The sequence below is a fragment of the Pseudoalteromonas sp. A25 genome, assembly GCF_009176705.1.
In the GTDB taxonomy this organism is placed as follows: Bacteria; Pseudomonadota; Gammaproteobacteria; order Enterobacterales; family Alteromonadaceae; genus Pseudoalteromonas.
The window spans coordinates 57,672-115,342 of record NZ_AP021847.1 but is presented as its reverse complement, the minus strand read 5'-3'; the positions used below and the strand labels follow the sequence as shown (position 1 = coordinate 115,342).

48 protein-coding genes (2 of these 48 cut by a window edge) are annotated in these 57,671 nt (G+C 40.7%); 29 read left to right on the top strand and 19 right to left on the bottom strand.

Annotated elements, in window-relative coordinates; translation table 11 throughout:
• The 3 genes from GDK41_RS17180 to rnd form a co-directional block, all read left to right on the top strand.
• Window positions 1-96, top strand: the end of a protein-coding gene (locus tag GDK41_RS17180) for an alpha/beta fold hydrolase (protein WP_172971666.1). Its footprint begins 765 nt before the window's first position; only the last 96 of its 861 coding nucleotides appear in the window; the start codon falls outside the window, past its left edge; its stop codon occupies window positions 94-96.
• Between the two features lie 120 nt (window positions 97-216).
• Window positions 217-1,869, top strand: a complete 1,653-nt coding sequence (fadD, locus tag GDK41_RS17175) for a long-chain-fatty-acid--CoA ligase FadD (RefSeq protein ID WP_152087708.1) — start codon at window positions 217-219, stop codon at window positions 1,867-1,869.
• 55 nt (window positions 1,870-1,924) lie between these two features.
• Window positions 1,925-3,055: a ribonuclease D gene (gene rnd, locus GDK41_RS17170; RefSeq protein WP_152087707.1), complete on the top strand. Its 1,131-nt coding sequence runs from the start codon at window positions 1,925-1,927 to the stop codon at window positions 3,053-3,055.
• Window positions 3,056-3,160: 105 nt separating this feature from the next.
• On the opposite strand, the gene minE is transcribed toward rnd, so the two are convergent.
• Genes minE through minC form a run of 3 tightly spaced genes read right to left on the bottom strand, consistent with a single transcriptional unit; the run spans window position 3,161 to window position 4,957 of the window.
• Window positions 3,161-3,430 carry a cell division topological specificity factor MinE gene (gene minE / locus GDK41_RS17165; RefSeq protein ID WP_070982931.1) on the bottom strand — a complete coding sequence of 90 codons (270 nt, stop codon included), beginning with the start codon at window positions 3,428-3,430 and terminating at the stop codon, window positions 3,161-3,163.
• Between the two features lies 1 nt (window position 3,431).
• Complete coding sequence (minD, locus tag GDK41_RS17160) at window positions 3,432-4,241, bottom strand: septum site-determining protein MinD (RefSeq protein WP_152087706.1); 810 nt, start codon at window positions 4,239-4,241, stop codon at window positions 3,432-3,434.
• A gap of 5 nt (window positions 4,242-4,246) precedes the next feature.
• Window positions 4,247-4,957: a septum site-determining protein MinC gene (gene minC / locus GDK41_RS17155; protein WP_152087705.1), complete on the bottom strand. Its 711-nt coding sequence runs from the start codon at window positions 4,955-4,957 to the stop codon at window positions 4,247-4,249.
• Between the two features lie 202 nt (window positions 4,958-5,159).
• Between minC and GDK41_RS17150 the strand changes: the two genes are divergently transcribed.
• Complete coding sequence (locus GDK41_RS17150; RefSeq protein ID WP_152087704.1) at window positions 5,160-5,441, top strand: YcgL domain-containing protein; 282 nt, start codon at window positions 5,160-5,162, stop codon at window positions 5,439-5,441.
• Window positions 5,434-6,450, top strand: coding sequence for a lytic murein transglycosylase (locus GDK41_RS17145; RefSeq protein WP_152087703.1), 1,017 nt, complete (start codon window positions 5,434-5,436; stop codon window positions 6,448-6,450). The genes GDK41_RS17150 and GDK41_RS17145 overlap by 8 nt, the downstream gene beginning before the upstream one ends.
• Before the next feature lie 339 nt (window positions 6,451-6,789).
• Here GDK41_RS17145 and GDK41_RS17140 read toward each other — a convergent pair whose 3' ends face one another.
• The 7 genes from GDK41_RS17140 to GDK41_RS17110 all read right to left on the bottom strand — a co-directional run bounded on the left by GDK41_RS17140 (window position 6,790) and on the right by GDK41_RS17110 (window position 14,802).
• Window positions 6,790-7,584 carry a BPL-N domain-containing protein gene (locus tag GDK41_RS17140; RefSeq protein ID WP_152087702.1) on the bottom strand — a complete coding sequence of 265 codons (795 nt, stop codon included), beginning with the start codon at window positions 7,582-7,584 and terminating at the stop codon, window positions 6,790-6,792.
• A 466-nt stretch (window positions 7,585-8,050) separates the two neighbouring features.
• Window positions 8,051-9,049 (bottom strand): cytochrome d ubiquinol oxidase subunit II, encoded by a 999-nt coding sequence (locus GDK41_RS17135; protein ID WP_152087701.1) that lies wholly within the window; start codon window positions 9,047-9,049, stop codon window positions 8,051-8,053.
• A complete protein-coding gene (locus tag GDK41_RS17130) occupies window positions 9,042-10,385 on the bottom strand; it encodes a cytochrome ubiquinol oxidase subunit I (protein WP_152087700.1) in 1,344 nt (447 codons plus the stop codon). The genes GDK41_RS17135 and GDK41_RS17130 overlap by 8 nt, the downstream gene beginning before the upstream one ends.
• A 15-nt stretch (window positions 10,386-10,400) precedes the next feature.
• The gene (locus GDK41_RS17125) at window positions 10,401-10,946 is read right to left on the bottom strand and encodes a GbsR/MarR family transcriptional regulator (protein WP_152087699.1); all 546 of its coding nucleotides are present in this window, start codon (window positions 10,944-10,946) and stop codon (window positions 10,401-10,403) included.
• A gap of 219 nt (window positions 10,947-11,165) precedes the next feature.
• Entirely contained in the window at window positions 11,166-11,774 is a 609-nt protein-coding gene (locus tag GDK41_RS17120; RefSeq protein ID WP_152087698.1) for a LysE family translocator, read from the bottom strand.
• 346 nt (window positions 11,775-12,120) lie between these two features.
• Window positions 12,121-13,431 (bottom strand): response regulator, encoded by a 1,311-nt coding sequence (locus tag GDK41_RS17115; RefSeq protein WP_172971665.1) that lies wholly within the window; start codon window positions 13,429-13,431, stop codon window positions 12,121-12,123.
• Window positions 13,432-13,665: 234 nt separating this feature from the next.
• Entirely contained in the window at window positions 13,666-14,802 is a 1,137-nt protein-coding gene (locus tag GDK41_RS17110) for a Na/Pi symporter (protein WP_152087696.1), read from the bottom strand.
• A 438-nt stretch (window positions 14,803-15,240) separates the two neighbouring features.
• Between GDK41_RS17110 and GDK41_RS17105 the strand changes: the two genes are divergently transcribed.
• Both GDK41_RS17105 and GDK41_RS17100 read left to right on the top strand, forming a co-directional pair.
• Entirely contained in the window at window positions 15,241-17,199 is a 1,959-nt protein-coding gene (locus GDK41_RS17105) for a sensor histidine kinase (protein ID WP_152087695.1), read from the top strand.
• Between the two features lie 68 nt (window positions 17,200-17,267).
• On the top strand, window positions 17,268-17,774 hold the full coding sequence (locus GDK41_RS17100) for a YcgN family cysteine cluster protein (protein WP_152087694.1): 507 nt from the start codon (window positions 17,268-17,270) through the stop codon (window positions 17,772-17,774).
• A 76-nt stretch (window positions 17,775-17,850) separates the two neighbouring features.
• Here the strand turns inward: GDK41_RS17100 and GDK41_RS17095 are convergent, their stop codons facing one another.
• The gene (locus GDK41_RS17095; RefSeq protein WP_152087693.1) at window positions 17,851-19,851 is read right to left on the bottom strand and encodes a urocanate hydratase; all 2,001 of its coding nucleotides are present in this window, start codon (window positions 19,849-19,851) and stop codon (window positions 17,851-17,853) included.
• Between the two features lie 12 nt (window positions 19,852-19,863).
• Window positions 19,864-21,357, bottom strand: coding sequence for a histidine ammonia-lyase (gene hutH / locus GDK41_RS17090; protein ID WP_152087692.1), 1,494 nt, complete (start codon window positions 21,355-21,357; stop codon window positions 19,864-19,866).
• 151 nt (window positions 21,358-21,508) lie between these two features.
• On the opposite strand from hutH, the gene GDK41_RS17085 reads away from it, so the two are divergent.
• From GDK41_RS17085 to asd, 12 genes are all read left to right on the top strand, one after another.
• Window positions 21,509-22,405: a LysR family transcriptional regulator gene (locus GDK41_RS17085; RefSeq protein ID WP_152087691.1), complete on the top strand. Its 897-nt coding sequence runs from the start codon at window positions 21,509-21,511 to the stop codon at window positions 22,403-22,405.
• A 113-nt stretch (window positions 22,406-22,518) separates the two neighbouring features.
• Entirely contained in the window at window positions 22,519-23,787 is a 1,269-nt protein-coding gene (locus GDK41_RS17080; protein WP_152087690.1) for a sugar MFS transporter, read from the top strand.
• Between the two features lie 434 nt (window positions 23,788-24,221).
• Window positions 24,222-26,111 carry a methyl-accepting chemotaxis protein gene (locus tag GDK41_RS17075; RefSeq protein ID WP_152087689.1) on the top strand — a complete coding sequence of 630 codons (1,890 nt, stop codon included), beginning with the start codon at window positions 24,222-24,224 and terminating at the stop codon, window positions 26,109-26,111.
• A gap of 227 nt (window positions 26,112-26,338) precedes the next feature.
• A complete protein-coding gene (locus tag GDK41_RS17070; RefSeq protein WP_152087688.1) occupies window positions 26,339-27,091 on the top strand; it encodes a DUF3450 domain-containing protein in 753 nt (250 codons plus the stop codon).
• Window positions 27,092-27,101: 10 nt separating this feature from the next.
• A complete protein-coding gene (locus tag GDK41_RS17065; RefSeq protein WP_152087687.1) occupies window positions 27,102-28,469 on the top strand; it encodes a MotA/TolQ/ExbB proton channel family protein in 1,368 nt (455 codons plus the stop codon).
• A gap of 2 nt (window positions 28,470-28,471) precedes the next feature.
• On the top strand, window positions 28,472-28,999 hold the full coding sequence (locus GDK41_RS17060) for a MotA/TolQ/ExbB proton channel family protein (RefSeq protein ID WP_152087686.1): 528 nt from the start codon (window positions 28,472-28,474) through the stop codon (window positions 28,997-28,999).
• Between the two features lie 25 nt (window positions 29,000-29,024).
• Window positions 29,025-29,435 carry an ExbD/TolR family protein gene (locus GDK41_RS17055; RefSeq protein WP_152087685.1) on the top strand — a complete coding sequence of 137 codons (411 nt, stop codon included), beginning with the start codon at window positions 29,025-29,027 and terminating at the stop codon, window positions 29,433-29,435.
• 10 nt (window positions 29,436-29,445) lie between these two features.
• A complete protein-coding gene (locus tag GDK41_RS17050) occupies window positions 29,446-30,051 on the top strand; it encodes an energy transducer TonB (protein ID WP_152087684.1) in 606 nt (201 codons plus the stop codon).
• 21 nt (window positions 30,052-30,072) lie between these two features.
• On the top strand, window positions 30,073-31,377 hold the full coding sequence (locus GDK41_RS17045; RefSeq protein ID WP_152087683.1) for a tetratricopeptide repeat protein: 1,305 nt from the start codon (window positions 30,073-30,075) through the stop codon (window positions 31,375-31,377).
• Window positions 31,378-31,544: 167 nt separating this feature from the next.
• On the top strand, window positions 31,545-33,227 hold the full coding sequence (locus tag GDK41_RS17040; protein ID WP_152087682.1) for a hypothetical protein: 1,683 nt from the start codon (window positions 31,545-31,547) through the stop codon (window positions 33,225-33,227).
• A gap of 81 nt (window positions 33,228-33,308) precedes the next feature.
• Window positions 33,309-35,993: a TonB-dependent receptor domain-containing protein gene (locus GDK41_RS17035; protein ID WP_152087681.1), complete on the top strand. Its 2,685-nt coding sequence runs from the start codon at window positions 33,309-33,311 to the stop codon at window positions 35,991-35,993.
• Window positions 35,994-36,669: 676 nt separating this feature from the next.
• Window positions 36,670-37,779, top strand: a complete 1,110-nt coding sequence (gene asd, locus GDK41_RS17030; RefSeq protein WP_152087680.1) for an aspartate-semialdehyde dehydrogenase — start codon at window positions 36,670-36,672, stop codon at window positions 37,777-37,779.
• Between the two features lie 34 nt (window positions 37,780-37,813).
• On the opposite strand, the gene GDK41_RS17025 is transcribed toward asd, so the two are convergent.
• Window positions 37,814-38,320 carry a DUF4240 domain-containing protein gene (locus GDK41_RS17025; RefSeq protein ID WP_152087679.1) on the bottom strand — a complete coding sequence of 169 codons (507 nt, stop codon included), beginning with the start codon at window positions 38,318-38,320 and terminating at the stop codon, window positions 37,814-37,816.
• Between the two features lie 124 nt (window positions 38,321-38,444).
• Between GDK41_RS17025 and GDK41_RS17020 the strand changes: the two genes are divergently transcribed.
• Window positions 38,445-38,969, top strand: a complete 525-nt coding sequence (locus GDK41_RS17020) for an RNA methyltransferase (RefSeq protein ID WP_152087678.1) — start codon at window positions 38,445-38,447, stop codon at window positions 38,967-38,969.
• A gap of 14 nt (window positions 38,970-38,983) precedes the next feature.
• Here the strand turns inward: GDK41_RS17020 and GDK41_RS17015 are convergent, their stop codons facing one another.
• A complete protein-coding gene (locus GDK41_RS17015) occupies window positions 38,984-39,892 on the bottom strand; it encodes a tetratricopeptide repeat protein (protein ID WP_152087677.1) in 909 nt (302 codons plus the stop codon).
• A gap of 471 nt (window positions 39,893-40,363) precedes the next feature.
• Window positions 40,364-42,280 (bottom strand): M12 family metallopeptidase, encoded by a 1,917-nt coding sequence (locus GDK41_RS17010; RefSeq protein ID WP_152087676.1) that lies wholly within the window; start codon window positions 42,278-42,280, stop codon window positions 40,364-40,366.
• A 631-nt stretch (window positions 42,281-42,911) separates the two neighbouring features.
• Between GDK41_RS17010 and GDK41_RS17005 the strand changes: the two genes are divergently transcribed.
• The 3 genes from GDK41_RS17005 (at window position 42,912) to GDK41_RS16995 (ending at window position 47,264) form a co-directional block, all read left to right on the top strand.
• Complete coding sequence (locus GDK41_RS17005; protein WP_152087675.1) at window positions 42,912-44,879, top strand: FAD-dependent L-amino acid oxidase; 1,968 nt, start codon at window positions 42,912-42,914, stop codon at window positions 44,877-44,879.
• Window positions 44,880-44,935: 56 nt separating this feature from the next.
• On the top strand, window positions 44,936-46,738 hold the full coding sequence (locus tag GDK41_RS17000; RefSeq protein WP_172971664.1) for an alpha-keto acid decarboxylase family protein: 1,803 nt from the start codon (window positions 44,936-44,938) through the stop codon (window positions 46,736-46,738).
• Between the two features lie 220 nt (window positions 46,739-46,958).
• Window positions 46,959-47,264: a YciI family protein gene (locus GDK41_RS16995; RefSeq protein WP_152087673.1), complete on the top strand. Its 306-nt coding sequence runs from the start codon at window positions 46,959-46,961 to the stop codon at window positions 47,262-47,264.
• A gap of 137 nt (window positions 47,265-47,401) precedes the next feature.
• Here GDK41_RS16995 and GDK41_RS20270 read toward each other — a convergent pair whose 3' ends face one another.
• A complete protein-coding gene (locus tag GDK41_RS20270; RefSeq protein WP_172971663.1) occupies window positions 47,402-47,557 on the bottom strand; it encodes a hypothetical protein in 156 nt (51 codons plus the stop codon).
• A gap of 525 nt (window positions 47,558-48,082) precedes the next feature.
• The gene (locus tag GDK41_RS16990) at window positions 48,083-49,030 is read right to left on the bottom strand and encodes a heme-binding protein (RefSeq protein WP_152087672.1); all 948 of its coding nucleotides are present in this window, start codon (window positions 49,028-49,030) and stop codon (window positions 48,083-48,085) included.
• 396 nt (window positions 49,031-49,426) lie between these two features.
• On the opposite strand from GDK41_RS16990, the gene GDK41_RS16985 reads away from it, so the two are divergent.
• Window positions 49,427-49,756 (top strand): hypothetical protein, encoded by a 330-nt coding sequence (locus GDK41_RS16985; RefSeq protein ID WP_152087671.1) that lies wholly within the window; start codon window positions 49,427-49,429, stop codon window positions 49,754-49,756.
• Between the two features lie 99 nt (window positions 49,757-49,855).
• Here GDK41_RS16985 and GDK41_RS16980 read toward each other — a convergent pair whose 3' ends face one another.
• The gene (locus GDK41_RS16980) at window positions 49,856-50,239 is read right to left on the bottom strand and encodes an STAS/SEC14 domain-containing protein (RefSeq protein WP_152087670.1); all 384 of its coding nucleotides are present in this window, start codon (window positions 50,237-50,239) and stop codon (window positions 49,856-49,858) included.
• A gap of 173 nt (window positions 50,240-50,412) precedes the next feature.
• The gene (locus tag GDK41_RS16975) at window positions 50,413-52,200 is read right to left on the bottom strand and encodes a M61 family metallopeptidase (protein ID WP_152087669.1); all 1,788 of its coding nucleotides are present in this window, start codon (window positions 52,198-52,200) and stop codon (window positions 50,413-50,415) included.
• A 179-nt stretch (window positions 52,201-52,379) separates the two neighbouring features.
• On the opposite strand from GDK41_RS16975, the gene GDK41_RS16970 reads away from it, so the two are divergent.
• From GDK41_RS16970 to GDK41_RS16950, 5 genes are all read left to right on the top strand, one after another.
• Window positions 52,380-53,930 carry a GGDEF domain-containing protein gene (locus GDK41_RS16970; RefSeq protein ID WP_152087668.1) on the top strand — a complete coding sequence of 517 codons (1,551 nt, stop codon included), beginning with the start codon at window positions 52,380-52,382 and terminating at the stop codon, window positions 53,928-53,930.
• Between the two features lie 14 nt (window positions 53,931-53,944).
• Complete coding sequence (gene ppnN / locus GDK41_RS16965) at window positions 53,945-55,288, top strand: nucleotide 5'-monophosphate nucleosidase PpnN (RefSeq protein WP_152087667.1); 1,344 nt, start codon at window positions 53,945-53,947, stop codon at window positions 55,286-55,288.
• Window positions 55,285-56,073 carry a flap endonuclease Xni gene (gene xni / locus GDK41_RS16960; protein WP_152087666.1) on the top strand — a complete coding sequence of 263 codons (789 nt, stop codon included), beginning with the start codon at window positions 55,285-55,287 and terminating at the stop codon, window positions 56,071-56,073. Before ppnN ends, xni begins: the two co-directional genes overlap by 4 nt.
• 66 nt (window positions 56,074-56,139) lie before the next feature.
• The gene (locus tag GDK41_RS16955; RefSeq protein WP_152087665.1) at window positions 56,140-56,523 is read left to right on the top strand and encodes a DUF3192 domain-containing protein; all 384 of its coding nucleotides are present in this window, start codon (window positions 56,140-56,142) and stop codon (window positions 56,521-56,523) included.
• Between the two features lie 2 nt (window positions 56,524-56,525).
• On the top strand, window positions 56,526-57,671 hold the 5' portion of the coding sequence (locus tag GDK41_RS16950; RefSeq protein ID WP_152087664.1) for a hypothetical protein. Its footprint extends 546 nt past the window's final position; only the first 1,146 of its 1,692 coding nucleotides appear in the window; it begins with the start codon at window positions 56,526-56,528; the stop codon falls past the right edge of the window.

The following is a 57,671-nucleotide window of genomic DNA, read 5'->3' as shown; positions in this document are numbered from 1 at the left end:
AAAGAAATACCAGGGGGACATCATTGCCATATGGATAGCCCACAGCAGTGTATTATGTTAGTTGAACAGCATATGAATAGAAATACCTTAACCTAATTGTATATTTTCATTAAATATGGGAATATCCTCGGATTAGAGTATTTGCTCAATTGTTAAAGCGCCTTATATCGATTAAGGTTAAGTATCAAAAAAATAACTAAAACACAGGAGCTAAGAGTGGAAAAAATCTGGCTAAAGCGCTACCCAGAGGGGATGCCTGAAACGATTGATCCAGAACATTACAACTCGTTGCTTGAATTGTTTGACAAAAGTTTTACTGAATATGCGTCGCTTCCTGCTTATACCAATATGGGAAAGACGTTAACTTATAAACAAGTTGATGAAAAAACAAAAGCCATCGCAAGCTATCTGCAAAATACGTTGAAGCTTGGTAAGGGTGACAAAGTAGCGGTGATGATGCCTAATTTATTGCAAACGCCATTAGCAATATTAGGGGTTTTAAGAGCGGGTTGTACAGTGGTTAATGTAAACCCGCTTTATACGGTAAGAGAACTTGAGCATCAGCTTAATGACTCTGAAACCAAAGCAATTTTCATCCTTGCTAATTTTGCACAAACACTACAAAAAGCGTTACCGAAAACTCAGGTTAAACACATCGTACTAACCGAGCTTGGTGATATGATGGGTGGTGTTAAAAAGCACCTCGTTAATTTTGTTGTTAAACACATCAAAAAAATGGTGCCGTCATTTTCACTACCCAATCCAATATCTTTTAAAGAGGTGGTAGGTGCCAATCCAAATGGTTATAAAGTACCCGATATAAATCTAAGTGATTTAGCGTTCTTGCAATACACCGGTGGCACAACGGGTGTATCAAAAGGTGCTATGCTGACTCATGGCAATATGGTTGGTAATTTAGAGCAAGTGTCTGGCTGTTTGGATAAAGTGTTAGACAGTGGCAAAGAGGTGGTTGTAACGGCGTTACCGCTCTATCACATCTTCGCACTAACCGCTAACTGCTTAACTTTTATGAAGTATGGCGGGCAAAATATTTTGATCACCAACCCAAGGGATATGCCCGCATTTGTTAAAGAGCTGGCTAAATACCCATTTACAGCTATTACAGGTGTCAATACGTTGTTTAACGGCTTACTAAATACCCCTGGCTTCGATGAACTAGATTTCTCAAATCTAAAAATGTCGTTAGGCGGTGGTATGGCTGTGCAACGTCCGGTTGCTGAGCGTTGGCAAAAAGTGACTAAAAGTAAGCTCATGGAAGGTTATGGACTAACAGAATGCGCGCCGCTTGTTACTATTTGCCCCTACGATCTAGATGGCTACAATGGGTCAATTGGTTTACCTGCACCAAGCACAGAACTAAAAATTATTTTAGAAAACGGCGAAGAGGCAGGCAAAGGGGAAGCAGGCGAGTTATGTGTTAAAGGTCCGCAAGTAATGGCTGGCTACTACAATCGTCCAGATGCGACGGCTGAATGCTTAAAAGACGGTTGGTTTGCTACAGGCGATATTGCAACCTACGATGATGAAGGGTTCTTTTATATCGTTGATCGTAAAAAAGACATGATTATTGTATCTGGCTTTAATGTTTTTCCTAACGAAGTAGAGGAGGTGGTTGCAATGCACGAGGGCGTGCTTGAAGTTGCTGCCGTTGGTGTACCTCACGACGTAAGTGGCGAACAAGTAAAAGTATTTGTTGTTAAAAAAGACCCTTCTTTAACAGAAAAGGATATAATCAAGCATTGTCGCGATAATTTGACTAATTATAAGGTACCTAAGTTGGTGGAGTTCAAAGATGAACTGCCCAAAACGAACGTAGGAAAAATCTTACGTAGGGCCTTAAAAGAATAGAAAAACGCCGGCATTAGCCGGCTTTTTTTTTGCAAAAATATGTCTAGGAGACGCAGTGCAGTACCAAGTTATTCAATCCCAAAAAGAGCTAAACGAGTTTGTTGTAAAAATATCAGATGTCCAGGTGGTAGCACTAGACACCGAGTTCATGCGTCGTCGTACTCTATACCCTGAAGTTGCCTTGATCCAAGTATTTGCAGCAGAGCAACTTGCTTTGATAGATCCGCTTTTGGAATTGGACTTTGAGCCACTATGGGATGTTTTTAAAAACCCCCAGATTCTTAAGGTATTGCACTCTCCATCAGAAGATATTGAAGTCTTCCAAAAGTTTGCGGGCTTTGTGCCCAGCCCAATGTTCGATACTCAGTTTGCATTACAAGTGCTAGGCGAAGGTAACTGTGTTGGTTTCGCAAATATGGTTAAAACCATATTAGGTGTTGAAATAGACAAAAGTGAATCTAGAACTAATTGGTTACAACGACCACTTACGCAAAGTCAGTTAGATTACGCGGCTTCTGATGTTTTTTATTTAATGCCGTGTTTTGAGCACATTTTTAAATTAATTAACGAACGCGAGTTAGTAGATATCGTTATCAGTGAAAGTGAGCTCATCGCGTCTAAACGCGCTTTTATTGTGCCAGACGAACAAGTTTATTTAGATGTGAAAAACGCGTGGCAGCTAAAACCAAGAGACCTAGCAGTATTAAAAGAGCTGGCTGCATGGCGACGCGCTAAAGCACATCGAAAGAACTTAGCGCTCAGCTTTATTTTAAAAGAACATAACATGGTCGAGGTTGCCAAACGTAGACCTACCTCATTAAACGGTTTGCGAAATGTACCAGGCATCGAAGCGATGGAAGTTAACCGTTCAGGTAAAGAGATTTTGGCCTGTATAGAAAAGGGTAAAGCCATTGTTGAAGGACAATGCCCTAAGAAACTGCTGAGATTAATTGATTACCCCGACTATAAAAAAGCGGCAAAACAACTGACTTTACAAATTAAGCAAATTGCACAAGACAATGATATTCCAGCTGATGTGCTCGCATCTAAAAAACAAATTAACCAGCTGATCAGTTGGAGCTGGAAAAAAACCGCAGATGAACGTGCAAGTTTACTGAAACCAGATTTACTGCAGCCTTGGCGTTACGAATTGGTCAAAGAAGTGCTTGCAGAGTGGGATGTGTAGCTGATTATTTGTAGTGAGTGTGATTTTTTGCTTTAAGTATAAAGTATCTACCTGCTGGCACTAAGTTAGCGTTGTTAGCAGGTAGATTTACTGTATGTCATCTAGTTATTTAGACTCTTTGTCGTCGTCAGGTAAGGTGACATTTAACTCCAATACCGCTAAATCATCTTCATTTTGCTCAAACTGTACGTTTACGGCATCCGAGTCAACTTTCACATATTTACGGATCACATCCAAAATATCCTGTTTTAGTTGCGGCAAATAATCGGGCGTACCACGTTTTGAACGTTCATGCGCAACAATGATCTGCAAGCGCTCTTTGGCAAGCGAGGCGCTACTTTTTTTCTCTGAGCGGAAATAGTCTAGTAATGACACGTTAACCTCCAAAAATCCGTTTTAGAATGCCCTTTTTCTCTACATTAAGAAAACGGAAATCAACAACTTCACCTAACAGGCGGTTAATAGCATCGTTGTATGCTTGGCCTGCATCTGACTCACTATCAAGCACAACAGGTTGACCTGAATTTGATGCATTCAGTACAGCAGTAGACTCTGGGATAACACCAAGTAAGTCGATGGCCAAAATATCCTGAACATCTTCAACTGATAGCATTTCGCCCGCTTCAACACGACTTGGGTTATATCGGGTTAGTAATAGGTGTTCTTTGACTGGTTCTAGACCTTTTTCGGCGCGTTGTGATTTACTTTGTAATATGCCTAAGATCCTATCAGAATCTCGAACAGAAGATACTTCAGGGTTAGTTGTGACGATTGCTTCATCTGCAAAGTACAGAGCCATCATCGCACCGGCTTCAATACCTGCAGGTGAGTCGCAAATAATAAAGTCAAAGCTATCTCTCATTTCGTTAAGAACGCGCTCTACACCTTCTCGCGTGAGTGCGTCTTTATCACGTGTTTGTGAGGCCGGTAAAATAAATAGCTTGTCCACACGCTTGTCTTTGATAAGCGCTTGGTTAAGATTTGCCTCACCATTTATTACGTTGACAAAATCATAGACCACACGACGCTCACAGCCCATGATTAAATCTAAATTACGAAGGCCAATATCAAAATCGATGATGGCTGTTTTATAGCCTTTAAGTGCAAGGCCTGTACCAATAGCTGCGCTAGACGTAGTTTTGCCTACACCGCCTTTACCTGAAGTTACGACAATAATTTTTGCCATGTGATTTATCCTTTGACCAAAGCTGTTATTTCTAAAGAATCATTTTTTTGTTTTACTTGTGCAGCTTTACCCCACAGTTCCCCTTGTAAAGAGTCACTGATCCAGTAGCTACCGTTAACAGAAACCAATTCGGCTTCAAGACGTTGACAATAAATTGCCGCGTCTTCGTATCCTTGGGCCCCGGCGATCGCGCGGCCTCTTAACGTACCATATATATGAACATTACCATCGGCTATGACTTCTGCACCGTGGCTAACCGCGCCTAATACCACTAGGTCTCGATTTTTAGCATAGATTTGTTGACCCGATCTGACTGTGCCCTGAACAATCTGTGGCGGCAAATATACTTCTTTCTCCACCTCAACAACTTCTGCATCATTCTTTTTAGGTTGAACAGGTTTTGTAGTGTCTTTGCTGTAGTTCAAGACCGATAATTTAACTGCTTTTGCGGCTTCGTTTTGTAGTTCAGAGCCATTACAGATACCCACTGGGTTTAATTGCAAATCAAGAAGAGTTTGTTTTAGGTTTGCAAAATCCACTTCGGTGTCTTGAAGTTTTGCTAAGTTGATAACGATAGGGGCACCGATAAAAAACTTGGGTGCTTGAGAAATCTTCTCGTCTAGCTCTTTTCTAAGTTGGTTGATGTCAACTGAGAACAAGTGCAACACAGACAAGGTAAAAAGGTTTCCTTTTAACTCAAATGTTTGTTCTGACATAAGCGCTCTAATAAAATGCAGACTTAATACTTAAGCAAACCCAAAGCTGTATTTTTATTAAAATGAAGACTCAGGCAAGCATGGGCGTAATTGTTGTTTTGGCCCCGTATTTTAAACGTTTGTAAGTCGCAAAACTTTCCAAATACAATGAGTGTCATGGTATAGTGCCGATTAGACATAAGCAAGAATTTATAGGGTTATAATGCTCACTGCTGTATATAAAAGCTTAAAAAAAGCGGATACCTACCTTTATATTGAAAAAAGAGATGATTTCTCAAAAATACCCGAGCCTTTAATGGCAATGTTCGGCCGTCCACAGTACGTTATGATGTTTGACTTATCAAAACGAAAAAGGCTAGGAACGGCTGATATTGCACAAGTTAAGGAAAAATTAAGCAGCGATGGGTTTTATTTACAGCTTCCTCCTCCAGAAGAAAATCTTCTAGATCAATTTAAAAAACAAAATGGAGTGTCCAGTGATTAAAAAGTTGACCTTGCTCGTAAGTGCATTGTGTTTTTCCACCTCTATTTGGGCGAACACACAAGAAAAGTTTGACAAGTATGTGGCTGATTTGAAAGTTGAAGCACAGGCAAAAGGGTATGATCAAGCTTTAATTGAAAAAGCATTTTCGACTACCAAGTTTAAGAAAAAAGTTATTACGAATGACAAAAATCAGCCAGAAGTAGTTGAGACATTAGAGACCTACTTACCCAAACGCGTACCTCAATGGAAAATTAACCAAGCGCGTAAGCTCTACAAAGAACATAAAACAATTTTAGAGAAAATAGCGGAAGAATATGGCGTGCAAGCTCGCTTTATTGTGGCGTTGTGGGGATTAGAAAGTAACTTTGGCCGTATACAAGGTGGCTACCCAGTAATTAGCGCTCTTGTAACTTTGGCGTTTGATGGCCGTCGTGAAGCAATGTATAAGCGACAATTGTGGGCTGCTTTAGATATCTTAAAAGACGGGCATATTTCTCTTGAAGATTTTAAAGGATCTTGGGCCGGTGCTATGGGGCAAACGCAATTTATGCCGACATCGTTTAACTCCTATGCCGTAGATTATGACAAAGATGGTCGTAAAGATATTTGGACTACGCAAGTGGATGCTTTTGCATCAATTGCAAATTATCTTAAACAGGCAGGTTGGGATGATAATTTAACTTGGGGACGGCAAGTTAAATTACCCGATGGTTTTGACCACAAATATGTGCTCAAACGCGGTACTAAAACCCGTAAGCAGTGGTTAGAATATTGGAAAGATTCTGAGCGTTCGCTAGATGCGTGGCAAGCACTGGGGCTGCGCAGAGCAGATGGCAGCGATCTACCTAGAGTCAATATTACCGCAGCGCTTGTTATGCCAGATGATATTAACGGTCGTATGTATTTGGCATATGATAACTATAAAGCGTTGATGCATTGGAACCGCTCTTATTATTTTGCCACCAGTGTTGGCTACCTATCGGATAGAATTGGTTATCCTAAAATCTAGGTCAGTATAGTTAACTTGAACTCGGGATAATGGATATGAAAAAGTTTGTTATATCAGTCCATTACCAGACCAAATCATACAGTGCTGTAGCATGTTGCTTATCTCGAGTTCAGATTAATTGGTGTTAAGTTGATAGCAGGTCATGGTAAACAGTGTTTTAGGTCAGTTTACTATGACCTGTTGAAGTTTAATTGTGTAACTATCTTCAGCTTAACGATGTAAGCCTGATACTTGACCTGCATCAGAATGAATGCCCTTAAAGCAAGAAGGTGAAAGAATATCTTGTTCTGCTTTTTAATCAACCTTCCAGTGATAACGGCAACATGACTTGCCCTTAAATTAACTACACTCAAGTGACGTGCCTTTTTGCGCAGTCCAGTGGATGATCTCAGGGATCATGTTTTGGTTATCCTCGGGGTGTTCTAAGTGTGGACTGGATATAAACACGCGGCCTTTGCCAAAGGTTGTGCTAATACAGGCAGTGTAGCCTGTCATGTGTTCATCGCTGAAATATTCTGGAAAGCGAATTTTTTCGTCTTTTGCATCCTCTGGCTCTATCACACAACCAAAAGAAGCGATCTCGTTGATGATGCCAAAACCTTGTTTGCGCTTAGCCTGAGTGAGTTCACTTGCTGTTGACAAGCGCATCAGCGGGCCTTGCCAATAAAGCATGGGACGCAAGGGATTGTTTATCCATTTAGGTGAAAGGATTGCGTTTGCCGTATCAGGGTTTAACTTTACGTTGATCAGTCCGCCACCGCGATTTTGGTGCTTCATATCATGGAGTTTTACATCTACTAACGCCAGCCAACCAAAGCGGGCATTTGTAGCAAGAAATGCTCCAGAGCAAATACCAAAGTATCCACCTCCTTTACGAACAAAATCTCGGATAATTTTACGACCACGAATGCCAAGCATCCATTGTTGAACCAGCACGTTTCCGCCACCAGGGACAACAAAAACATCCACACCTTCAAGCTTGTTCTGCCTGATTATTTTGCTGGTTACTATGAGCGTTTTGATATCCGGTTGAGCTTTAAAAATAGCATAGAGAACCCGCGCGGATTTATTCTGAGGACCGGCAAGTATAGCTTTTTCATTTACATCGAAAATCGCGACAGTAATGGGGTTCACAAATTCTCTTCCTTGCTTTGATGGTTACTGGGCATCAGCATCCATATTGAGTTAATTTAACTTTAACTAGAGACTATTCATCCCCTGAAGTTATTGCACAGTAGTGAGTGATTTCGGCAAAAAATTAGCAATGAAAATATTCATTGTCAACAACTTATGAAACCCAAAAAATTAAATAAAAAACAGGGAGATGAATAAATAGCAACAATGTTTGTCGATGATTTTATCTGAGTAATTGAAAGGTTAGCATGGACGCTAATTTTTCTAAAATCGGCGTTGGTTTTTAAGTAATGAAGTGTATTAGAAATTACAAAAGCGTCGATAAGGCAGTTGGTCACGTTGAATGGATAAAGCACTGCACAAAGGCAAATAAAAAAGGCAGCATCCAACATGCTACCTTTTTGATGTGGCTTAAATGCCTACAAGTGTGTAATGAACTTTTACGCTGTTTTACATATGTTTAATGTCAATAGTATGAAAGTGGTTGCACTTTTCCCCAAAAAACGCGATACGAAAATGCGGTATACGCAAGAATGGTTGGCACTACTACTATCACACCGTATAGCAAAAAGTTAAGTGACTCTGGCGCAGCTAGGGCCTCAAAAATGGTGAGCTTGCCAGGTACAACGTACGGGTAAAAACTGTAAAGAATACCAAAAAAGCATAAGATGAAAATGACACATGAAATCAAAAAAGGTAACCATGCCCCCAAGTCGGGTTGTGACTTTAACTGCACTAAAATGCGGTCTAATAAAATAAATAGAGCCAGACAAATAATCGGAATAGGTAAAATCAACAAAAAGATGTCTGAGGTAAACCACCTCTCATAAACACTATGGTTAATAACTGGGTTCACCGCTGATACAGCAACCACGCCCAAAAAAGCCATGCGCGTTGACATATGGCACCAACTGATTGCATCCAGTTGTAATTGCCCTTGGGTTTTTAAAATCAACCAAGCTGCACCGATAAGTGCATAAGCAGCCACTACACCTACACCGCTTAATATTGCAAATGTTACCGCCAACGCACTGGATTCAAAAGACATAACGTACAACCCTAGCATATAGCCTTGCATAAAGGCGCTGATGATTGAGCCAATTTTAAATAGCTTATTCCACATTGATTTGCGTTTTATTTTAGCTTTGGCTCTAAAATCAAAAGCAACGCCACGAATGATCAAGCCAATTAACATGACGGTTACTGGTATATAAAGTGCTTGTAAAATCATGCTATGGGCAAGCGGAAAAGCAATGAGTGCCAAACCAACGGCTAACACTAGCCATGTTTCGTTAGCATCCCAAAACGGACCGATTGAAGCAATCATGGTATCGGCATGTGGCTCATTGTTGGTTGGCAGTAAAATGCCAACGCCTAAGTCGTACCCATCTAAAATTGCGTAGAGCAGTATTGCCAACGCCATAAGCGAAGCATAGATAAAAGATAGTGTATGTGCTTCAAACATAAGCATTTTCCTCTATAGAAGGGCGTTGAAACTCTTCTACTTCTACAGATTTATCGGCGGTATAAAAAAGCGTTCTAATATATGCGATAAGTAGCAACACATAGATCGATAAGTAAGCGATTAGCGACATCAATACGTTGTTGCTGGCAACGTGGGTAACGGCTTCTTCAACACGAAGCACACCCGTGACTAAAAAAGGTTGGCGGCCAATTTCGGTCACATACCAGCCTGCCAATGTGGCTATCCATCCTGAAAAACTCATCGCGACGAGTGTTTTAAGTTGCCAAGGCGCGAGGGTATTATTTCGCCAAAGAGTAAAACGAAAATATAAAGCGACAACAATCATTAATAGGCCCATTCCAACCATAACTCGAAAGCCAAAAAATACGGGCTTAACGGGTGGAGTGGCATTGGGGAATTCATTTAGTCCCTTGATCTCTCCATTTTTTTCGTGGGTTAAAATGATGCTTGCCAAATTGGGTATGGCAATTTCAAAATCGTTAGATCTCGTTTGTTCATTGGGAATAGCAAAAAGGAGCAATGGGGCGCCACGTTGTGTTTCCCATACCCCTTCCATTGCAGCCACTTTTTGTGGCTGATGTTCAAAGGTGTTTAAACCATGTAGGTCGCCTACAAACATTTGCAGTGGTGCGAGCAATGCAGCAACAGTTAACGAGACTTTTAAAGTTAACTGAGGCGCTTTTTTGTCATCACCTTTTAATAAGCGATAGCTGCTAACTCCTGCAATTAGAAAGGCAGCGGTTAAACCGCTGGCAAGTATCATGTGGGCAAGCCGATAAGGAAATGACGGATTGAAAATAACAGCAAACCAGTCGGTGGGGAAGACTACACCGTCTCGTACTTCAAACCCTGTTGGTGTTTGCATCCAAGAGTTTAGTGATAAGATCCAAAACGCTGATAAGCTTGTGCCAATAGCGACGATGATGGTAGAAAGCGTGTGAACCCTTGGCGAAACTCGTTTCATACCAAATAGCATTACACCTAAAAACGTGGCTTCCATGAAAAAGGCTGTGAGTACTTCGTAGCCTAGTAAGGGGCCTGCAATATTGCCCACTTTTTCCATAAAGCCTGGCCAATTTGTACCAAATTGAAACGACATGGTGATACCGCTGACCACGCCCAGAGCAAAAGTCAGTGCAAATATTTTTACCCAAAAACGATAGGCTCTGAGCCACACAGGATGTTGGGTTTTATCGTATTTGATTTTGAAGAAAACTAAAAACCAAGCTAACGCTATGGTGATTGTGGGAAACAGAATATGAAAGCTAATATTGGCGGCAAATTGTATTCGCGACAACAACAAGGTATCAAGCATGACGCACCTCGGCGATTAAGATTTATTAAGCAACTTATCCTTTAAATCAATCACTTTACTTACAGAAGAGCCTAACTTCATCAGTGTTTGTAACTGCTCGGGGGATAAACGTTGTAACTCTGCTGACCATTTGGTGATGGTCTCTAGTAAATCATGGATAGTTTGAATCTGCTCTTGAGCGTATTCCTCCTCTGGGGTTTCACTTCCTTCAAGTAGTTGATCTCGAAGTAAAGAAAGGGTGGGGTCAATTTCACGCTTTCTGCGTTCTTCAAAAACACGGTTGGCTAAATCCCAAATGCTGCCATTTGGTGCATAATATTCTTTTCTATCACCTGGGATATGAGTGACTTTAACAAGTTGCCAAGACTGTAACTCTTTTATACCCATGCTGACATTGCCACGACTGATCTTGAGTGACTCGGCAATTTCGTTAGCAGTAAGGGGCTTTTCGTGGATCACCAAAAGTGCAACCATTTGGCCTATGGTTCTATTAAAACCCCAACGGCTACCCATTTCACCGCAGTGCAGTACAAAGTTTTCAATTTTTGGAGATAAATTCATTGTTTTAAAGTTTCAGTAATTATTGAAACTTTAATATATAGAGGTTGCTTGCTTGGATCAAGTGCTATTTTTGTTGGTTGTAGGGCTGTGAGCGTTACAACAAACATGACTATCATTCTAAGAAGCTGATTGATTATAGAAACATGAGCAAAGAGTATTAATGTCGCTTTAACTACCCATGGTGATAGATGTAATGCTTAACTGCCTGGTTTTGATTGTTTACTCTTGGATTGCCACAGATATGCCCGCTGAGGCCATGATGGTGCCAGCTACTTTTTGTAAAATAGGAAATTGCTTATTTGCATTAAGCGACTTGCTTAAATGAGATGCTAAGTATGAATAGGCAAGGTTAACGGAGCCGAAGGCGAGTGTAGCACAAGCCAAAATAGCTAACATATCAAAGAAGCGAACAGAATGCAGAGTGACAAAAGCCGGAAATAACGCAACATAGAATAAAATTGCTTTTGGATTACTTAATGTTAAAAGTAAGCCAGCAAGGACGTCATTATGACTATTAATACGTTTGCTCGTACCAACGGCGGCAGGTTTTGCTCGCCACATACCAATACCTAACCAAATTAAATAAGCAGCACAGACATATTTTACGTAAATAAATGCCTCGCCCATCAGCTCTGATATGTGGCTCAAACCCAAAATGGCAAGTATGATAAAAATATAATCCGCCAAAACAAGACCAATTGTCATGTACAACCCGCGTTTAAACCCCCCAGTCACTGACGCTGTGGTAATCGTCAACACAGCTGGTCCTGGAATGACGGCAACAACAACCATGGCAATGAATAATCCTAAGAAGCCTTCAAATGACAAAATAAATATCCTTAACTTGGTTAGTAATGGTACTAAAGGTTTGGCAGCTTAGTGTTTTCAGTCTGCCGTTTACTAGCAATCGCCACTCTCCTCGCATGAGAGCTTGCTTTAAATTACATCAAACTAGCATTACTGCATAGTGTATTTTTACAAAGGTTATATAAACAGATTTATCATATCGTCACTATTGGAGCGCAGTAAATTAACAGGCCAATGCTGTTGCTGATGATTGATAAATAATCTAAAACCATTAATACGATAAGTTTGTAGCGGGGGGCTTTGATATGGTAAATGGTAATTTCGTATAGTTTGAAAGTGGCTTGTCGTCGTTTTTATTGTTTCAGCGTTAAGAGTGAGTCATCACCACTTGATCTCTACCGTTTTGTTTTGCTTTGTATAGGTTATCATCTGCTAGCTTTAGGGCTTCGTCTAAAACGGATGTTTTTGCAACTACCGCCCCGGTACTCACAGTAAAACTAATATCGCAATTAAGCCATTTGAATGGTGTATCTTTGATTAGTTTACAAAACTCGTTAAGTTTACTCTGTGCGGCATTAGGCTCAATGTCTTGAAAAAGGACAACAAACTCTTCACCACCAAAGCGGGCTACCAAATGGTCTTTCATTGTTTGTGCTAGAAGGATAGCAAAATGGCGTAATGCTTGGTCGCCACAGTCATGGCCATATTCATCATTGATTTTTTTAAAAAAGTCAATGTCTAGAATTGCTACAACCAAATTAGCTTTGGTTTTGTGAGCATTCTCTATGGCTGGTTTCCCATGTTCAAAAAAGAAACGTCTGTTGTGTAGCTTTGTTAAAGAGTCTTTATCTGCTAACTCATGAATATAATCTAAGTGTTCTAGCACCTCCATGTTCATATTTACTCTGCACAAAAGGTTTTGAAACTCGATGGGCTTGCTTAGAAAGTCATTGGCACCATATTTTATAAAACTGGCCCCCAACTCTATTTGTGAATGCGCAGACAGACCAATAATAGCCAAATGATCTTTGTCATATAACGCTCGAGCTTTTATAACTAACTCGAAGCCACTCATATCGGGCATTTCATGGTCGGTAATGAGTAATCTGATATCTGACGATTCATTGAGTATATCTAGAGCGTCGCGGCCATTACTTGCTTTTAGAACATTAAAGTTAAGGAGTAACATTATTCTCTCAAGCAAGAGTAGTGCTGTAGGCGAATCGTCGACTATTAACGCTCTTACTTTTTGGTTTTTACAAAGCCGTTCAACTAGTCCAACCACATATAAAACAGAATTCGGAGCATCTTTTTCAACATAATCAATTAACAATGCTTTTTTTAAACACTTATGCATACACTCGCGTACAATACCGGTCAGGGCAATTGCTCTTACCTTGGCCTTATTGACTAAGCCTAAAATTTCACCATTTGGCGCATCGGGTAAATGTAAATCGCAAACTGCCACTAAGTACTCATGGCGATGTTGTTTCAATTTTGCTTTTGCTTCTTGGAAGCTGTGTGCTATGTCAACATTTACGTTTAACCGCTCAACTAAAAGTTGCTTGAGCGCGGCAGACGCTGCCTCTTGATCTTCAATAATAAGAACAGTGTGACCGCCATTGATTTTTGGGTCTTTGGTTAGAGTGTGTCTGTGCCTTACTATGCTATTTGCCAAGCCCATGCGCCTATCTAATTTTTATACACTTTTAGCATTAGACATTTTCTAGCACAGGTCAAATCGATTTTAGTTCTAAGCTAGAGAGAGCCTATCCTAAAGAAAATCTAACTTGAATAGCTAACGTATCAGTGGATGTTTGGCAAAGTAAAGGCAGGATTGGTAAAGATAATAACTACATGAAAACAAAAAACGCCACTGGTAGCAGTGGCGTTTTTAGTAAGTAAAGTTTAGTTATCTCACGGCCATCATTATAATACCCGGTAAGATAAAGAATGAGCCAAGCACGTAGCCTAGTGCTGCGGGTTTATTATTTGCTCCAATATGAGCCAACTTTTCCGCAAGGGTGATAGGCAGCTCTCTCAATACTGGAATGCCATAAATAAAGGCTACTGCGAAAACGTTAAACATGACGTGCACCAAAGCTATTGTTAACGCAACTTCTGCTGCAGGGCCGGTGATCGATGTGGCCGCTAATAGTGCCGTAATAGTTGTGCCAATATTTGCGCCAAGCGTGAAAGGATAAATTTGACGAGTATTGAACACGCCACTACCAGCTAAAGGAATCATCAAACTTGTTGTGGTAGATGACGACTGCACCATAATAGTGACCGCTGCACCTGAGCCAATACCAGCTATAGGGCCACGGCCGATAGCGCTATGCAGAATGTCTTTTGCTTTGCCAACCAGTGCTTTTTTAAGTAGCTTACCTAAAGCTGTTACTGCAAATAGAATTAGACCGATACCAGCGACAACCATAGCAACACCAACTGCTTTACCATCTAAAAAGCTTAATGCGTCTTTTATTAAACCTACAGTTGGTTTAACTAAAGGTTTGATAAAGTTGTAGCTCTTAAGTGATAGATCTGCGTCACCTACGAATAAGTGTGATAAATAGCCAGCTAATTTTTGTAAAATTCCAAACATGATTTCTAACGGCAAGAAAATGGCTACTGCAATTAAGTTAAAAAAGTCATGTACCGTTGACGCTGCAAATGCCCTTTGAAACTCTTCTTTGCTGCGAATATGGCCAATCGACACTAAGGTATTTGTTATGGTTGTGCCTATATTTGCACCCATCACCATCGGGATGGCGATATGAATTGGTAAACCACCAGCAACAAGGCCAACAATTACAGAGGTGACAGTAGAAGACGATTGCACTAATGCAGTGGCAAGAGCACCCAGCAGCAACGCAACAAATGGGTTAGTTGCAAAGGCGAAAATCTCTTTAGCTCCTTCGCTGCCACCAGAGGCAAGTTTAAAGCCACCGCTGACTGTGCCAACAGCAACTAATACTAAGTAGACCAATAGGGCGATAGCGGCCCAATTTAAAAATTTATACAGGCCAGAGTTTGCCGATTCACGCATAGTTTTTCTCTTCAATTGACATCAAATATGACGTTTTGATGATGTTTTTGTTTCAAGTGCGGATTTAAACACGGCTTTGTTACAGAAATATTTCAGTAGAGACTGTTTGAATAATTAGTACACTCTCACCGCTATTTAAGTATGACCGAGTGATACCTACTTGTACCTATTTGTATGGCACTCTATCGTTCTATGGTTGCGGATTTATGACACTAGGGCGCGCAATACTGGCAAATATATGTTCATATGAAAAATCACTACAGGAGATTTTTTTATGATGCGCACGCGCTTTATTGGTTTTACATAGCGTAATTGCAAGAGCTAAGGACGCTTTTGGGTTTACTGTTGTTTAGAATAATTGAACGATCCACATTCTCCATATTCTCTACATTTTTATTGGCTATTTTGTTTAACAAATTTAATTTTCTGTTTAGGCATATGAAAATACTGCGCCTTTTAATACTTTTTAGTACTTTAACTTACAGCTATGTAGTTTGTGGCGAGCCCCTAGTATTGTCGCCCCATGGTGGCGTTTATAATGTAAAAGAGTTTGGACAGTACTTTCATGATTACGATAGACAGATTTCGACACTTGAGCAATTACAAACTTTATCTCATGTATTAGCAGCCTATCAACCTCAAAAACCACATGTAAAGCCTTATTGGAAATGGGCAACAGTGGAGCTAGTAAACAATACCGAACAATCTAACTGGTATGTATCTTTTGGGTTCGCGCGTATCCCAATATTAGAAATGTACTGGCTTAACGCCAACGGTGTAAACACTGAGCGTATTGTTAATCTCAATGAGCAAAGTAATTACTACGAACGACCAATACATCACCCACAAATGTATGTGCCGATCACGTTGTTGCCAAACGAGCGAAAAACACTCGTCATTAAGTATCAAACTTTTGCAAATGCGCCGGCTAAAATTCAGATCCATTCAAGCAATCATTTTAATAAAGCGGCTCAGTTTAGTATTTTTAACAATGCCGTTATAGCGGGTCTAGTCCTAACCATTCTCTTCGTTGTTATTGTTAACTTGTACTTTAATCCAAACCTAACCAATGTGTTCTATGCAATTTGGACAGCTCTGTTTTTTCTCATTGTGGCAGATATGGCTGGCTTTACTTATCAGTATTTGTGGCCACAGCATGGACAGTTTGCGAATAATTTTTCAATAGTGCTGATGGTCACAGTGCCAATTTTTCATTTGTTGTTTGTTAGAAGGTTTCTTGAGTTGAGCCGCCATCACAATAAATTAGATAGACTGTATGTGGGCTGTATTTGTATTTATGTGCTGTTGGTGCCTCTTGCTCTTTATCTACAGTCTGTTTTTTATAATCTATTCACGAGTTCCCTGATAATATTACTGTTTTTGTACACTTGTTACTGGTGCTGGCGGCAACGTGCGCCGAGCATAAAAATATTTGCCATTAGCTTGTTGAATCATATCTTATTTGTAAACGTTTTAACGATATTGGGTGCTAGTTTTGGTAACATGTTGCCCAATTTTGATATCGCTACGTATATTAAAATTGGTTACTCAATTGAAGTTTGCTTGTTTACCATTGCAATGGCTGTACAAAATAAGTCAGTCCAAGATCAGCTGGTTCATCATTTGCAAAATCAGGTAAATGCGCTTAATCAATCGGTATTACAACAGCAGCGTTTTTCAAAGCAGCAATGCGAACAGGTAAAAAAGCATGAACAACGTTTGTTTACCGATTTATCGCATGAACTGCGTACGCCGCTAACGGTCATGAAAATTCAAGTGGAATCTTTACAACACAATATTGTAGAGAATGTCCATGAGTCTTATCGAAAGTTGCATGATAAAATTGATGAGCTTAATGAGTTTATCAATACTTTAATGTTAGTTAGCAATTCAAAAGACTTGCATTACTCGTTAGATATTCGACCCACAGAGATTGGCTCCTTTATAAACGAAGTACACCACTTATGTTTGCAAAAACTTAACCTCAAGAAACAGCAGTTGAGTTTAAATTGTCAAACCGATGATATTGACACTATTCAAATTGATAAAAAGGCAATTACTCAGGTGATTGAAGAAATCGTGATCAATGCAGTCAAGTTTGGTGGAGATAATGTCAATATGATCTTAAGCTTTGTTGCGTGCAGCCAGTATCTAACTGTAAGAGTTGAAGATTCTGGTAATCCGCTAACCTACGAGGCGCATAAATTACTTTTTGAGCCGCTATTTCGCCAAGAACCTTCACGTAATAATTTGTTAGGGGGCAAAGGTATGGGGCTTGCAGTGTGCAAAAAGTTGATCGAAGCACATCATGGCGTGATCTCATCTCACAATAGCTTGCTAGGTGGATTATGCGTTGAATTTAGCCTGCCCAAAGAGCCGCTAACTGTTATTGCCTGATCTTTGCTTCATAGCGAATATTTAAGTAGACTTCTGCGTTTAGTAGCAAAAATGAAGTAAATAAAGTAATGAATGACACACCGTTTTGGCAGACAAAAAGCTTAGAAGAAATGGATCAACAACAGTGGGAGGCCATTTGTGATGGGTGTGGAAAATGTTGCTTGCACAGCTTTATAGACAGCGATCATGAAGATGATGACGATTTTGCAAGTACTGATTTTTTGCGAGAAGGTGAAACACTGATACACACCAGTTTGGTTTGTCAGTATATCGATGAGAACACATGTGGCTGTACGCGATATAATGAACGACAGCAATTAGTTCCATCATGTGTAAAGTTAACTAAAGAGAACCTAAAAGATATCTTTTTTATGCCACAAAGCTGCAGTTATCGCCGCTTGTATGAGGGAAGAGGGCTGGCCAGTTGGCATCCACTGTTAAACAATGGTCAAAAAGAACAAATGCATGCAGCTGGAATTAGTATACAAGGGCGCGTGACTAAAGATAACACGGTTGATTTAGAAAATGACTTTGAAGAGTATGTCGCTCAGTGGCCAACGTTTGACTGTGATTAGCAGGTGCAGCACTTAAGGCTGGTAAAGGGGATCAGAGTTACTTCACGTAAGTGAAGCAACTCTGTAGGTCGATAGGTTAAAACGACAAGTTATTTAACACCTCATCATCGACGTTATTCGATAACGTTACTTTTAATTTTGGTGTACGCGCCATTTCACGTTTGATAGCAAAGTTAGCCTCTTCGTTACGTGCCCAGCTGCGACGCGCAATACCATTGTTTACATCAAACAATAGCATCGACTTCAAACGGCCTTCGGCTTCTGGTGACCCGTCAAGTAGCATACCAAAGCCGCCATTGATCACTTCGCCCCAACCAACACCGCCACCGTTGTGAATCGAAACCCACGTTGCACCACGGAAGCTATCGCCAATCACGTTGTGAATCGCCATATCCGCCGTAAAACGGCTGCCGTCGTAGATGTTTGATGTTTCTCTAAATGGTGAATCTGTGCCGCTCACATCGTGGTGATCACGACCCAGTACCACAGGGCCAATCTCGCCACGTGCGATTGCATCGTTAAAGGCTTTGGCAATCTCTGCGCGGCCTTGCGCATCCGCATACAAAATACGCGCTTGTGAACCGACTACCAGCTTGTTTTGCTTCGCGTCTTTGATCCAAGTGATATTGTCTTGCATCTGTTGCTGAATTTCTTCAGGCGACTCAGCCATGATCTTATTCAGCACTTCAGCGGCAATGGCATCGGTTTTATCTAAATCTTCAGGCTTGCCAGATGTACATACCCAGCGGAATGGACCAAAGCCATAGTCAAAACACATTGGGCCAAGAATATCTTGCACGTATGATGGATACTTAAAGTCGATACCATTTTCAGCCATTACATCGCCACCGGCACGCGATGCTTCAAGCAAGAATGCATTACCATAATCAAAGAAGTAGGTGCCTTTTGCGGTGTGTTTGTTCACTGTATCAGCATGGCGCTTCAGTGTTGCTTGTACTTTTTCTTTGAATAACTCTGGCTCTTCGCGAATTAAACGGTTTGATTCTTCGTAGCTGATATCAACCGGGTAATAACCGCCTGACCAAGGATTATGTAGTGATGTTTGGTCTGAGCCGAGGTGAACAAATATGTCATGCTCATAGAAAGCTTCCCATACATCTACCACGTTACCGATGTAAGCAATAGACACCACTTCTTCATTAGCTTGTGCTTGTTTAACACGTGTGAGCAATGCATCCATGTTATCGATAAGTTCATCTACCCAGCCTTGCTGGTGACGTTTGGTCGCCGCTTTCGGGTTTACTTCCGCACATACGGTAATACAGTTTGCAATGTTACCTGCTTTAGGTTGTGCACCACTCATGCCACCAAGACCCGCCGTTAAGAAAATCTTACCTTTGGGGCTTTCATCTTTGTTTAAAACTTTACGGAACGCGTTCATCACCGTGATGGTCGTGCCGTGCACGATCCCTTGCGGACCAATGTACATAAACGAGCCCGCAGTCATTTGGCCGTATTGTGTTACGCCGAGTGCGTTAAAGCGCTCCCAATCATCTGGCTTTGAGTAGTTCGGGATCATCATACCGTTGGTTACAACCACACGAGGCGCATCTTTTGAAGAGGGGAACAAGCCCATCGGGTGGCCCGAGTACATGTGTAGCGTTTGGTCTTCTTCCATTTCGCTTAGGTATTTCATTGCTAATAGGTACTGCGCCCAGTTTTGGAATACCGCGCCGTTACCACCGTAGGTGATCAACTCTTCAGGGTGCTGCGCAACCGCTGGATCTAAATTGTTATCGATCATCAGCATGATTGCGGCGGCTTGCTCGCACTTAGCAGGGTAATCAGAAATTGAACGCGCTTTTAACTCATAGTTTGGCTTAAAACGATACATGTAAATACGGCCAAAATCTTTGAGCTCTTGAGCAAACTCAACTGCCAATTCGTGATGCCACTCTTTAGGGAAATAACGCAAGGCATTACGGATCGCTAGCTGCTTTTCATCAGCAGATAAAATGTCTTTGCGTTTAGGGGCGCGGTTTGCATCAGCTGGGTAAGGTTTAGGCGCAGGTAAAACGCTTGGGATACCTTGTTTTATTTGTTCTTTAAAATTCATTACAACTCTCCCTTAATTTACGGTAAATGCCTGAGATTTAACTAATGCAATCATGGCGTCGATGTCAGGCTTAAGTAATCTATCTTCTTCTAGTTTGGCAACCTTATTTCGGATCACTTTGAAGTTCTCTTCAATGAGACTTGAGCAAGTATTTGGACGTCTAAATTCGATTGCTTGTGCGGCATACATCAATTCAATCGCAAATATTTTTTCAAGGTTACCTAAAATTTGATTAAGCTTACGTCCTGAGATGCTACCCATCGATACGTGATCTTCTTGGCCCATTGAAGTTGGTACGCTATCTGCCGATGGTGGGAAGCATAACGATTTATTCTCTGTCACTAAAGCTGCTGTTGTGTACTGTGGGATCATCATGCCAGAGTTCAAACCACCCGACGTCGTTAACAAGCGCGGCAAACCGTGTAGGCCTTCGAGCAGTAAATAACAGCGTCTATCAGATATATTACCCAATTCGGCTGCAGCAATTGATGCATAGTCTAATACCATTGCCAAAGGCTGACCGTGGAAACTCCCTCCAGAAATTGCCTCTTCTGAACTTATCACAATCGGGTTGTCAGTGACTGAATTCATTTCAATTTCAGCAAGTTCTTTTAGATGGTTGTACGCGTTGCGTGAGGCACCATGTACTTGTGGAATACAGCGAAGTGAATAAGGGTCTTGTACACGGTCACACTCTTCATGGTCAGCCATGTTTTGTGAGTCTTTGAAGAATCGGCGCATACGAGCGGCGACTTCGATGTTACCAGCAAATGCACGTATTTGGTGTAGCTCTTCTCTGAATGGCGATTGGCTACCTTGCATTCCTTCTATACTCATCGCACCAGCCAGATCTGCAAGATCAAGTAAGTAACGCATTTTTGTTAACGCAGTGATAGCGTGAGATAGGATAAACTGTGTGCCATTGATAAGCGCCAAACCTTCTTTTGCTTGCAGTTCTAGCGGCTCCAAGCCATGTTCTTGTAAAGCTGTTGCGGCAGGAATAGTTTGCTCACCGTGCCAAAATTCACCTTCGCCTAGTAGCGGTAAAAATAAGTGTGAAAGCGGTGCTAAATCACCCGATGCTCCAACTGAACCTTGCTCAGGCACCACTGGAATTAAATCAAGTTCAATGAACTTTAACATGCGCTCAACCACTTCTAAACGAATGCCAGAAAAACCCTGACTTAGAGCATGTACTTTGGTGATAAGCATGAGCTTTGAAATCGGCTTGGCGATAGCCTCACCCACGCCAACCGCATGTGTGATGAGCAAGTTTTTTTGTAAAAGATGAGTTTCTTCAGGAGATATTTGTGTATCGCACAAGGGGCCAAACCCAGTGTTAATACCGTATACGGCTTTGTCTGACGCCGCCATTTTTTCAACGTTGCTTCGACTTTTATTTATTTTATCTAACGCTTCTTGGCAAAGTTCAGCTTTGATACTGCCATTGGCGATACCATTTACCACATCTAAATTTAGACGGTCTACACCATATCTAAACGTCATTATTATTCTCCCAAATATCATCTTGTTGCGAAGTATCTTACGCGATTATGAGGTTATGCTATCTTGTGCATGATGTTTTATAAATGCATAATAATCGTAATTTATTCCGATTTTATCGAACAAACTGTTTGGTTGTATAAAAGGTAGCCATATGCAAGTTCAAGACGTTGACTTACGCTTATTGAGGATCTTTGTTGCTATTGTTGAATGTGGCGGTTTATCAGCAGCCGAATCACGTTTAAACATTGGCCGCTCCACGATTAGTTCTCATTTATCGGACTTAGAAGTGCGATTAGGTTTAAAGTTGTGCAAAAGAGGGCGCAGCGGGTTTGAATTAACGGAGCCAGGGCGGATTACCTATCAAGCTTCACTGGAATTAATGCAGCAGTGCGAAGCATTCGCTACAACTGTGGCCAGCTCTAAAAATGAGCTGTCAGGTCGCGCTACCATCTCGGTAATTGATACCATGGTCAGTGATCCCCGTTGTGGCGTCGCGCACGCAATAGCGACTCTAAAGAGAAAGAGTAACAGTATTCAATTTGACATTAACGTATGTGAAGCCCGCGAAGTTGAAACATCAGTGGTTAATGGTCGCTCTATAGTGGGTTTAGGTGTTAGCCGGCATCATTTACGTGGCCTCGACTATGTCCCACTTTATAACGAAAATAATTATTTGTATTGTGGGGTGGGGCATCCTTTATTTGATTGCGACACGTCGCAAGTTGACGCGCTATTACAACAGGCTGAGGTAGTTACGAGTAATTACATGCGAGACAGAGAAACACGCAATGATGGCTTAAATTACCAAAATAGTGCTGCGGCTTATCATGATGAAGGAATTGCTCATTTAATCCTGTCTGGTCAGTTTATCGGTTATTTACCAGATCACTACGCCAGCTATTGGGTCGATAAGGGCATGTTTAAAGCAATTCTACCTGAGCAATATTCGTATCAAATTCCCGTCGTGCTGATCACAGCCAAGAATATTACGCCTTCTCCGTTAGCGAGTGCACTGATAGAGCAAGTGAAACTGTGTCACCAAAAATAAGCTTAGATATATAAAATTACGTTTATAGCATTAGGAACGTTCCATTTTCTGGTGGGTGCTTTTATTGTTACAGGGTGTACACTCTAATTTATCCTTCTAATTGGAGTTTTCTTGTGAGTGATATAAACACAAACCAAAGCTACGTTGCACAAGGTAACGGCGAAAATAAAAACTATTTGTTACCGCTCAGTGCAATGACCACATTATTTTTTCTCTGGGGATTTATTACAGTTCTCAATGACGTATTGATCCCAAGGCTTAAGGGTGTATTTGATTTAAATTACACCGAAGCAATGATGATCCAATTTTGTTTTTTTAGTGCTTACTTTATAGTTTCTCTGCCTGCAGGTGCATTGGTAAAAAAACTAGGCTACAAAAATGGTGTGCTAACCGGCCTAGTAGTTGCGTCGATTGGATGTCTGCTATTTTACCCTGCTGTTATTGTTCATGAATATTGGTTGTTTCTTGGAGCGCTATTTGTGTTAGCGTCAGGTATTACCGTGCTGCAAGTGTCTGCAAACCCCTATGTTGCAGCACTTGGACCTGTTAAAACCGCATCGAGTCGTTTAAATTTGGCGCAAGCTCTAAATTCACTCGGCACAACAGTCGGCCCTTATGTTGGGGGATTACTGTTTTTTGGCACGGCCGGTGCAACGGCGGCAGAGGCGGGTGCTGAATCAGTAAAAGTGCCCTATTTAATGCTCGCGGGCGCATTACTGAGTATCGCTATTGTGTTTGCGTTTTTAAAGTTGCCTACGATTGAGTCTCATACCGAAGAAAAAGACTGTAAGGCTAAAGAGCATAGCCTAATTGATGCACCGCACTTAGTGATGGGGGTAGGTGCTATCTTTTGTTATGTTGGCGCCGAGGTTGCCATTGGTAGTTTCTTAGTTAATTATTTTGCGCAACCTAACATTGCAGGTCTTGCAGAACATGACGCGGCAAAACTTATCAGTTATTACTGGGGCGGGGCCATGATAGGTCGTTTTATCGGCTCTGTAGTGCTGCAAAAAGTGGCGCCTTCAAAAGCGCTCACATTTAATGCACTATGTATTGTCGCGCTTTTAGCTCTAACCATGTCAACTAATGGTAGCTTAGCTATGTGGGCTGTACTGGCTGTTGGCTTGTTTAATTCAATTATGTTTCCAACGATCTTCTCAGTGGCGATCGAAGGTTTGGGCTCTTTAACGAGTAAGGGGTCAGGGTGGTTGTGTTTAGCTATCGTTGGTGGCGCCATTGTGCCATTGATCCAAGGCTTATTTGCCGATTCGCTAAATATCCAGATTAGCTTTATCGTACCTTTAGTATGTTATTTGTATATCGCTTTGTATGGATTAAAAGTTGTCAACTGGACTCAAATCTGGCAAGAAAAAGTGAATTAAGTCTTAATAAGATGATCAAAAGGCAAGCACTCGCTTGCCTTTTTTGTATTTATTACAGTGAGTTTTATGAAGACTGAATACGTATTCATAACAAATATGACCGAAATTTATAGGAACGTTCCATTTTCGCATAAGTTCTGTTTTGGAAAAATGTTCGGTAATTTGGCTTTACTCTCTATCTTGCAAGTTAGCCTAAAGTTGCTTTTTCAATCTATACTTTTTGTTGTTATCGAAAACGAAGCCAAAATCGTTTATTTTTAGAGCGAATGTACATGATTTTACTAATTTTGCTAAAAAATCTCAGATACTGACCGATACGATAAGACAAACCAGTTTAATTTTGTTACATATGACTAAAAGCCTGATTTGATCAGACGTTGTTTGCAACATATGGCAACGGGTTTCAGCGTAAAATTTATAATAATAGGCTCATAATGTTTAAATCGTTTAAGTTTACTACAAAAGTTACCATTGCAGCCTCACTGGTATTAGTGATGGTGCTGGGGTTGTTTACCATCAACAATTTTATTGTGATGCGCAGTCAAACTCAGCAACAGCTTACCTTAGTACTGCAAGAAATATCTCAATCTGTGTCACAAAATATTGCTAATTGGCTCAACGGTAGGCTTGAAATTGTAAGCTCCGTGGCGCTGGGTCATCGAGCTTCAGACTCTCGAGATCAAATCTTACGGCGCTTAGCTACGGCGGATGCGGCAGGAGACTTCAAAAATGTTTACATAGGTATGCGCGAGGGAGACTTTATCTTGGACGATCCAAGTATTGTTTTACCTGCCGATTATGACGCGACAACGCGGCCATGGTATCAGTTAGCAAAAGAGAAAAATGGTACGGCATTTACCAACCCCTATATTGATGTGACGACTAACGAGTTAACAATATCAGCAGTGGTGCCCGTTACCAGTGGCAGTGAATTTTTAGGGGTCGCGGGTGGTGATATAGATATGGCGACGATCACCGATATCATTAATGAAATTGACTTCCTAGGCTTCGGCTATGGATTTTTACTTGATTCTGATGGCCGAATTTTGTCGCATCCAAATACTCAATTAAACGATAAACCGATGGCTGAATTGTTCGGTAAACATTTACCACTGCAAAGTGAGTTTATTGAAGAGGAAATAGATGGCAGCGAGCGTTTGATTTCTTTTGTAAAAATGGAAGGAATCAAAAATGTTGATTGGTATTTGGGTGTTGTTATAAATAAAGAGATAGCGTACTCGTCGGTTTCTTCTTTTAGAAACATGGCCGCAATCTACATGTTGCTGGGCGTAATAGTCATAGTGCTCATGTTAAAACTATTGCTCAAGTACCTTATGAAACCAGTCGCGCAATTAAATGATGCAATTAAAGATATTGCTCAGGGTGAGGGCGACCTAACTAGGCGGCTGCATGTTGAAAGCGAAGATGAGTTCGGCGAGTTATCTAATTACTTCAACCTGTTTATAGAGAAAATTCATAACTCAATCGCGCAAGTAAGAGATACGACGATTACGTTAGAGCATTCGGTTGAGAGCTTAATTTCACAAACCCAATCTACGCTCAGCATGTATAGTGATCAAACCAAGCGCACAGATAATGTGGCAACAGCAATTAATGAGTTGTCCTCAAGTGCCGTTGAAATCTCTAATAATGCAAGTCATGCATCTGAGCTGGCCACGGAGGCGAACAAGCTGAGTGTGGATAGCCAGACCGCATTAAATGCGAACATTTCTGAGATAGCGTCATTAAGTGACAAAATGGCGCAAGCACAATCTACCGTTGATAGTTTAGACAAGCACTCGGCAAGTATTGGGCAAGTACTTGAAGTGATCAAAGGTGTCAGTGAGCAAACCAACTTACTTGCACTAAATGCGGCTATTGAGGCGGCACGCGCAGGGGAAGCCGGTAGAGGTTTTGCTGTGGTTGCAGACGAAGTAAGGCAACTTGCACAGCGTACTCAAGAGTCTACCCAAGAAATCGAAGCGACCATAATTGAACTTCAGCAAGGTTCAGCCTCTGCCGTTGCGGTTATGAAGTCATCACTTGAAGACTCAGCCAAGAGTGCATCTCAAGCGACTCAGGCCGGTGAAAAAATGCATGAAGTGAGTAACGCGATTGATTCAATAGATGGGGTGAATCACGCGGTTGCAAGTGCAACACAAGAGCAAAATACGGTTATCCAATCTTTAGATAGTGATATTCATCATATTAGCGACTTGTCTGTACAAGGTTCTGAGAACTTAAATGCGACGCTTGGAGAGTGCAGACAGCTTCAAGCTCAGTTCGATGAGCTTGAAAAAATGGTAATGAAGTTTAAAGTTTAACATTACCTACATCTCAAATTAGTAAAAGTCAGCCATATTATGGCTGACTTTTTTGTATCTAAACCACAAACAATTATTGCAACCCAAGGAATAAAAGGGCTGTGCGCTTTTGTGTGTACCTTTTATTGCGATTGTCATTTATCTGTATTATTTGCGCAACACGTTTGTCATTAAACCCCCTTAAACTGCACCCAATTTAATTACTAGCAAAACTTAAGGTGTATGCGATGAAGTGCGTTAACCCCCTGTTGTTGGCAGGTTTGCTTGCAACTGCATCAAGCGTTCAAGCGAATGACTTAAACCAAGTCGTCGAGAAAAGTAGTGCAATCAATGAATCTGCACAAAAGACTCAAACGAAGATAGATTCAATTGCAGACTCAATGCAATCGCGTTTACAAAAGTTCAAAACTCTCAATAAAGAGATAGATGGACTTACGGTATATAACGCGCAATTAGATAAACAAATTAAAAACCAACTTGATGAAATGAGCGCTATTAATGCGTCGATGGATCAGGTTTCGGTGATTGAACGTCAAATAACGCCTTTAATGCTCCGTATGATCACAGGATTAGAGCAGTTTGTGCAACTAGATGTGCCATTTCTACCTAAAGAGCGTGCTGAGCGCTTAGCAAAACTTAGAGCAATGATGGACCGTGCTGACGTGACATCAAGTGAAAAGTTTCGCCGTGTACTTGAAGCATATCAAGTTGAAGTTGACTATGGTCGCACCATTGAAGCTTACACAGCGCTGTTAACTGTTGATGGTCAAGAACGCGAAGTAGATTTTTTGCGCATTGGCCGCATGGAGTTACTTTATGTAACCAAAGATGGCGCTCTTGCTGGCAGTTGGAATCAATCAGCTAAGAAGTTTGTAGAACTTGAAGATACAAGTATTAGCCAAATCAAAAAAGGCATACGCATAGCGCGTAAGCAACTTGCCCCAGATATGTTATCGCTTCCAGTTCACGCGTCGGAATAAGAGGTTCATCATGAAATTTATTAAGCAATTTAGCAAACACGCTGTTCTGGCAGCAACTATAGCACTTTCAACTTCAGCAGTTGCAGAAGAAGCGTTGAACTTAGATTCGTTACTTAAAACTTTAGAGCAAGGACAAGTTGCCCAAAGTAAACAAAACCAAGCTCGTGAAGCAGAATTTAAAGCAAAGCAAGATCAACAAGTTGCGATGCTAAATCAGTTAACGCAAGAGCGTAATGCTGCGCTTACACGTTCTGAGCGTCTCGAAACTCAATTTGAAGAAAACGAAATTAAGTTGCAAAACTTAACTGATACTTTGGCTAAGCGTATGGGCTCTTTAAAAGAGCTATTCGGTGTGCTTCAGCAAGTTGCAGGTGATTCAAGCAATAAATTCCAGACATCAGTGGTCTCTTCTCAAATCCCTGGTCGCAGTGAGTTTATGGACGAAATGGCTAAAAAGATGGGTTCAACCTCTCGTTTAGCATCAATCGAAGACATTGAAAAAGTATGGTTTGAGCTTCAGCGCGAAATGACAGAACAAGGCAAAATCACACGTTTCAATAGCGAAGTGATCGTCGCTGGTGGCTCAAAAGCAAGCAAAGAAGTGATGCGAGTTGGTGCATTTAACCTTATTGCTGACGGTAAGTATTTATCTTATAACCCGGTCACAAACACGATTTCTGAATTAACTCGCCAACCTGTTGCCCGTTTTACTGAAACCGCTGCAGATTTACAAGCGGCTCAGTCAGGCGTTGTTGAGTTTGCGCTAGACCCAACTGGCGGCTCAATTCTGGGTCTTTTAGTTCAAGCACCAAATACACAAGAGCAGGTTCATCAAGGTGGTGCAGTAGGCTACGTTATCTTAGGTGTGGGTGTTCTGGCATTGTTAATCGCATTAGAGCGTTTCATTTCACTAATGCTTATGGGTGCAAAAATAAATCGTCAGCTTAAAGACAGCACTGCACGTGATGATAACCCGCTTGGCCGAGTTATGAAGGTTAAAGATCAGTACCCTAATGTTGCTTACGACACGTTAGAGCTGAAGTTAAGCGAGGCAATCTTACGCGAAATGCCAAAAATTACGCGTAACCTCACCTTGATTAAGATTATCTCTGTAGTTGCACCATTGTTGGGTCTACTCGGTACGGTAACCGGTATGATCAATACCTTCCAAGCAATCACATTGTTCGGAACGGGTGATCCTAAGCTAATGGCTGGTGGTATTTCTCAAGCGCTAGTTACAACAGTGCTAGGTCTAGTTGTGGCAATTCCAACCGTATTCTTATACACACTTCTTAATACACGTTCACGTAACTTGCTACTTATCTTACAAGAGCAAAGTGCGGGGATCATCGCAGAGCGAAGCGAAAAAGGAGCGTAATCGTGGTCCTATTGGTTGAAGCAATCAATGCGCTACGAGAGTTTTTAGATACAGGTGGCCAGGTTCTGCTGGTCATCGGTCTAATCATCTTTGCCATGTGGTTGCTGATTTTAGAACGCTTTATGTTTGTATTTGGACGTTACAAAACATACAAAAATGAACTTTTGACAGCTTGGAAGTCGCGTAGCGAAAGAAACAGTTGGAATGCTGAACAAATTCGTCAGGCTCAGATCTCTAGAGCGGGAATTGAGCTTAACGCTAACTTACCTTACATCAATGTAATGGTTGCGTTATGTCCGTTATTAGGGCTTTTAGGGACAGTAACGGGGATGATTGAAGTGTTTGATGTGATGGCAATTACAGGTACTGGTAGTGCTCGCTCAATGGCATCTGGCGTTTCAAAAGCCACAATCCCAACAATGGCGGGCATGGTTGGCGCATTATCAGGTGTATTTGCATCAACTTACTTGCAGCGCAAAGCGAAACGTGAAGTAGAACTGTTAGAAGACAAAATGCTGCTCGACCATTAAGTCGAGCAGTGATGAGGAAAAGATTATGAGAGCTCCATTAGCAAAAGTATTTCAAGAAGAAGAAGCTGAAGAAATTAACATGACTCCGATGCTTGACGTTGTATTTATCATGTTGATTTTCTTTATTGTTACAGCGTCGTTCGTAAAAGAGGCAGGTATTGATGTAAACCGTCCAGAAGCTGCTACTGCAGTGAAAAAACAACGTGCAAATATTTTAGTAGCGATTTCAGACAAGGGCGAAATTTGGATCAACAAACGCCAAGTGGATATTCGTGCGGTTCAAGCGAATATTGAGCGTTTAAAAGCTGAAAACCCTCAAGGTAGCGTGGTTATCCAAGCTGATAAAAAGGCCACAACAGATATGTTAATTAAGGTGATGGATGCGTCTCGTGCTGCAGGTGCGTTTGATGTGTCAATTGCCGCCCAAGAGTCATAGGTAATCAATTATGCGTTATTTAATAGCACTAATAATCGCAGGGGTTGTTACGTTTTTCTTGTTCCTTGGTATGCAAGCGCTTATCAAGGGCGGTGAAGGGGCGATGACTGAACCTGTGAAAGGTAATGTGCTTGATTTCGTCCGTTTAAAGAAAGAAGAAACGGTGCAAAAGAAAGAGCGCAAGCCGCAAAAACCGCCTACGCCTAAAGAGCCGCCTCCGCCTATGGATGCGCCTCAGATGCAAAGTAATGATTTAGATGCAGCTGGCGCAGACTTTGACTTTAGTGCCAACGTTGAGGCCGATGTTGACCTTGCAGGCGGGCTTGCATTGGAATCTAGTGATGGTGAGTATTTGCCTATTGTTAAGGTTGCTCCTGTTTACCCTCGTCGAGCTTTGTCTCGTGGTATTGAAGGGTATGTCATTGTTGAGTTTGTGGTGACTAAGCAGGGAACTGTGCGAGATCCGAAGGTTATTTCTGCGCAGCCTGAGTCTATTTTTGACCGTGCAGCCTTAGACGCTGCTCTTAAGTTTAAATATAAGCCGCGCGTAGTTAATGGTGAAGCCGTAGAAGTTGCGGGTGTACAAAATAAGATTTCATTCCAAATTAATGGCTAATGGAGTTTTCGAGGTGCGATTATGAAAAACATTAAACAACTAGCAATATACAGTGCGTTATTTATCGCAGGGTCAGCCGCTCCCTCTTTGGTATCGATTGTACCATCGATAGATATTAACTCTGCTTTTGCCGAAACAAAGACCAAGCGTGTACCAGCTCTTAGAGAAAAGGTATACAGTCAACTAGCAAGAGCACAAAAACTAGCCGATGATGGTGATGTTAAAGCAGGACTCGAGGCGCTTGATAGTATAAAAGATAGAGCATCGAGTATGAACTCATACGAGATTGCTATGATGCATAATTTTTATGGGTTTATTTACTACAACGAAAATCAATTAGATAAAGCGATTTCGTCTTTCGAAAAGGTTGTGGCTGAAGAAGGGATCCCTGAGTCTTTACGATTATCTACCACGTTTAGTTTGGCTCAATTAGCAATGGCTAATTCACAATATAATAAAGTGATAGCTTATTTAGATAGCTGGGAGTCAATAAATGCTGGCGTTATACCGGATAATTACTATGTATTAAGGGCTCAAGCTAATTACCAGCTTAAGGATTATGAAGAAGCTATTAAATATATAAACACCGCTGTAGAGTTAAGTGAGTCTAAAGGTAATGTACCAAATGAAAATTGGTTAGTTTTGCAGCGTGCATTATATTACTCGTTAAACCAACCTATAAAAGTAACCGAAGTGTTAGAAAAAATGGTTAACCTTTATAATAAGCCTAATTATTGGATCCAGTTAGCGGGCATGTATGGTGAAATTGGAAATGAAAAAAAGCAGTTAGCCATATTTGAAGCTGCAGACCAACAAGGTTTTGTAAAATCGCGTTCAGAAATAAGGCAACTGGCTCAAGTTTATACCTATAACGGCTTAGCCTTTAAAGCTGCGAAAGTAATGGAGCGAGGGCTACAGCAAGGCGCTCTAGAGAATAATGCTAAAAACCAAGCTTTTATAGCTGAGTCTCTTGTTCAAGCGAAAGAGGATAGCAAAGCGATACCATATTTTGCAAAGGCTAGTGAGCTTGTTGATCATGGTAATTATGATCAAAGACTAGCTGAAATATATATCAATATGGAAATGTTTGATGAAGCCGCTGACGCAGCTCGTTCAGCATTAGATAAAGGACAATTAACGTTTGAATCTAATGCTTATGTTGCATTGGGAATGGCGCAATATAACTTGCAAAATTTTGACGCTTCTATATTGGCATTTGAACAAGCTGAAAAGCATAAAAAGTCGGCAAATCTTGCTAAGCAGTGGATTAAATACGTTAAAAAAGAAAAGCTACATAACGAAACATTAAAACAAGCACTGTTATAGATTTTATAATCGCAACACCAAAGCCGCCTTCGGGCGGTTTTTTTATTTCTAAAAATCGAATTGTCATTTTTGTTTCTATAAAGTGTAACCCATTTGTAATACAGTCAAGTTACTTTATGTCCAAGCTTTTTATGCGCTTATAATTATTATATTTATTGGAGATAAAAATGAAAATTTCTGGGTTATTCAAAGTAAGCCTTGTTGCTTCTGCATTAGTTTTAGCCGGTTGTGGTGGTGATATTAAAGTAACACCAACTGTAAATGATACGAGTGTTACTAACTCTAATAATACTACCACTAATAATACAGGTGGTGCTACAGGTGGCGATACAGGTGGCGACACTGGCGGCGATAAAGTTGAAAACCCATGTACAGCACGCACTGTTGCTGGTAACGAGGTTCAAGGTGCTTTCGAAGCGCCACACTGTGTTTACAGCACAAGCTTTGCAGGTAAAACACTAGAGATTGAAGAAGACATCACGTTTAAAGCATTAGCCAATGGCGGCGCGCACATTTTTGATGGTGCAATCCTAATGGGTAAAAACTGTAACACGACTTTGGGTTGTACAGTTGAAGAAAATGGCCCAACACTGAACATTGAAGCTGGTACGACATTGGCATTCCGTTCAGGTGAAGCGATTATCCGCATTGGTCGCGGTGCAAAAATCAACGCGATTGGTACAGCTGACGCACCAATTACATTTACTTCTGCAAATATTTATCCTGAGTTTGATATTGCTGAAACAGGCCCACAGTTTGCTGACTGGGGTGGTATCATCATCAATGGTTTTGGTTTAACTAACCAGTGTACAAATGCAGAGCGTGCAGCTAATACGTGTAACGCAGAGTCAGAAGGTATTACAAGTCACTTCGGCGGCAATAATAATGCAGATAGCAGCGGTAATATAAAGTTTGCAAACATCTGGTATGCAGGGTCAGGCCCTCGTGAAGGTGGTGACGGTGATGACTTGAACTCACTAACGCTTAACGCTGTTGGCTCTGGTTCGACTTTTGATTATCTACACATTCACCAAGGTTTTGATGATGGTATCGAGTTCTTTGGTGGCGCTGCAAACATCAAGCACATTGTTGTTACTGATACGCAAGACGATGCGATTGACATCGATGCAGGTTGGAAAGGTAACGCGCAGTTCATCTTTGTAAAACACGGTACAGTAACCACTAAGAAAGACGTATCTTTCTATGATGATGGCGAGTTAAAAACTATCGCTGCTGGAACACCAGGCTTTATGGGTAACAACGGCTTTGAGACAGACGGCGAGAAAAACAAAGGTGCTGATTATTCAGAAGTACCTGCATCTAATCCAACTATTGCAAACGTAACTGTAGTGACTACTGATGGTAAATCTATTCGTGACAACAGTTCTTCTCAGGCTGCTAAATTTGATGATGCGATTAGAGGTATGTATTACAACGCGTTATTCGTTAAAGCTGATGGTGCAAACGGCACAGACTGTTTAGAGTTCAAAGATTCTGACGCAGCTGCTAATGCTGAAGCTGACGTTCTGAACTTTAACAACTCAGTATTGGCATGTGTTAACAACTTCAAGAATGATGGTGAGACATTACCTGGCGGTGAAGTTAAAGAAGAGTGGTTCCGCAATGGTGGCTCTAGCTTAGTACTTAACACTGGTGAAGGTGTATTAGCAGCAAACGGCTTTGCAACTAACACTGGCGCAGAAGCAATCACGATTGAAGCAAATAACTTAAGTGGTTTAGACGCTGGTTTCTTTGAGTCTGTTGACTATATCGGTGCGGTTTCTGACAAAGATACTAGCAGCGATTGGTACAAGTGGGTACAAAAATCACTAGCTGCAATTGCTAACTAATAATCTTTTGAGATTTTAATTGTTATCTCGAAGTAGGCGCAGCTAACTGCGCCTTTTTTATGATTTTTGGCAGGATTGCAAATGAATACTCAAATGAAATTAAAAAAAATTGCTTTAGCAGTCAGTTCGGCGATGGTTGTTGGGGTATCAATGCCAAGCATTGCTGCAGAAGAACAGGCAATTGAAGAAGTTGTAGCGGTTGGAACGCGCTTACAAGGTAGTGCTGCGGCGGTAATAGAAGAGCGAAAAAACCAAGCATTTGTTGCTGACATTATGGGCGCTGAGCAACTTTCTCGCACTGGTGATAGTGATGCAGCTTCTGCACTCCGTCGTGTAACGGGCTTAACACTTGTTGATGGAAAGTTTGTTTATGTTCGTGGATTGGGTGAGCGTTATTCAAGTGCTCGACTAAATGGTGCGTCAGTACCAAGTCCAGATCTGACTCGCAATGTTGTGCCTCTAGATATTTTCCCTTCAAGTATCATAGAAAGTTTGGCGGTACAAAAAGCATACTCTCCTTCAATGCCAGCAGCATTTGGTGGCGGTAACATTGATATTCGCACCAAGTCTGTACCTACAGAATTTACAGCGGGCATTGAGGTGGGTGTAGGTATGAACTCTAACTCTGACGAAGGCTATATATATAGTCGCCCTAGCAATGGTCAACCTGCGGCATTGCACAGCGCAGTGCTTCGATACAAAGGTGACTTTAGCCTAAGCGCCATTGTAGACAGAGATTTTATTCAAAACACAGAAACACAGACACGTGCTGAGCAAGCAGCGGCAATCAACAAAGCGTTAGTTTTGTCGTTACCAAGAGACATTAAAGTTAAAAAAGAGTCACTTGACCCCAACTTCGATATTAAAGCAAATATCGGTAATAGTTTTGATGAAGACTATTTTGGTGGCACGATTGGTGTGATGCTTGCCGGTGCTTACGATAGTGATTGGTCTTACTCTGAGCGTAAAACTGGTGTCACAGATGATGCGCCAAGTGATGATTGCTCTACTTCTTTGGCAACAGAAGCTGACTCTAAAAATAGCTGTTATGTAACGTTCAAAGATTCAAAGGTAACTACTGAAAATGAACGTATAAGCGGCGTGTTTAATTTAGGCTACAAATTAGATCAGCAAAGCGTACACTATTCTAAAATCTATCTGCAAGATAATGAAGACGAAGTAAATCTATCGGTGTTACAGAGCCCTAATGGCAGTACAGTAAGAACAATTGCAGGAACGGGACAAGCACAGCGTTCTCATCGCTTTAACTATGAAGAGCGTACTTTGGATGTTGATCAGTTTATAGGCCAACATACTTTCTTAGATTACTGGGGTATTGGTGCTGATTGGCAATATACCGAATCTAAAGCTGAAACTCGTATTCCAACGAACATTGAATACAAGTTTATTGATCAATTCAAAAACGGCACTTACGATACTTCTATAGTGACAGGCGATGACAACCGAGCGAATTTCGCATTCACCGACATGGTTGATAATGTTAAGTCTTATAGCGGAAATGTAACATTGCCTCTGACGTTTGAAAATCTAGAAGTAACTTTAAAAGCAGGTTATGACTTTTTAGACAGGGCCCGTGTGTACAATACTTCCAATTTTGCGATTAACAATGATACCGGTATCCCGGTCCCAGTTAATAGTGACGTTGAAAACATCAATAACCTGACTACTTATCTGTCGGACGAGTTTGTTAATAGCAATGACTTCTTTATCGCATTTAATGAGCCAACAGCACCAAGTGCAGATGATTATACTGCGGCACAGAAAATTGACGCAGGCTACTTAGAGTTCGACGTTTTCTTTGATAATGCATGGCGCGTCAGTGGTGGTCTTCGTTATGAAGATTTTAAACAAGTGACTATCGGTACCTCGAGCTTGATTTTTGATAAGATCACGCAGGGTATTTATTACTCTGAAGAGAGAATAAAAGAAGGTACAGTTAACCAAGACGACGTATTTAGTTCTTTAGCGTTAACTTATTTGGCTGAAAATAACTATCAAGTTCGTTTCAGTTACGGTGAAACAACCGTTCGCCCTGACTTGCGTGAATTGGTTGCTGTTGCTTACTTTGACCCGCTAACGGACATTAAAACGTTTGGTACGCCGGGTTTGAAAAGTAGTGAATTGAAAAACTATGATGCGCGTTTTGAATACTACATGGACAATGGCGACAACTTCTCGGTAGGTGCGTTCTATAAAGACATCGCAAACCCAATCGAGACGGTACTTCGTGTAGGCGATGAAGACTACAGCGCATCATTTGTTAACGGTATTGATGGCGAAGTGTACGGTGTTGAAGCTGAATGGTTACATGACTTATCGTATGCTGCAAGTGGCTTGTTCACATCGGGTAATATCACCTTAAGTGACTCTGAAGTTTCAATCGATCCCGCGTTTGCGGGTAACTTAACTAATCCAACAAAGCGTATGACTGGTCACTCAAAATATGTTGTTAACTTACAAATGGGCTTTGACTCAGCAGATGGTCAGCATAGTGGTTCAATTGTATATAACGTATTCGGTGAGCGTATTTTGGCCTCGGGTATTGGTGGTCGACAAGATGCATTTGAACAACCATTTCACTCGTTGGATTTAGTATACACTTGGTATCCTGACTTTAATTCTAAAGTTAAGTTCAAAGTTAAAAACCTGTTAGGTGAAGATCAAGAAGTAACACAGTCTGATCTAATTGTTAGACAAAAAGAAGCAGGTACAACAGTAAGTGTTAACTATAGCTATGAGTTTTAATTAAAAGCGAAAGCAATACACAAAAATCAGTACTATAAAAAGCCAAGGTTACAGCCTTGGCTTTTTTGTTTTCTCATAAAAAGTAATTAGATTTGATTGCGAAAATATGACACGTAACGTAGACTATACACATTCAGTTGAGCTTTTTGTGGCTGAACCAGTTAATTTAAGTATAAAGCTCAGTATGTTAATAAATCTGTAATCTTTATACTTTAAAGTGCACACAATCTTAAAGGTTATAATTAATAATTATAAACAAACCTCGAACCGAGTTCTGAATTGATGTCGTGAACATCAGATTAGGACAACCTTTACATGTTGTATCCAAACCCCGCTTTGCGGGGTTTTTTATTGCAAGTAAATTCTCAACTAATTGAACCTATGAGTTATTTTTTTGTTCTTTTGCATATAAGTGCTTTCTTGAACTAGCTTTGTCTTAAGTTTAAACTTTGCTTAATTTATACAAAATCACTACGCATAGTGACTCTAGTTTTGGTAAAAAGTAGTAAATTAGTTCCAATCACTTTTTTAGTAAGCCCCCATGTTGTGTATACAAATAGTCACTAATATCGAGAAAATAATATTAAATTTTGGCTAGTCGAACTCTATCATATTTGTTATTTTGGACGTCTAGACTCACGCAATGTCTATTAATCTTAAATGAAGGTAAAACAATATGAATAAAGTCGGACTCGTTGGTTGGCGTGGTATGGTAGGCTCAGTGCTTATGCACAGAATGATGGAAGAAAATGATTTTGCACAGATTGATGCTCATTTTTTTACGACATCACAAACTGGCCAGTTGGGGCCTGATTTTGCGGGCACCCCTAAACCTCTACAAGATGCTAACGACGTAACAGCTTTGGCACAAATGGATGTGATTATCTCATGCCAAGGTGGTGACTATACCAAGTCAGTTTATCCTGCATTGCGTGAATCAGGGTGGGATGGTTACTGGATTGATGCAGCATCGGCACTGCGTATGTCTTCAGATAGCATTATTGTTCTCGACCCAGTAAACAACGATGTAATTACGCAAGGCTTAGAGCAGGGCGTAAAGACGTTTGTTGGTGGTAACTGTACCGTGTCTTTAATGTTATTGGCGCTTGGTGGTCTATTTGAAAAGGATTTAGTTGAATGGGTTAGCCCAATGACTTACCAAGCGGCATCAGGCGCTGGAGCACGTAATATGCGTGAGCTAATCACCCAAATGGGTGATATTCATGCCTCAGTGGCCGACTTATTAGATGATCCAGGCTCTGCAATTCTAGAAATTGATAAACTCGTTGCTGAAAAAATTAAGTCTGAAGATTTGCCCAAAGACCAATTTGGCGTGCCATTGGCCGGTAGCTTAATCCCGTGGATCGATGTGCCGATGGAGTCGGGACAGTCAAAAGAAGAGTGGAAAGCTCAGGTTGAAGCAAATAAAATCTTAGGCTCTTCAAAGTCACCAATTCCAATTGATGGTCTATGTGTGCGTATCGGTGCAATGCGTTGTCATTCACAAGCAATGACCATCAAGCTTAAAGAAGATATTCCAGTGGATGAGATTGAGCGTATTCTTGCATCTCATAATGATTGGGTGAAGGTGATCCCCAATGATCGAGATACAACAGCGCGTGAACTTACGCCAGTGAATGTAACCGGAACGCTTGATATTCCAATTGGCCGCATTCGGAAACTTAGCATGGGACCAAAATATATCAGTGCATTTACTGTAGGCGACCAATTACTTTGGGGGGCTGCAGAGCCGCTACGCCGTATGCTTCGAATTATTTTGGGTTAAATGATTCATACGAAAGGCACGTAAAGTGCCTTTTTTAGTTTTTGTTCCAGTATTTATCAAATAATCTTGGAAACTGCTCCTTGAGCAACTTTGGTTTATTTCTAAACCTTTTACCTTGAGGCTGAAAATTGACAACATTGTGATAGGGGAGTTCTTCGCCAGTAATATCTTCATACAACAGCCCTGCGACCAAATCTAGTTCGTCACAATAGGGCGCTGGCAATTCATTAACCATAGGAATATGTTCATAACCAGCTAGATAATCAGGGCTACTCAATATTTGAGTTATATTATCTTTTCCTTGTAATATCAGCCAATTACAAAAGTCCAAAAAGTCATACTCTGTATTGCAACCGCACAACACATAAGCAAATGCCCAGTTATCCCAGTGCCAAAGCATACGCAGTTGTTGTGTGTATAGCTCGTCGAACTGAGCTATTTCGTCTTTTTCTAGGGTTGAAAGTGCAGTTCTCAGCGCAAGGTTTACATCATCTTCGTTTTGCACTGAGGATATAATTTGCCAGAAAGTATCAATGTTCATTTATAAACTTGTCATTTTTAACATAACGAGATCTTATCATAGCCTTTAAAACAAGCGCACCTCTATAGACGTATTACGGTTATTGTTGTAGATTCCCGTTGCATTTAAAAAAGAGTGAAAAGCAATGTTTGATAGTGGATTTGCCTGTATTGGATTAACCAACCCTAAAAGCCCCAGCAATGTTGGCGCAGTGATGCGAGCAGCAGGGTGCTATGGTGTAAATTCTGTATTTTACACAGGAAAGCGCTTTGAAAATGCTCGAAAATTCACAACAGACACCAAAAAGGTATATCAAAACATACCACTTATTGGTACTCAGTCTTTGGGGGATGTGTTACCTCTGGGCGCAACGCCGGTGGCGATAGAGCTTATCGAGGGGGCCAAACCGCTTACCGAATATGTTCATCCCAAAAGTGCATTTTACTTATTTGGCCCAGAAGATGGGTCGCTCGATAAAGAAACACTTAAGCTTTGCCAAGACGTTATATACGTACCTACGCAAGGTTGCATGAACTTAGCTGCTACTGTAAACGTGGTACTTTACGATAGATTGCTAAAATCAGGTGTGACATTTAATCACGATGAAATAATTCGTAGCAGCAGGGATAACAATAACAACATCGTTCTAACCGACTTGTTAGCAAAGTGATAGTTGTAATGAATTTACCAATTACAACTTAATACTTTGTTATACCAGCTTTTATTTTCAAATTTTTTGGCACTAGCATGTTCCACTCGTGGTACATTTACACCCATAAGTGATGCCAAGTGATTTTTAATGAGTGTTTTAAGCTGTGGCCCTGCAAGTTTATCAAATGTACTGAGTAGTTCTTGTCGTTGCATGTCATTCGGTTTTACACCCTGAGTGTATTGGAATGCAGAATTAACCCAAAATAGGTAAGCTTTTTTCGACTCATCTGAGTACTCATTCGAGAGCTGTGAAATATGCGGGTACAAGCGTTGAAAATCAATACTTTTATTTTGCAAAACAAAAGTAAACAGTAAATTTATTCCAGAGTTTAAGTGTCCAGAATAGTTATTTGCCAACTGGAACGCAGATAAAGCATCACGAAAACGCATCTCGGCTTGTTTTATGTTTCCTTGGTCCATAGCGATTGTACCAAGGTTATTATCAATGGTTGCAATGGCACGCTGATCATTTAGTCGTTGTGCGATAGGTGTTGCTTCTTCGTAGATTGACTTAGCGAGCGTGTAGTCTTTTTTGTAGCGCGCCACAATGGCGCTGCTGATCAATATAGAAATTTGTTGACTAGACGTATCAGCATGTTTTAACGCGCATGAGAAAACATGTTGTGCAGCATCAAAATAGTTCGTTTTTCTAAGCCATATACCCGTACCGCTTAATACAGACACAATTTTATTTGCAAAAGCAGGCTTATCATCCAATTTGAACAACGTTTCTAGTATAGGATCGATATCATCTAGGTGATTAAGTGTCAGTGAAGTTCGTAACTTTAATGCGTAGAACGTGACTTGTTGATCATCAGGCAGCGATTCGACATGAGGTATTTTGTTGAGAATTGCTAATGATTTTGCAGGATTGGATCGCATAAAATACTGTGCGCGCGAGAGTTCATACTCTGAGTCTGTTGTAAGTGAAGCTGAACCAAATGCACTCGTGAGCATGCAATAACAGAAAAATAATAATAAAGCGGGTTTGTACAACAATAACAATCCACCGATGGAGTTTGAGTTACGTTAATTATAGGATGCACAATAATGTGGTCAAGCTTAGCGCTTTAAAGTCCGATATTGTCTAGTATTGGACTTTTTTTAGGTTTAAAAATGGGATGCGCTATATGGCGAGAAGTCGCAAAGTACGCAAATTAAAACCACCCATAATTTACGTTATGTTAAATTGAGTTGCTTTCTAAAAACGCCTTCAAAACCTGACAAAACCATTTTAATTTAAATTTGGCTCAAAGTTGTTTGCGCTCTGCTCGTTCAAATTTTTATAATCCCTACTTAACGAACCTAAAAGCGCCTTTCACATCAAAATTAATATAAAAGGCGCTAACAAAGCTATTTTTTCAAGGTAAATTGATATTGCCCCGTTGATTGGCTATCCCAGCTATAGATTTTGAAGCGATAGTAACCATAAGGCGCTTGGTATTCTATTTTTTCAACAGACTGAGGTTCCGTAGACGATTTAACTAATTGCCATTGTTGTCGGCTTTCGTTCCAAACTTCTAAACTAAGCTCTAAATCAGCTTGGTTGTCGCCATGTAACAGTCCGGTTAGTGATCCACCTTGGTATTCAAACCATTGACCGTTTGGCTGAATATCTACCTCATCTTTCGTTGATATTTCACCCATGTAGGTTTCACTATCGTCGTTTTTACCTTTAAGCGTTACGTTCAATTTGGTATTTGTTACCGTGGTGTTGGCAAATATACGAATAAAATACGTGCTGCTGTGAGCGGTTAGTGAGCAATACTCATCATTGGTAGCAGATGCGCTCATACAGTCGTAGTTCTGTAGACTGGCCTGTGTATCTTTTTTCACATAAAGATCTGCATTGCCCTGCCCATCAGCCAAGTTAAACTCTACTAACTGATGATTATCATCGGCATTAACTTTAAAGCACATGCTTGTTTGGGCGGCGATATTTTTTAATGTCACCATGGTGTTAGGAGTTAACGCGTGTGCTTGGCAGCTATCATCAATAGGATCGTCGTCATCCTTCAGTTCAACCACTGTATTTAGTGTTAAGTTGTTAAAATCGCTATATGCAAAAACAGTAATATAGTAGTCTCCAGCTGTAGCTTGTGATGAACAGCTTTCGTTTGAGTTTTCACCATCAGATTTACAGTCATAGTTGCTTTGCGTCGCTATTTGTCCCTTGTGGATAAATAGATCTGCATCCCCATTGTTCCCTTCAGTGAACACGCGATAACTTTTTACAGAGTCAGTCAGTGATAACTTAAAACACTGTGATTGGCCTTGAGTGCCCGCTAAGCTAACGCTTTGATTGTGTTCTATTGCGACAACCTCACATTGCTTAACTGGTTCTTGAGGCCCGTATAGATGAGCAACTGCTGCAATATCACCTTGGCTTAGACGCTGGCCGTTGCCCACATTGTATTCGTTTACATTGCGGTCAAGGATCTCTATTGTTCTTCGTCCACCAATACCAAAGGCATTAATTCGATAGTGCATAATAGATTGATAGTCATACTCACCGTGTGATTTACCTTGATGATTGCCTATGCGTTGAAAGTTATACGCCATATTGCTGGAGATGTTACGCCAAATCAGTCTGATGTAGTTATCTCTATCTGGGCGGGTTTGTTCATGAAATAAGCCAACAGCATGGCCAATTTCATGAACTGCGGCCCCTCTTCCACAATTATTTGCAAGTGTCAGTGTTTGCGCGCCGCCAGAGCGACCAATCCAAGAACTACATCCACCGCCATTTTGTACTACCACATAGTCACGTTGGTTGGTGCGTGGCACGAGTCGAATGTTGGTATTTGCATGCCAATGTTCGACGGCATATTGAAAGTCTCGTCGAGCTTGGTCACCTAAGCTTCGGTCAATAACATAAGGTATCACACCGTTTGGCCAAATATAGCTTGAACTTGTGTGCCTTATTGCACCCTGTATCGAATTAAACTGAGAATTGTCATTATGTATATGCGGTGTTGCACTGGTATTGAGTTGAAAGCCATTCTGTTTTAACGTCGCGGTATCTCCCAATATCATGTCACCTACATATCCATAACCGCCAATATCAACAACGTTTAACACGCTCCCATCTTTATTTTGTATTGTGAATACATCTCTACCTTCACTAGAGTATCCGTATTTAGATTCTCCTTTGTCGAGGTTAGGCTCTGGTGAATAGATTGGGATCCACTCTCCTGCTAACCCTTTCGTTGAATATGAAACAAGCACAGCAATTACTGCGCCCGTTACTAACTTGTTAATTTTAAACATCAAATTTTCCTTGGAATGAGTTTTCTCGGTAGTTAATTGACTAAATAATGCTTTGACTTGGAGCTGTGCAATTTTGAAAGTCAATAACTAGGGGTAACTTAAGGATAGATATTTACAATAATTTTATGTTTTTATAAAAATACAGTGACAAAAAACACTAAAGTATTTATATATTATAAATAATTTCAATGGTTTAGTTCTTTGCGAATATTTGTGTAGCACTAGACTCTTTCCATATAAACGCAATGTAGGATGGGTCATCGCAATAGGAAAAGCATGCGCTTGGCACTTTTTAGCGCCTTACACTGTTAAAATTTAGGGATGAGTGATGAACATATTTATTTACTAAATTTCAGTGTGTTATGTGTTTTTCTTGAGTGGTTAAGGCATTTGTAATGTGCTGTAACATACATTTATTTACATAGCTGCTACATTTATTTATGTCTACACGGAAAGGCGAAACGGCATGCATGCTTAAGGATGTAAGTTTGCGGTACTTGCCAAACATTAAACTCATAACAATTTCAGATTTAAATTCGTCCATGGCGCTTAAAAGTTGCTTAGCTAACTAAAAGGCTCAGCTATATCAGCTTTTATTCGTTATGACGCAGCATAAAATCAAGGAACTAACATGACCCATTGTAAACTAGGCAGTGAAATTAAATACAAATCTATTCCCGGATCAGTTGAAGTCGCTATTGTTGGCGCTGGTATGTCAGGCTTATACAGTGCTTGGCGGTTACAAAATGAATCAGATGTGTGCGATTACGCTATTCTTGAGCGCTCAGACAGAACCGGTGGTCGATTAGATTCAGATCTCATTAAGTTTAAAAATCAAAAAAAGGGTCCAGGTGAGCCTGATACAATAACTGTAAAAGAAGAGCAAGGCGGCATGCGCTTTTTGTTCGATGGCATGGATGACTTGATGGCGTTGTTTTTAAAACTAGATTTACAAGATGATATCGTGCCATTCCCAATGAACAGTGGTGGTAATAATCGGCTGTATTTTCGTGGCAAAAGCTTCTCTGTGAATCAAGCCAAAGAAGATAACTTTGCTATTTGGTCTGAGCTATATAACCTTGATCAGCCCGAACAAGGAATGAACCCAACTGAAATTGTTAATGTGGTATTTAATCGCATTTTACAGGCTAACCCTCAGTTTAATGAGCGTCCTAAGGTTAAAGGGCCTCAGTTTTGGCAAGATTTTCGTTTAGAGTGCAAGTGGAAAGATAAAGGGTTAAACGAATGGTCGTTATGGGATCTATTCTCGGATATGGGCTATTCACAAGAGTGCATTACCATGCTGTATCGTGCATTAGGCTTTAACGGCACATTTTTATCAAAAATGAACGCTGGTGTAGCTTATCAGTTACTTGAAGACTTTCCTGCCGACGCTAACTTTCGCACCTTTAAAGATGGTTTTAGCACACTACCTAATGCGCTTGTAGAGCAAATTGGTGAGCAGCGTATTCATTTAAAGACCGAAATTGAAGCGATAGATTACGATAAAAACTGTGAAGAATATATTTTGCGTTATACCCGCGAACAAGAAGACGGTTGTTTAGTTAATGGCGAATTACGTGCTAAAAAGGTGATTTTAGGTTTACCTAGACTTGCTCTAGAGCGATTATTTGTAGGGTCAAATGCGTTTAATGACTTACCAAAAGAAGAATCGAAAAAGATTTGGAATACGCTACAAACCTCGACAAATCAGCCACTACTGAAAATTAACTTGTATTACGATACGCCATGGTGGGCCACAGGTATAACTGGTCGACCTTCAGTTGAGTTTGGACCAAATTTTGCCGACTTGCCAACCGGTTCTGTATATCCATTTTATGCAGTGAACGAGCCGTTAGTTGCTTCGCTAATGTATCAAGAGCGCAAAACAACCACTGACAAAGCAACCCAAGCTAAGTTAGATGAAATCGATGCCAAGAAGTACGACCGCCCTGCCGCACTGACTATTTACTGCGATTACCTGAATATAAACTTTTGGAGTACGTTACAAAATAAAGGTGAGCTGTATCACAATCCAAACCAAGATCAGTATGTGCGTAGCGTACCTTCTGACATCTACCCTGCATCAGTTGCTGTGGTTGAGCAAGCAACGGCATTCTTTAAAGATATCTTTGATACACGATACGTACCGCAACCCGTTTTGACCAGCGCACGTATTTGGGAAGGTAGTGTAGACTTTGACTTACCTATGAGCCAGCAATTTGGCTATGGTGTACACCAATGGGCTGTGGGTGCCGACGACAAGCAGGTAATGGCAGATTTAACGGAACCACTACCTAACTTATTTACCTGTGGTGAAGCGTTTTCGGATTACCAAGGTTGGGTTGAAGGTGCGCTGCGCTCAACAGACTTAGTACTTGAAAAAGGCTTTGGATTACAACCTTTAAATAAACTTTACACAGAACAAACTGGTGTCACGCCATCTGCAGCAATCAAAGCGGCGTATGAAGAAAATGCATCGCGATTAATTCATGAGTACATTGACCCTAAACTTGCTCTTTGTGATGCACCGATAGACGAAACTGTAGATAGAAGCAGTATTTTAGGTGTTAGCTTAACCTATTTCGACAAAGTTTAAACAGACCAATTGGAGGCCCTGCGCCTCCTTTTTCAATTTACTGCATGAGAATAACTATGAATAATGTAATTGATAAATATTGCGTTGCGGATTATTTAAAGCAGCGTTTAGAAGAAATTGGTGTAGAACAAATGTTTGGTGTAGCAGGTAACTACACCGCAGCGCTTCTGGATGTCATTTTATCTGACGACAACTCACCAATAAAAATCTCTGGCAATGCCAACGAGATATGTGCAGGTTTTGCAGCTGATGCGTATGCGCGCCTTAAAGGGGTTAGCGCGTTGTATGTGACATACAGTGTAGGCGCCTTTAGTTTACTAAATACCATAGCAGGGTCTTTTGTTGAGCAAGTGCCTGTTATCCTGATCAATGGCGCACCAACAAATAAAGAAGACCAAATTTCAAAACAAGCTGGCTTGTTGTATTCTCACACAACGGGCTATGATTTTGTTGATATTCATATGTTTAAGCCGATAACAGTCGCGGCTGAGAGGATAACCAACGCGCAACAAGCGCCTTACCAAATTGATTCGGCTATCACCGCTATGTTGACACAAAAGCGGCCAATTTATTTTGAAGTGGCTGAGGATGTATGGCGAACTCCGTGTCAAAAGCCTCAAGGTAAGCTAGCCTCAGGCGTAAATGCCACGATAACGATAAGCGAAGCACACAAAGCGGCGCAAGCAACTGTAGAGTTGATGTTAAGTAAACCAAACAGCATTTTTTGGGCTGGCATAGAATTGCAGCGCTATGGTTTGCAAGATAAGTTTTTATCACTGCTCGACTTACTAAACCAGTCTCATACCCTACCAAATAAGCACATACATTTCGTTACTACGGCTTTAAGCAAATCGGTCATTGAAGAAACTCATCCTTGGTTTGAGGGATGTGTAACATTAAAAAATGAAGAGATAGATAAGCTTGTAGGCGATGACGGTGCGCTTATCGGTATTGGTGCGTGGACAACAGGAAAAGACACTGGTAATCAAGATATTCGCAGCAGTAAAACGGTACTCGCTGCGCACGATGGAGTATTTGTAGGGGCTAACTTTTACCCATCAGTGCAGCTAGAGCAGTATTTAGATGCTCTGATTGCCAAATTTACTACGCTTGCTCTAGCTGACTCTGAAAAGTTCTCAGGGTTGCGTTTAAATCATTCGTTAATCAAACAAGCTCAAACTTGTCCAAACTCTGATAGTACGCTCGGCTACGACAACTTTTTCCATGCAATGAGTCAATGGATCAGCGAAGACGATGTAATGATTGTTGATGCGGGCTTCCCTCTTATCGGTGCTCAAGGGGTTAAAATACCATCTCGAAATGGTTTTATAGCCCAGGCTGCATGGCTTTCTATCGGTTACTCAGTGCCAGCAGGGACTGGCGTAAAATGCGCGATGCCTGATAAGCGTGCAGTAGTTGTTGTAGGTGATGGTGCTTTTCATGAGACTTGCCAAGCTGTTGCTGATCAGCATGCATATAGCCAGAATACGGTGGTATTTGTTATTGCCAATGGTATTTATGGCATTGAACAATACTTAGTAAACCCTAATCCATTTAGACAGCCGCCAGTTGATTACAAAGATGAGCTATTGGATAACGTATATGCATATAACGAACTACCCAGTTGGAAAATTGCTAAATTAACAGATGCTTTTGGTGGTGTTGGTCGTACAGTGAGCAAAATGGACGAGCTCATGGCTGTGATGGAAGAGATCAGATGTAACCCTGACATCAATTTTCTTGTTGAAGTGTGCATACCTAAAGAAAATGTACCGTTGTCGATTGCACAAGAAGCAAGTAGTGCAGTTGGCGAGGATGAAATTGATAATCCAAATTGGCCACCGGCAGGCAAGTTTTAAAGCGTATTTATTGATAAGGCTCATTGCTTAGTGCATTGAGCCTTATCTTCCATAATTCTATGCCTATTTTGCTTTTGTAAACCCCCTTTACGTAATCCATATACAGCAATAGCGCCTGAACAATCCTGTAAATAACTACCATTTTATTATAAGGTAAATGGGCTCTCCCGGCTTTTTTACTTGGCGCTTGCGTGAACACACTTTTTAAAAGGATAAACAAATGCAATACATTATAACTGCACACGACTATAAAGATGATGAGGCGATAAATCGTCGATTGGCGGTTAGAGATGCACACTTTGTAGGAATTAAAACACTGATAGAGAAAGGTCATTTTTTAAGCGGTGGCGCCATGTTAGACGAAACCGGTAAAATGATAGGCTCATCGGTTCATGTTGAATTTTCAACCAGACAAGAGCTTGATAACTGGCTTAGTGATGACCCATACGTGGTTAACAAGGTTTGGGAGAGTATCGACATAAAGGAGGCACGTCTTGTGCCGGTAGAGCAATATAAAACCTTTTAAGCGGCAAAAAGTTATGATTTAGTTTGTTTGATAACTTGAGCACATGATGTAGTGGTTTGTTTAAACCACTACAAGCACAACAGCTTTAGCCGATTTCGACTTAAACAAGCGTATGTATTATTGAATAAATATAACGCTTATGGGCATACCTGCTCTGTATAACATACAGGGTAACTATGCTGACACATCCAAGCTGCCGTGTATCCACCCGCAATATTTGGTGTTTGTTCAACAGGTATGTTTTTGGAGTTATTAAGGTTTTTGACTGATTTTTTATTGAGCTTAATTTTCATTATATAGTTCCTTTGATTAGTTCATAAAATAGACTATCTGAGTAAATGCTTATAATAAAGTGAATAATATTCAGCCAATTATTTTAATTTAACCAGAACTCGGGATAATGGATATGGCACAGTCAGTTATATCAGTCCATTACAAGAGTAAATCATACAGTGCTGCTATTTTTGTGCAGTTCAAGGCGAGTTGGCGTACGTAATAGCGAGCTATTGCTAGCGAATTCAACGCAGAAATACGCAAAAAGTGCTGTGCATGTTGTTTATCCCGAGTTTAGGTTCATTTACCTTATTCCTAGTGATTGAGTTTGCAGTGGATAGCGTGACGCAAAAGCACGCATTGGCAAACTCGTTGCGTTGTGGTTGTTCATTTATATGGATAGTAAATACTTTGTAGTGCTTACTGGAGCTGGTGTGTAGTTATGAGTACGAAGGGCTAATCCATGTCAAATGATATCAAGTTCATAAACTAATAGTTGAGTTTGCCCTAAAGCTTATATTGGCAAACTCATTTTAAATACTGGATTAATTACTTGGCTGTTTTTCTAACGTATTGATACTTACATGCGGCCACTTTATTAATCCTGGACCATTCGGACTGTCAAAAAACTCTAATAGAACGGTTTGTGTGTATTGCAATAGCATACGGGGCTCGCCGTTAGAATGTTTCTCTTTTAATTCATAAATCCAAAATATCGAACTTACTTCGGCAGCGTTAGCTTGTCGAGTGACAAAAGGAATGTTGTTAACACCTCCACTGCCCATAGCAGTATCCACTTTTAACTGTGTAACGCTGGCTATTTCATTAGCACTAAAAAATGGAGTAATTGCCGATCTGAGCAGATCATTTGGTTTAGTAGGGTTAAATATGCCTTTGAAAGGCTGATCATTAAAATGAGCATAAGGTTTTAGGTATGGGTTAGATAAGTCTTGGTTTACTCCAATAGGTAGGCCATTTAAATTGGGTATGTCAAAGCCAGTTGTGTTTGTTTGACTTTTGCCAAGTGCCATCACCGCATCACCATGAGGTATACTAGATAGTCTAGCTATATTGATGTCGCCTGTTGTATGATCTTTCATATGTAGCCACAAGCCTGGTTCATGATGAATAGCTAAGCCAGCGCCTCCGGCTAAACCTGAATCGGGGAAATCAGCAGCGGCAATTTGTTCAATCGCTTGCACGTAATCTATCGTGAATACCTCTTGGTCGCCATTCATACCTCTGTTGGGAACGTTTTTATCCACAAGCTGAAAAGTCAATGTTTCGTTGTATTGATTGTTAAGCAGTCGATAATCATGGTTGCCTGAAGGAAATGGCAGAGCGATCATATTCCATCCATGGCCTTTAAATTGACCAGTATTTTGCCAAATGCCAGGCAGTTGGCTAAGTGGACCTAGTTCTGGCTCTTCGCTTTTTGTGGATTGAAGTGTACGTTGTGAAATTCTTTGTTCTACTTGACCTGAGTTAGACATGTTCCCTCCTATTTGTCGGTGTCTATTGCTACATTTTGCCCCTTATGTTTAGTTTGAAAGTTTTAACATTTCCATTACAAGCAATTACACAAGCAGTAGTCAGGGGATCTGTTTAAGTGGGTGAATATAGATATGTTATTCAGTATTTTTTAAAGAGTGCAATTTATCAATGCGTAATTTTTGCTCAGAGTTTGTTGATTTTTTTGAGATGTATTGCCGTATTTAGCAGTTTAAAAGTTAACAATATATTTATATAAAAAAAATACTTCTTGCTATAAAATCTACGGCATTCAGTATCAAAGAGTTAAAAGTTATTTGTATGTTGCTTGGCCACCGACCACGCGGAGACGAACTGACTCTTTTGCTAATTTTTATGATTTTGATTAAGGAAAACCAATGAGAAAACTTATAGTTGCATTAAGTATGGTCAGCGCTTTTTGTGCCAATGCTGCAAGCGTTGATAGAGGCAAGATCACCGAGATTTACACTGATAATGTAGGACATGTTGGGTTAAAAATAGATACGGGCTATGTTGATGCGCAAAGAAATGGCGAGTGTCACAGTAATAATGGATGGGCTGGGCTTTACGATCCACACCCAAATTTACTGAGTACAATTTATCATGCACATCAAACTGGTGCCGATGTAACGGTCGTTACTGAAGGATGTGAAGGAGCAACTTGGATCAGATTAAAGTCACTCTATCTTAAAACTACAAGTAACTAAACAGGGCCATTTGTTAAGGTATAAGCAGGAAAACAGCATTGTTCTCCTGCTTATATCTGTTGAATAGGCCTGATTTTATGAAACAGCTTTGCAAGCGAATTACTCTTTTTTCAATAACCATGCTTGGGCTTGAGCCTGATCTGTAAATTTTTCCACTTGCGCTCCTATGAACCAACCTGCGATTTTGGCCAGTGTGTCTTGCCATGGATGAGAGCCGATAAGCGCCACCTTATCAAAACTAGAGCCATATTTTAAACCGAGCTTAAGGTCGTCCCAAGCGGCTTGTAGCTCCCAGCCTTCAAGATGGGTCATATCTGCAAGCACTTTGATATGAGGGTGTGCGACTTGCTGAAAAGCTCCCTCTAACATGGGCGTAATGGTTTTGTAGTCCTCGTGGGTCAATGTGCCAAATGCTTTCATATGCACAATAAATTGATCGTTAAGTCTTTCTATTCCTATGGAAAATCCGTGGTGCTGAGACATTTGTAAACTCCATGAATATTTTACATGATGCCACTTTAATTTAGGGGGTGATTAACTATCTAACAAGTACAAAACACTTAGGTTTTGATGCAGCGCATGGTTTTTGGGAAATGTTCGCAATTTCGGTATTAAAGGTGCCCTACTAAAGTTCAGTACGGCACGCATTGGATTGTTTAGTTCGATTGTTCAACTGAAGGGTGATCAATACCTGTCCATGCTTTAAACAGCTTCTTTTGTGCATCATCGGGGTGTTCGATGGCACTTATTCTTTTTGGAAGGTTAAACCCTTTTTCAAGTATAACCTGGGTACTCATGAGCTCGTCTCGACGGATGAAGTCAACTTTAACCCTATCACCACCTTTGAAATAAGACAGTGAATCTGGCAATGTGTCGCGCACATGCTGGTTGTTGAATGCGACTATCTTATCTCCTGCTGTAAGCCCCGCTTGCCAAGCTGAGCTATTACGAGCAACATGCTTAATTGTTAGTAGTTGACCTGTATGCTTAACGTCTATCTGTAAATTAGCTGTGGGTATGGCTTCAGCAGGGTAATCGTACACAAGCCCAACTTTATCTAGCAGATTTTGTATATCTATATCTAAGGGTGAATTAATGTGCTTATCCCACCATGTACTGTAGTCACGGCCAGATATTTGTCTTAAAATATATTTTACATCTGCGCTGGTAAACGATTTGGGTAACTTGAACTGTTTATATAAATGTTTATGTACATCTCGATAGCTGACTTTACCTTCGCTTTTGCTCAGCAAGTCTATATCTAGCGCCAATGATATCAATGCACCCTCTCTATAAATGCTGGTACTGTAATTTTTGCCGTGGTCTCCACCTTGGTTGATCCATTTATCAAAACTTGCTTGAGCGGCCGGCTGTACCTCTCTACCTGGCGTAGCAAAGTGTGCATTTAAAGTCTCAGTTAAATTATTGAAAAATTCAGGGGCAGTTGTGATCCCTGCACTCAGTAGCAGGTAATCTTCTAAATAACTTGTTGAACCTTCAGATAGCCAAAGCAAATCACTATAGTTTGGGTTAATGTAATCATAAGGCACTAACCCTGCTGGGCGATATGCCTTAACGTTCCAAGTGTGAATAAATTCATGAGCTGCGGTAGATATAAAGCCTACATAGTCTTTACGCTTTGCAAAACTATCTCGGTGACGTTGAATAATTGTAGAATTTAAATGTTCGGTAGCACCACGTGCGCCACTGGTGGCGTGAACCATGAATACATAACGATCATATGGATAGTCTTGCCAAATCAAAGAGCCCGTATTAACTAACTTTTTTAGGTCTACGAGCATCTGCTCGACATTGTAGTTACCCTGGCCCCAGATCACTAATTCATAGTTTCGTCCATCAACGGTGAATTTATGTAACTCATTTACACCTGTTTCAATCGGTGAGTCTACTAGAACGTCATAATTAGCTGCCGTGAAACTATGTTTATCATGCGCGTATTCCATGCCTGATACTGAGCGCCATGGCTTGGGAACATCTAAATCAACTAACACTGGTTCTTGACGAAATGATTCAGAAAACATGAAGAACCCAGAAGCATCAACAAATGCGTGGGTGTCGTCGATATGTCTAGCGCGTTTTCCTAGTTCGTTGGCGTACACCTGGTAACTCACTTTAACCTGTGTTGGGGAGTCTAAATGAACACGCCATGTACTTTTGTCTATTTTGCGCCAATTAAGAGTGTCGCCTTTTTGATCTGTTGCATTGAAATAGCGAATACCATTGGCAAGATCTAATACTTCATAGCGCCCGGTGCGCCAATCTGGTAATTTGATATCAAGGTGAGCTTGAGCTGACTTTGGAAACTCAACAGTCACGTTACCTAAGTGATGTTCGCCTTGATCTATTGTTAGTTTATATTCTACTTGAGCGAAGGAATTGAATGTTATAAGAGTAAGTGGGATAAGAAAATGTTTGTATTGCATTGTATGCCCGAGTTGGAATTAATACTTTGAGGATATCAAAACACCAAAGCATGTCTAAAAAACTCGGTGAAAGCACAATATGTTCGATAAATTACAAAGAACATAAAATTCGTAAACACAACGCAAATAATTGATGTAAACTTAAGTTAAAACACTGAAGATGATGGAAGTAGTTAATATTGGTAACTAAAAACTCTGCGCTTCTAGAAAAAAAGCTAGAACAAACAATAAAAGCTAGAAAGGCTTTAGAGACCGCGCGCAAGCATCAAGTGGATGTGTTATCTAATTTTGCCGCTAAGCTGTCGCTAAGTTGTAAAGGGCAAGATGTAGCACTTGATAATCAGCTTGCTAAGTTTCGTAGTGCGCTGCAAAAAGGCATGGATTTCGAAGAGCTAGAGCCTCTGATCGATGGGATGAATGATATCCTAAAACATCAAGAAGCAACCATTAGTACAAACAACCGTTCTCTGCAGCAAAGTATCATGCAGGCCGGTAAGCAACTGCAAAAAATCAGAGGCTTACCCGAGGATGGGCGCAGAAAGCTACGTCACCTTTTGGACCATGAGTTATCAAATATCAACACAACGAGTGACTACATACCAGTACTCGAAAAGCTCTCGAGTATTTATCAGCAAGCGTTACAACTAAAATTATCGCAAGCGGATATCGTAAATGACGCAGAGCAATTGCAGCAGTCACCAGAGATCGCCAACGAACTATTAAATTTAGCGAATGAACTGACCTTTGATGAAGACGTATCTCAGGAAGTCAAAGCGATAAAAAATGCGATTACTTTAAATGATAGTATCGATTCATTGCTCAATTCAGCATTGAATATTATTAAAGTGATAGTTAAGAGCATCAGTCGTGAGCGTCAATCAGCGCAAGGCTTTTTGGTTTCTCTAAACCAAACTTTAGAAGAGCTCAATAGCTCGATAGTCGCAACAACTAAGCACTCTCAGAGTGTAAATAAGCAAATTAGCAGTTTAAATAAGCAGATAGAATCAAAAATTGAACGGTTGAATAGTCACACACAAAAAGCAACGACTATCAGTGAATTAAAAAGCTTAGTTGATGGCGAATTAAAACTGTTAAGCCAAGACTTGATAGAGCGTGAGCGCATTGAAAGTGAAGATAAAAAAGCGTTATATGAGAGTTTTGAAAAAATTAACGACCGCATTAGTGTGTTAGAGACTAAAGTAAATACATATAAAAAGCGGCTGTCAGAACAACGTTTTAAAAGCTTACTTGATGGCTTGACCAAACTACCGAACAGGGCCGCATTTGATGACAGGTTTAACCAAGAGTTTCATTTGTTTGGTATAAATAAAAGCGACGTGACACTGGTTGTAATTGATGTTGATCATTTTAAATCAATCAACGATAAATATGGGCATAGTGCTGGTGACAAAACTTTGCAAGTTATAGCAAGGGCACTGAAAAAAGCCATACGTAAGACAGATTTTATCGCGCGGTACGGCGGTGAAGAGTTTGTCGTGTTGATGCCCGGTATGCATTTACAACATGCTAAACCACCCCTAGAAAAGTTACGTAACGTTATAAAGTCGATCCCTTTTAAATTTAAAGAGACGCAAGTACAAATCACCATATCTCTAGGTGCAACGCAATTTAAAGATGGTGACACCCCGCTATCTGCATTTGATAGAGCGGATAGCGCACTTTACGAGGCAAAAAATAGCGGTCGTGATCGCCTTTGCCTTCGTGAATAACAAGGAGAATGCCTATGCAAGTACAGTTAAACCCCACTGGCGTACTAAATCTGTTATCTCAATTAGAGGTAGACTTACTTCAACAATCATCTAACAGCGAGCGATATAGACTATTTAGAAATTGCGCTTTGGCTGTTTTAAATGTGGGCAGTCATACAGACTCAAGCTCAGAAATATACAATAAATATCAAGACTTTGACATTAAACTGATCGCGCGTGAACGTGGTATTAAAATTGAGCTCAGTAACCCTCCAGAAACGGCCTTTGTGGATGATGAAATTATTTTAGGTATTCATGAACATATTTTCTCGGTAATACGCGACATTTTGTTCATTTGTCAACGCCATGAAGCACAAATAAATACGCCTCGTGAAATTACGCATATGGTTTTTGACATGTTGCGTAATGCTGATGCTCTTGAAGTAAATAGCGATCCAAATATTATTACCTGTTGGGGCGGACATTCAATTAATGAAACTGAGTATCGCTATACAAAAGAAGTGGGTTACCAGTTAGGCTTGCGCGGGCTCAACATTTGTACAGGATGTGGACCAGGTGCAATGAAAGGACCAATGAAAGGGGCCACGATAGGCCATGCAAAGCAAAGGATCAGCAGTAATCGTTATTTAGGTTTAACTGAGCCAAGTATTATCGCAGCCGAGCCACCCAATCCAATAGTCAATGAGCTAGTCATACTACCAGATATTGAAAAACGCTTAGAAGCGTTCGTGCGTACCGCGCATGGAATTATTATTTTTCCGGGCGGCGCAGGTACCGCAGAAGAGTTGCTCTATTTATTGGGCATTTTGCTTCATCCTGAAAATGAAAAGCAATGCTTACCGGTGATACTTACTGGCCCTAAGGAGTCTGCGCAGTACTTCGAAGAAATTTGTATGTTTGTTAAGAGTACCCTAGGCGATGAAGCGCTTAAAAAGTTTGAAGTGATCATTGATGACCCCGCACTTGTGGCAAAAAAACTGAAACTGGGTATGAAAGAAGTTCGAGAGTATCGAAAAGCGCATGGAGATGCGTATTATTTCAACTGGACGCTTAAAATTGATAACGAGTTTCAAATGCCTTTTGCGCCCACGCATGAGAATATGGCTGCGCTAGATTTACATTTGTCTCAACCAACCCAGCAACTAGCTGCTAATTTGCGTCGCGCTTTTTCTGGGATAGTGGCCGGTAATGTAAAAGATGAAGGGATTAAAGCGATAGCACAGCACGGGCCTTACACGCTAAGCGGTGACACGTCTTTGATGAAGGATATGGATAAACTGTTACGCGCTTTTGTTGAGCAAGGTCGTATGAAACTTCCTGGCAGTAAATACATACCGTGCTACCAAATTAAAGCATGAAAAGAAAACTAGTCCTAATAGATGCGCTTAATTTAATTAGGCGCATCTACGCAGTAGATGAACAACAAGCCCATCGTAGCGAACAACAAACAATAGTGTCTTGTAAGAGTCGTGTAAGTCATGCGACTAAAAAGTTGCTTGCGATCACTGAAGCCACACATGCTATCGCGGTGTTCGATGGTCAAAAAAGCTGGCGATATCACTTTTATCCAAACTATAAGCATAGCCGTAAGCCAATGCCAGAATTACTCTGTGCTAATTTAGAGTCAGTTGCGAGAGGGTTTGTTGAACATGGCGTAACTGCTTATATGCCTCAGCAAGATGAAGCCGATGATATCATCGCGACGCTTGCGAGTAAGGCCAGCAAAGCGAATGTCGAGTCTACTATAATCTCAACGGATAAAGGCTTTTACCCTTTACTTAGTGAGCACATTTCCATTTACGATTATTTTAAGCGTCATTGGCTTACGAATAACTGCATTCTTGAAAGGTTTGGTGTGACAAAAGATAAACTGGCTGACTTTTGGGCGCTTGCAGGTGATAAAACCAATGATGTTCCCGGCGTTGCGGGGATTGGTAAAAAGACCGCTGCGCAACTCGTTGCAAATTACAATGAGTTAGCTGACGCTATTGAAGACTCTGACTGTAAACCCTCTACAAAAGAAAAGTTAGTTACAGGAATGGACGACTATATCATCAGTAAGCAATTGGTAACGCTCAGAACAGACATTCATTTGGGCTTTAATCTTAAGCAATTAAGGCTGTGTGCAAATGGCGTTGTTTAGTCGCAACTTTATACGCCAAAGTGGCCACTCTGTTATACTCTTCCACCGTTTTCAGGTGGGTTTACTATGATAAAGAAAGTATTGCAGTATATAGTGTTAGGTTTGGCTGTTTATGCCACGATTGTGATGTTGGTGATCAATTATTATAAAGATGACCCGCAAGCGATGATATGGCAAGACCGTGAAGCCTTTAACAAACGCTTTATTAGTAAGTTAAAGCCTGATCAAAATATAGAGCTCGATGAGGTACTAGAAACATTGGGAAGCCCTGATTTAACTTATGTGAAGAAGCATCAGGATAAGACCTTACAAATTGTTTATTATCGTACTCAATTAGTTAAACCAGATGGGATCACAACACAAGATGAATGTACTGGATTGTTATTTGATAATGGGCAGCTCATCCTGTGGGGGCCTGCGGCAAGTGTGGCCTACGAAAAGGCCAAGTAAGCATGTCTGAATTTACCCCAAGTCCAGTCCATCTAAAACGGTTGTTTGAACACACTCATCAAGCCCTTCGACTTTATTATAAAAAGCAAAAATGGCCAGCTATCTACCCTACTCTTACCCAATTAGCTGAGCGCTTCGTACAATGTTATTACGCTCAGCCAAATGCGATGCACGCTCATCTGCAATTCTATGCATCAGATTATGGCTATACAACTAACCTTACTGTTAACCAGTGTATTTTGGTTTGTGCGTTTTGTTGCGCTAACGGTTATAAAGAGTCATTTACAGAAGAATTAGTCATTGCAGCATTAAGTGATTATTTATGTTGCTCCAACGAAACAAACAAATTGGCTCGTTCTGCTACTTTGAGTAAACAAGAGAGTAAATTGGTAAAGCTAAGACACCAGTTTGCTGTCACTATGCTGAACAGTGCGAACGTTCCAAACGGGCAATTACAACGTATTCTGTCGCGATTGGATAAGTACTCAAATGCCATAACCGGCAATAAAGCGATCCCCTTATACGACAACACCAGTATATTGGTGACGCTAGCTAAACGAATAGCAAAAGCAATTACACCCAGACCAAATGTTAAAACGTTTACGATAGTACAAGCGATTAAATCCTTGTATTTAGGCACACATAATGAATTTGCGCAGCTTTCTTTAATGGCGCTATCAAAGCAGATAATTCATTACCCTGGTGGTTCGCTAGTGAATTACAAGGGGCAAGGCGCGCTGGTTCTATCGGTTATAAACAATGGCTACTTGTTGGCGTTGTTAGATAATAACAAAGCAGTAGGCATGATAAAAACAACTAAGCAATTTTCTCCCGTGTATCAGCCTATCGTGACGTCAGATAACACATTGCTTTACACAATATGGTTTAACGAGCAAATGCCAGTAGCTCATTGCGGGCATGTGGAACATACAGATATTTGGCAAGCAATTACTAACCTAGGTAAACAGCAGTTTTTAGAGTTTAAAGCGATAGAAAAAACCATAAAGCCTTTTTCACAAATCACGCAAGCGTTACAGTTAGCGGCGAGACAATATAATCGCCAAGGCCAAAAAGCAACCACTTTACGCCATTGTCTTACTATGGTTGGTTTAGATACGGCGGGATTATTGTGTCAAAGAGTGCTGCTT

What these genes read in the sequence shown, in the direction of transcription:
- GDK41_RS17020 (WP_152087678.1), top strand. Translation starts at nt 38,445, where the DNA reads ATGTTTGATAGTGGATTTGCCTGTATTGGATTAACCAACCCTAAAAGC.
- GDK41_RS17045 (WP_152087683.1), top strand. Translation starts at nt 30,073, where the DNA reads ATGAAAAACATTAAACAACTAGCAATATACAGTGCGTTATTTATCGCA.
- GDK41_RS17055 (WP_152087685.1), top strand. Translation starts at nt 29,025, where the DNA reads ATGAGAGCTCCATTAGCAAAAGTATTTCAAGAAGAAGAAGCTGAAGAA.
- minD (WP_152087706.1), bottom strand. Translation starts at nt 4,241, where the DNA reads ATGGCAAAAATTATTGTCGTAACTTCAGGTAAAGGCGGTGTAGGCAAA.
- minC (WP_152087705.1), bottom strand. Translation starts at nt 4,957, where the DNA reads ATGTCAGAACAAACATTTGAGTTAAAAGGAAACCTTTTTACCTTGTCT.
- GDK41_RS17150 (WP_152087704.1), top strand. Translation starts at nt 5,160, where the DNA reads ATGCTCACTGCTGTATATAAAAGCTTAAAAAAAGCGGATACCTACCTT.
- GDK41_RS17070 (WP_152087688.1), top strand. Translation starts at nt 26,339, where the DNA reads ATGAAGTGCGTTAACCCCCTGTTGTTGGCAGGTTTGCTTGCAACTGCA.
- GDK41_RS16995 (WP_152087673.1), top strand. Translation starts at nt 46,959, where the DNA reads ATGCAATACATTATAACTGCACACGACTATAAAGATGATGAGGCGATA.
- GDK41_RS17130 (WP_152087700.1), bottom strand. Translation starts at nt 10,385, where the DNA reads ATGCTTGATACCTTGTTGTTGTCGCGAATACAATTTGCCGCCAATATT.
- GDK41_RS17105 (WP_152087695.1), top strand. Translation starts at nt 15,241, where the DNA reads ATGAAAATACTGCGCCTTTTAATACTTTTTAGTACTTTAACTTACAGC.
- GDK41_RS17005 (WP_152087675.1), top strand. Translation starts at nt 42,912, where the DNA reads ATGACCCATTGTAAACTAGGCAGTGAAATTAAATACAAATCTATTCCC.
- GDK41_RS17015 (WP_152087677.1), bottom strand. Translation starts at nt 39,892, where the DNA reads ATGCGATCCAATCCTGCAAAATCATTAGCAATTCTCAACAAAATACCT.
- GDK41_RS16980 (WP_152087670.1), bottom strand. Translation starts at nt 50,239, where the DNA reads ATGTCTCAGCACCACGGATTTTCCATAGGAATAGAAAGACTTAACGAT.
- hutH (WP_152087692.1), bottom strand. Translation starts at nt 21,357, where the DNA reads ATGACGTTTAGATATGGTGTAGACCGTCTAAATTTAGATGTGGTAAAT.
- GDK41_RS17095 (WP_152087693.1), bottom strand. Translation starts at nt 19,851, where the DNA reads ATGAATTTTAAAGAACAAATAAAACAAGGTATCCCAAGCGTTTTACCT.
- GDK41_RS16975 (WP_152087669.1), bottom strand. Translation starts at nt 52,200, where the DNA reads ATGCAATACAAACATTTTCTTATCCCACTTACTCTTATAACATTCAAT.
- GDK41_RS17065 (WP_152087687.1), top strand. Translation starts at nt 27,102, where the DNA reads ATGAAATTTATTAAGCAATTTAGCAAACACGCTGTTCTGGCAGCAACT.
- GDK41_RS17100 (WP_152087694.1), top strand. Translation starts at nt 17,268, where the DNA reads ATGAATGACACACCGTTTTGGCAGACAAAAAGCTTAGAAGAAATGGAT.
- GDK41_RS17125 (WP_152087699.1), bottom strand. Translation starts at nt 10,946, where the DNA reads ATGAATTTATCTCCAAAAATTGAAAACTTTGTACTGCACTGCGGTGAA.
- GDK41_RS17025 (WP_152087679.1), bottom strand. Translation starts at nt 38,320, where the DNA reads ATGAACATTGATACTTTCTGGCAAATTATATCCTCAGTGCAAAACGAA.
- GDK41_RS16990 (WP_152087672.1), bottom strand. Translation starts at nt 49,030, where the DNA reads ATGTCTAACTCAGGTCAAGTAGAACAAAGAATTTCACAACGTACACTT.
- GDK41_RS17050 (WP_152087684.1), top strand. Translation starts at nt 29,446, where the DNA reads ATGCGTTATTTAATAGCACTAATAATCGCAGGGGTTGTTACGTTTTTC.
- GDK41_RS17135 (WP_152087701.1), bottom strand. Translation starts at nt 9,049, where the DNA reads ATGTTTGAAGCACATACACTATCTTTTATCTATGCTTCGCTTATGGCG.
- asd (WP_152087680.1), top strand. Translation starts at nt 36,670, where the DNA reads ATGAATAAAGTCGGACTCGTTGGTTGGCGTGGTATGGTAGGCTCAGTG.
- xni (WP_152087666.1), top strand. Translation starts at nt 55,285, where the DNA reads ATGAAAAGAAAACTAGTCCTAATAGATGCGCTTAATTTAATTAGGCGC.
- GDK41_RS17085 (WP_152087691.1), top strand. Translation starts at nt 21,509, where the DNA reads ATGCAAGTTCAAGACGTTGACTTACGCTTATTGAGGATCTTTGTTGCT.
- GDK41_RS17010 (WP_152087676.1), bottom strand. Translation starts at nt 42,280, where the DNA reads ATGTTTAAAATTAACAAGTTAGTAACGGGCGCAGTAATTGCTGTGCTT.
- GDK41_RS16955 (WP_152087665.1), top strand. Translation starts at nt 56,140, where the DNA reads ATGATAAAGAAAGTATTGCAGTATATAGTGTTAGGTTTGGCTGTTTAT.
- GDK41_RS20270 (WP_172971663.1), bottom strand. Translation starts at nt 47,557, where the DNA reads ATGAAAATTAAGCTCAATAAAAAATCAGTCAAAAACCTTAATAACTCC.
- GDK41_RS17075 (WP_152087689.1), top strand. Translation starts at nt 24,222, where the DNA reads ATGTTTAAATCGTTTAAGTTTACTACAAAAGTTACCATTGCAGCCTCA.
- GDK41_RS17000 (WP_172971664.1), top strand. Translation starts at nt 44,936, where the DNA reads ATGAATAATGTAATTGATAAATATTGCGTTGCGGATTATTTAAAGCAG.
- GDK41_RS16985 (WP_152087671.1), top strand. Translation starts at nt 49,427, where the DNA reads ATGAGAAAACTTATAGTTGCATTAAGTATGGTCAGCGCTTTTTGTGCC.
- GDK41_RS17040 (WP_152087682.1), top strand. Translation starts at nt 31,545, where the DNA reads ATGAAAATTTCTGGGTTATTCAAAGTAAGCCTTGTTGCTTCTGCATTA.
- ppnN (WP_152087667.1), top strand. Translation starts at nt 53,945, where the DNA reads ATGCAAGTACAGTTAAACCCCACTGGCGTACTAAATCTGTTATCTCAA.
- GDK41_RS17035 (WP_152087681.1), top strand. Translation starts at nt 33,309, where the DNA reads ATGAATACTCAAATGAAATTAAAAAAAATTGCTTTAGCAGTCAGTTCG.
- GDK41_RS17110 (WP_152087696.1), bottom strand. Translation starts at nt 14,802, where the DNA reads ATGCGTGAATCGGCAAACTCTGGCCTGTATAAATTTTTAAATTGGGCC.